This window comes from Archangium violaceum Cb vi76 (genome assembly GCF_000733295.1).
GTDB lineage: Bacteria > Myxococcota > Myxococcia > Myxococcales > Myxococcaceae > Archangium > Archangium violaceum.
This window is the reverse complement of sequence record NZ_JPMI01000392.1, coordinates 1-40,520: the sequence shown is the minus strand read 5'-3', so window position 1 is coordinate 40,520 and position 40,520 is coordinate 1. Positions and strand designations below refer to the sequence as shown.

Below are 40,520 nucleotides of genomic sequence, written 5' to 3'. Positions count from 1 at the left end.
GTGCGCGGGCCACACGCCCTCCTCCACCAGGGGCAGGCCTCCGGCTTGGCCGAGTTTCACCATGACGTCGCGCTCGCGCCAGGCCCAGCGCGCCGAGCGCGGCAGGAAGAGGAACTTCACCGCGTACTGGCGGCCCTGGCGCGAGGCGCGGAAGACGGTGCCCTGGCCTCCAGTGCCCAGCTTCGCCTCCAGCGTGTAGCCGGCCACCTCCAGGCCCGGCCGGGGCCGCCAGGGCGAGGCCTCCTGCAGCAGGGCCTCCATGTCCCCGGGCCCCCGCTGCGCCTCACCCCCACTGCGTGTGTCGGCTTCGCTCATGCGCACCACCTCCGAGGTGGGCCAGCCTACAGGACGGCTGAAGACTGGTGGGCGTGGGCACTCACCGGCAGGCGCACGGGTCGCGGGCCCCCAACGGGTGCGCCCCAGCGGAGACGCGCACCCCGGGCGGGTCACTCGTCATCATGACGAGCGAATACAAACTAATCCTACATATTCCATACACTTCAGTTGTCATGATGACGAGTGAGGGCCACTGCCCGGGGAGTGGAGTGAGGAGCCCGGCGACTCGTCGGCGGCCGAGCGGTGAAGAGGCGCCCCTGGGGACAGCCTGGGCGGATAGGATGGGGAAGACGGTTTGCCGCCGGAGACCCGCCCATGCGTCCGCGCTTCCTGGTGACCATCAACACCACAACCAGGTGCTCAACCTCCAGCGGGACGCCGCGAGCTTCTGCTCCCGCTTCGCCTTCTTCTTCGCCCACGTGGCCCCGGACGCCCCCAACGACGCCGCGCAGCAGTTCGTCGCCGCGCAGCCCCACGTCCTGGAGCTGTACCGGCTGTTGGATGGGTGGTGCCCAACCGAGGCGGGCCCCGTTCCCTCGGCGCTCGCCGAGCAGGCCCGTGCGTGCCTCGTGGCCTTCGGCCTGCCCCTCCCTGCGCCGGCCGCCTACCACTGAGGGCCCGCGAACCCTAACCGCACCGCCCGCACTAGTAGCTCCGATCCGCTTGCGGTGGGGGTCCTCTGTCCCTACTCTTCTCTCGTCGTCGTCCCCCTTCAGGGGTCCGCCGGAAGGTTCGGCTGTAGCTGCTTTCTCCCCATTCCTGGGGTCCACCAAAGCAACCGAGGCCGCGTTGTCCTCCCCGTTTACGTGGGGTTCCACCGCCTAACCGCACTGCCGACGACAGCCCCGGCTCCGAGGTCTCCTCGGGCCGGGGTTTTTCTTTCTCACGCCTCCGAACGCCCACCGATCTCGGGGAACCGCGCATAGGCTCGCTTGAGGGCCTCGAGGTGGGCGGGGTTGTCCACATCGAGCGGTGCCTCGCTGAGGCTCACCACCCACCCACCCGACGCCGTCCGCCGGGCCCGCGCCAGCAGCTCGGCATCGCGGGAGGGGTCCGGGAAGCCGATGGCCTCCGCAACCGCAGCCGACCAGTAGTTGATCCACCCAAGGTACCTGGGGACCTTGGGCGAGCGGATGTTCCACGCAAGCTTGAGCATCGGGAGGCCAAGAGGCGGCCCGTCAGGGTTCCCGAGCTTCGGCCCTACCTGCGCCGCGATCACCAATCTCAGGGGGCCGGGCGCCACGGTTCCCCACTTGGCGCGCACGCCTTCCGCGACATTCTCCAGCATGTCCATTGCCACAGCGACAACGCGCTCGTCCTGCGGGACGTTCGCGTGGACGAGAAGCTGTGGCTCACCACCCGGACTCGAGCGCGCGCTCTCTCTCCGCCCATCCATCGTGACGGGGTAGCTCTCGTCTCCATTGCACAGCATCCCGAACTCGCCATCCGTAGCCGACGCCGCCAGCCACGCCGCCCGCTCACGAAGCGCGACGGGCCGCCCTGCGTCCGAGACCCGCCACGCCAATCGCAAGCCGGGGAGTGCTCGCTCCATCCCCTCAACAGCCGCGAGCGGGCGCCCGTCGTCTCCGGTGAGCGCTGGCGCGAAGACGTGAAGATGCAACTCGGCTTGAGCGGTCATCATTTGCACCCCGTGACGACGATATCAAAGTTGTCGTCCACCTTTAGCAGCGCGGCCTTGTGGGCTTCACTGATTACCCCAACCCTGAAGGCATACCCACAGGCCTCCGCAATCTCCCGGTACACCGTGAGCTCCTTAATCTCCCTCTTGACCGTGATGTTCTTGAGGAAGTCGGTGTACCCGTCGAAGTACTCGACCTTGATCTCCCACAACACCCGCCCTCCCACCTGAAGCGCGTCGAAGCTTTTGCCCGCTACCTCCGCATCCTTCCCGGGCCAGCGGTTGGGCGGATACGAGTCGGCGCACCTGTTGTGGGCCTTGTTGCCGCCCTTGTGCGGCACCGGGATGGCCTCGCACTTGCGCTCGCGCTCCCTGTCGGTGGGCTCCGGGGCGGGCCCTGGCGGCCAGTCCTCTCCCTCGGGCTTCGACTTCGGACGCCGCTTCTTCTTGAGCTCCGGCGGAGCGGGCTTCGTCTCCGGCACGGGCCGCGCTTCCGGCACGGGCCGTGTCTCTGGCACGGGCCGTGTCTCTGGCACGGGCCGTGTCTCTGGCACGGGCCGTGTCTCCGGTACGGGCAGCGTCGGCGGCGGCCGCACCTGGGGGCGGCCCCGCTTCTCGTACGCCTCCAGCGCCTCTGAAATGGCGAAGCCCACCGCCACCACGCCCACGACGACCACCGCGCCCACGAGCAGCTCGGGCCCCGCGAGGACACATAGCCCGATGCCCACGGCCCCGGCGCCCGCAGAGGCGACCGAGCACCGTCCCGTGGTGTCCCTGAACCGCACCCGCTCATGGTCGAGCGCGTAGTAGCACTGCACCACCAGGTCGGCCCATGGCTGGCCCGCCGCCTCGACGACGCACCGGCCCCCATCCGTCCAGGGCAGCTTGGCCGCGCGCCGGAGGTTGGCGACCACCATGTCCTCGCCGGAAGCGTCCGACGCCGCCGCGGCGCCCTCCTGGGGCCTCACCGCACCCCGCCAGCTGCGCTTGCCGGTGAGCGTCCCGCCCATGGGGTAGCCCGTCGCGCAGGCGGCCTGTAGCGCGAGGACCACCAGCACCAATGCACGCGAGGCAAGCCACGGCCTACCCCGCGAGCGCCGCCGGGACGCGAGCTGCGTTCCGCCGCCTCCCCCCACCGCAGGACTCGGGTGCTTCTTCAACATGGCGCTGGCCCTCCCCAGGAGCATCAGCCCTTAAGGATAGGATGCGGGAAGGCCAACCATACAGAACGGGCCACCCACCAGCCCTGGAGTTCGCTCGGCGAGCCGCGGCGCCAGCGCCGCATTCGCCACTCAGCAACTGAGGGCGAGCAACAACCGCCACTCCGTCTCCGCGGACTCGGGTGCTTCTTAACAGCTTGTTGGCCCTTCCTCGGCGAGGAGACGGCCCTAGACGGACAGGATGCGGGCCGTCCAACCCTATGGGGGGGGAAGGGCCCGAAAACGCCAGGAATCTCGGCCAATTCTACTGCGCACCCTCTGGCAGTGAGCCGAAAACTGCCTACCTCGCGGGGCGGAATCGTCACCCGACTCAAAAAGTAAAAGAAAGAATTGCGCGCCGCACCGGCCATGCATATCCACTGAACAACCTTGTAGTGGAGGACAGCACAAATGGCAGACGATCCGAAGAAGACGGGCCCCGAAGATGCCTCTCGCGTCAACGTCAACCAGGAGCACGAGGTGGATTACTGGTGCGGGAAGTTCGGCTGCACGGCGGCGGAGCTGCGCGAGGCCGTCCGGGAAGTCGGCGTGATGGCCTCCGACGTGGAGGCGTACCTCAAGAAGAAGAAGAAGTAGGGCCTCCTCGCAGCGGCTCGCGGTAGCGGCGCTGGCGCTGGGGGACACGCTGGCGGGCCTAGCCCACCTCGTCTTCCACCCGGGCGAGAGCCTGGAGGGCCTGACGCGGCTGCCGGGAGCGGTGCGCGTGCTCTTCCAGAACGCGCCCGAGTACTGGGAAGCCTTCCGCCACAAGCCCCGGGGCGAGCAGGTACGTGAGGGCTCGCGGCTACTGGCCCATGTGCTGCTGACGGTGGGCACCTCGGGGGCGGGGGCGGTGAAGGCGGTGGGGTGGGGAGAGAAACTCGGCCGGCTGTCGGTGCCGCTGCTGACGCTGACGAAGCGGGGCGAGCTGGTGCTGCGGCTGGTGGCGGTGCCTGGGAACACCATGGCGGTGGCCGGCCAGGGGCTGAGCGTCGCCTGGGGCCTGCACCTGGCCAAGGTGGGGACAGGCGCGGCGGGTGGCGGCTGGGTGCCACCGGTGGGGGGGGCCGGGGCAGTGGGTGCCCAAGAACGAGCGGATGTCACCGCGCTCGCGTGCCTTCCAGCACCAGGTGACGAAGGCCCCGGCGGGCTGGGTGTACCGCGTGTGGCGCAACGGCGAGAAGGCCGACTTCGACGGCTTCGAACTGGACCAGCGAGTCCTGCAAGAGACCAAGGGCCTGGGCTACGACAAGCACTTCGACGCGAACCTCGAGCCCAAGGAATATTTCAAAGGTGCAGCCAGACTCGTCAGGCAGGCACAGCGGCAATGGCGAGTGGCCAACGGCATTGCCATCCGCTGGCACGTGGCGGAGCCCCGCATGGTGCCCATCCTCGAGAAGCTGTTCCGGGAAAACTTCATCACGGGTATTGAGGTGGTGTTCACTCCTCCACCCTGAGTCGAAGCCGTATGAGAGAGACCTATTACGCAGGCATTTGCTGGGGGGCGCGCAAGGATTCCGCCGAGGAGTGTGCCCGGCGGGCGGAGGCGTACTTCCACCTCCTATCTCGTTGCGACCCCATCTACACCCGCTGGTTCGAGCAGGCCGACTCACGCAAGAAGGCACTTCAGCTGCGGTTCGAGCCCACCGCCGAAACGTTTACGCGCTTCTTCAAGAAGAGGACGTACCAGGAGGGCCGGGATGGCTTCATGCTCTGGGTGTGGACGGGGCACGAGGAGGGGCACGGGGGGCTGGCCACCTTGCGCTGTGGCTCCGCGGCCGAATTTGTCCCAAACAACTGCCTCCTCTACCTGCCGAAGGAGGAGCCGGAAGAGGAGCGCGTCCTGCAGGTGGATGTGCTCGCCCAGGTGCTACGCGCCATGGTGCTGGCCTGGGAGCCGGACTGGGGGTTCATCACCTCCGGTGATTTCCGGGACAGCTTGTCGCCGCAAGGCATTGCAGGAACCTTCGTGGGCTGGTTGACGTACTTTTCTCGTCGCCGGGGGGAAGTGCCGCCCCTGCCGGAGCCGGTGCGGGTGCAACCGGTGGAGGACCAGGGCACGCTCCTGCTGCTCACCCCCGAGCGCCTCACCGCCTCCAACCCCGAGCACCTCGCCCTGGGCCAACGGGTCCAGGAGGTGTTGCACGCCAGGGGTCTGCTGGAGCCGGTCGTTTCCAGACGGCCCGCCACCTGAGACGACGGCGCTGTCCCTGCTACGGCCGCCCTCCTACAGCCCCTGCATGTCGTAGCTGGAGGGCACGTCCACGTGGAAGGCGAGGTCCACGGAGCGCTGCTCCGAGGGGGCCAGCGTCAGCTTCCAGGTGACGATGCCATCCATCTCCTCCACCGCGTGGCCGGGCGTCGTCTTCTTGGCGTCCAGCGTCACCGTGACGTCATCGAGCTCGGAGACGGGGATGTGCTCGGCCACCTCCACCACCTCGGGGCGCTGGCGGTAGTTGGCCAGGTTGAAGCGGTAGGCATAGTGGAAGCGGCGCCGGCCGCCGAAGAGTCCCTCGTCGCGGGCGATCTCCTGCACCACCACGCGCTCCACGCGCAGCGACTCCTCGAGGCCGAAGGTGAGCTGGAAGGCACCGCCCTGGGGCACCTGCTCCACCTGCTGGCGGCCAATGAAGCCGGAAGCACGGAACATGTCCACGGGGCCTGGCAGCAACGGGAAGGGCGCGCCGTTGACGAGGCTGGCCACGCGGAACACCACCGGGTGCAGCTTGGGCACGGTGCGCCAGACGAAGGAGGACTTCAGCTTCGTGCGCGCCACGCGCAGCCGCACGGCCGAGCCCTCTCCGGGTACCTGGGCCAACTCGGGCACCAGCAATTGCACGGAGATGCCCTGCGAGGCCGCCTGGAGCGCGCCCTCCGTTTCCCCCGGCATCTGCCCACCGGCCTGGGCGTGCTGCCGCACCTCTTCGCGGCGCACCAACACCTTGCGCTCGGGGCGGCGCTCCCAGGCCTTCAACGTGAGGGGCTTCAACTCCGGCGGTGTCGCGTTGTCCCGGGGCCGGGCGGTGGAGAGCGACAGCCGCCCCCCGCTCCAGTCCTCGCCGGTGGACTGGCTCACGGTGGCGAAGGTGGAGAGCTCCACCTGGCCCGCGGCCTCGTCGGCGCGCGCCTCGTAGGAGGGCGTCCAACCCGCGCCGCCCACCACGTACTGCAGCTCCACGCGGGCACGGCCCTCGGAGGGACAGGCCAGCCGCACCTCCACCCGGCGCTCCATGCGCGCGGCCGAGGCGGAGAGGAACGACTCACGGCCGCGCAGCGAGTCCAGCTCCCGCTGCACCTCGCGCATGCGGGCGGCCCGGGCGGACAGCTCGGAGGCGGCGCGCAACCGGGCGTCCAGCGCGGTGTCGAAGGCCTGGGTCCACGCCCGGGCATCCGGCTTCGGCTCGGTGAGCTCGCGCGCCACCCGCTTCACCGTCACCTCGGTGAGACTCTCACCCAACTGCTGCAGCGACTGGGCACGGGAGCGGGCGTCCACCAGCTCCGCCATCTCGCGCTCCAGCGTCTCGCGCTTCTTGCGCAGGGCTTCCAGCTCCGGGCCGAACTCCGCCTGGCGCGTGCGCTCCTCGGCCACGAGGCTCTCCACGATGGCGTCCTCGGAGCGGGCACGGAAGCTGGAGGGGTCCGCGGCGGGCGGTACGGACTCGAAGACGGCGAGCGGGCGGCCGGTGCAGGCCACCGTCTCCACGCGCGTCACCAGGGCGCGGTCCGGGTAGACGACGACGGAGGACACCTTCGCGGGGGCGGCGAGCGCCAGCATCATCAAGGGCAGGGTGTGCATGGTGGCTCCTCGCTACTGGGACTGCTCCAGGCGCCAGCCCTTGGGGTGGCGGACGGTATAAAGGAAGGACACCCCCTTCTTCTCCGAGGGTGGCACCGTCAGGCGCCACACCAGCGTGCCCCGGGCCGGGTCCTGTTCGGCATAGGGCTCGGTGCGCACCAGCTTCACCTCCACGTCCTCGCTGCGCGACAGCGGCCACTGGTCGTGGAGCTGCACCGGCAGGGGGAAGGGGTACGGGTTGGCCACCTCCAGGGTGACGAGGTACTCGGTGACGTCATCCTTGCCGATGAGGCCCTTCTCGCTCGTCATGAGCTTCACGTTGCGCACCGGGCGCACCGCGGAGTCGATGCCCAGGGGCAGGGTGAAGGGCTCGCCCGGAGACACCAGGGTGAGCCGGGCCTGGCCCGCGGGGTCCGCGCCGACGAAGAGCTGCGCGTCCCCACCGGGCATCACCTGGCGCGAGGGGCTGCGCAGCTCCGCCACCAGGAAGGCATTGGGCGTGAGGGCGGGGTACAGCTTGCGCTCCACCTGCACGGGCCACGTCTCGGTGAAGAGGGGCACACGCCGCTCGCCCTTGCCGCTGAGCACCGTCTCGCGGCGCTGCGAGGGGAAGGCCAGCGCATAGCCGCCCGCGAGCGAGGCGGGCAGACGCGGATCCACCACGGGCCGCCGCCAGCCCTCCGGGGGCGCGAGGCCCACGGGGACATTCTCCGCCACCGCGCCAGGAGCGGACTCGGCGAGACTCTCGAAGGATCTCGAAGCACCGCCCTTGCCGCCGGGCCGGTTCACCGCGATGCGCCGGACGAAGTCCTGATCGACGTTGACTCCGGTGCTGGTGGAACCGACGTCGACCGTCGGCGGCGCGGCGACGAGCGCGATCGCCTCGGACATACTCTCGGGAAGAAGCTCCACGTTCACCCGGATGGTGCGCTCCAGCCGCAGCTGGATCTCCGAGCGCGTCATCGGCTTGAACGACTCCTTGTCGAACCGCAGGGCATAGACCCCCGGCGGGAGCTGGGGGATGCGGTACTGGCCCTGGGCATCCGTCACGACGATCTGCTCGCCCACGAGGTTGGGCGAGACGGCCGTGATGACCACGTCCGCCATGGGCCTCTTCGTGTCAGCGGTCACGACGGTGCCGACGATGGTGCTGCTTCCCGACGAGGACTGGGAGCGCGACCGGTCCTCCGCATAGGACGGCGGCGCCGGTGCGGGAGCCGGCTGCGCGGGCGGGGTGGTCGCGGAACCGGCCTTGCCGATGAGCGAGAGCAGACGGGCGCGCATCCGCAGGTCCTCGTTGGGAGCCTCGGGCGGCTTGGGAGGAGCGGGCGGCGGGGCGCGCCAGGAGTCGGAAACGGAAGCGGGCGTGGGGATGAAGCGCTCGCGCTGGCCGATCTTCCAGGTGGCGAGCTCCGGCGCGGTGGTGGCGGTGGCGGGCAGGGCGGTGCTGAGCGTGAGCGCCGCGTCCTCCCAGTCCTCGCCGGACTCCTGGCTGACGCGTCCGGAGAAGGCCACCTGCACGCGGTTGGACTCCGGCTCGAGCCGCAGCTCGTAGGCGGGGTACCAGCGCGCGTTGCTGGTGACATAGGTGAGGGTGAGCGTCGCTGAGCCCTGGCCCGAGAGAGTGGGAGCGACCTCCAGGCCCCGGCGCCGGGGCTCGCCACCGAGCCGCCGCGCTTCCTGGACGTTGCGGGACAGCTCTCCGTCCAACGCCTCCTCGCGCTGGGACACCTCGCGCAGCTTCGCCTGGAGGCGGGCGGTGGTCTCCACCACGAAGTCGGAGGCGGCGCGCCAGCCGGAAGCATCGAGCCGGGATGGCCCCCGCGGTGCGCCCTTGGCGATGGGAGGCGGCTCGGTGGACGGCTCCTCGTCCGTGACGGAGGGGCGCACCTGGCCGAGCGCGGTGAGCTGAGCGGTATACGCCTCGCGCTCGGCGCGGACCTGGGCGAGCTGATCATCGAGCCGCTCCAGCGTGGTGACGAGCTTGCTGGCCGCGGTGGCGGGGAGGGCCTCGGACTCGACGGGGCGGATGTCCACCCGCGTCACCTCGGCGCCCTGGGCCTCCACGCGGATGGAGGCGGGGTCCACCGAGCCATACAGCGGGGGCAACTCCACGCGCTGGGTGCCGGAGAGGGCCACCCGGGCCGTGCGCACCACCCGGGCCCGATCGCTATAGACGGTGACCGAGGTGACGGGCGCATCCACCGCCGTGAGCCACAGCGAGCTCAGGACGGACAGTCCAAGAACGGGCATCCACCCGTTGTAGCGCCCCCGCCTCGGTGCCGTCACCCGCGGGCGGCCCGCCTCACGCGGAGTGCGGGTGCCCGATTCTCAGAGGGCGGCGGTGGAGGTCGCCACGGCCGCCATGGGCTCCTCGGACTTCGTGGGCTCGAGCACGCCCCCCGGCTCCACGAGCACGCCGCTCTGGGCCACGCGGCGGAAGTAGTGGCAGGCCGGAGTGGCCCGGCGCTCGAGCGTCTCGAAGTCCACCGAGTAGAGGCCGAAGCGGGGCCCCCACCCCTCGAGCCACTCGAAGTTGTCCATGAGGGACCAGTAGAGGTAGCCGCGCACGTCGGCGCCCTGGCGGACGGCGCTGAGCATCTGGCTCCAGTGGTTGTAGAGGTACTGGGGCCGCCGGTCGCCCTGGCGGTCGTCGATGCCGTTCTCGGTGACCCAGATGGGCTTGCCGTACTTGTGGTGCAGCTCGACGAGCAGGTGGGAGAAGCCCTCGGAGTAGTCCTCCCAGCCGATGTCGGTCAGGCCGCGGTTGTGGATGTCGCGGTACTGGAACTGGAGGAAGGGCGGCTTGGGGACGAAGCGCAGGTGGGCACGCGTGTAGTAGTTGATGCCCATGAAGTCCACGCTGTCGCGGCCACCCTCGATGCGCTGGCGCGTGGAGGCGAGACCGGGCATCTGGATGCGCAGCTCGCCATCGGTCAGGGCGCGGTGGAAGGCGTGGTTGTAGTTGTCGAAGGCCAGCCGGGTGAGGGCTCGGTCCAGCGGATGCCACCAACGGTCCGGCCGGAAGGCGAGCATGTTCTGCGAGATGCCGATCTCACACCGGCCGCACTCGCGGAGGAGCTCCTCGCGGGCGGCGACATGCGAGCGCGCGATGTTGCCGAGCGCGAGCATGGACTTGTGCCCATCCGTGATGCCGGGGGGGATGACGCCCTGGATGTAGCCGCCGAGCAGCAGCACCATGGGCTCATTGAAGGTGATGACGAGGGCGTCGAGGCCCTTGAGGATGCGCGCGCAGATGCGGGCGTAGCGGCGGAACTCGACGACGGAGGAGGGCTCGTGCCAGGGGGTTTCCCGGTGGAACCACTGGGGATGGGTGAAGTGGTGGAGGGTGACGACGGGCCGGATGCCGGCGTCCTTCATGCGCAGCAGACGCTGGCGGTACTGGTCGACGGCGGCCTCATCCACCTGGCCGCGGACGGGCTCGATGCGGGCCCATTCCAGCGAGATACGGAACGCCCCGCTGCCCACCTCCTTGGCGAGCTGGACGTCATGGTCGAAGAGGTTCCAGTGGTCCACGCCGCGGCCGCAGCGGTGGTTGGGGTCCTTGCACTTCCCTTGACGCTCCCACTCGGACCAGTCGTTCTCGATGTGCCCTTCGACCTGATAAGCGGCGGTGGCCACCCCGAAGGTGAAGCCGCGAGGAAATTCATTGGTGCCCATGAAACACAAGGTATGGGCCCGACTGACGAGCGGGAAGTGATTCCCCGGTTTTGGAATCACGACCCGCGGGTGAGATGAGCCCCTATCCAACAATTCCGGAGCCTGAGAAACCCACGCGGGCGGGGAGCCACTGCGCCGTGGCCCCCGGACCACACTCCGCCCCCTTCCCCTCTCCCTCTGGGAGAGGGACGGGGTGAGGGTCTCCCTCCAGGTGCTCCCCCCTGTGCCCCAAGAAACGACTCTGGCCCACACCTTGCTCCAGGACCGCGCACCCACCCTCACCCTGGAGTCCCCATGATCCGAGCCCTCCTCCCCACACTGTTGCTCCTGACCACCCCCGCCCTGGCGGAACCCACTCCCCCCCGGAAACACCCGGGCTGCTTCGTGCTGCTGGACCTGAAGACAGGGGAGCTGAAGCGCAATGACGCGAAGCGCTGCGAGAAGCGCACGTCACCAGCATCGACCTTCAAGGTGCCGCACGCGCTCATCGCGCTGGAGACGGGAGTGGTGAAGGACCCGGCGGCGATGCGCAAGTGGGACGGCCAGAAGCGCTCCATCTCCGACTGGAACCGGGACCACTCGCTGGAGTCCGCCATCCGCTACTCGGCGGTGTGGTTCTTCCAGGGGACGGCGAAGGAGATTGGCCGCGAGCGGATGAAGGACTGGCTGCACCGCTTCAACTACGGCAACGAGGACATCTCCGGTGAGCTCACGGCCTTCTGGCTGGAAAAACCCCTGCGCATCTCGCCCGAGGAGCAGGCGCGCTTCCTCGCGAAGCTGTACCGGAACGAGCTGCCGGTGAGCGAGGGAACACGGGAAACGGTGAAGCGGATGCTGGAGTACACGCCGAAGACGGTGACGGAGAGGACGAAGCGGATGGCGGGCCCGTGGAGCACGGGAGCGGTGGTGAGCGGGAAGACGGGCAGCACGCACACGAAGGAGGACGGGGAGGTGAGCTGGCTGGTGGGGCACGTGCGCTCACCGAAAGGCGAGTACGTCTTCGCGAGCCTCGTCACGGGCGAGCACCTCGAGGGCCCGGTGGCGCTGCACGCGGCCGCGGATGAGCTGCAACGGCTCGGCGTCCTCGAGGAACAGGACCACCCCTACTGAGCGGCGAGTCACCCATACGCGAAGCACGGTGGCGGGCCGTCTCCTGAACGGGAGGCGGCCGGCCGCGCACAGAACCCTTCCGCCCCACCGGACGGCTCGCGTAGGGTCCGAGCCATGGCGGATTTCGACCTCGTGGTGATCGGCTCCGGGCCCGCTGGCGAGAAGGGCGCGGTGCACGCGGCGCTGCACGGCAAGCGGGTGGCGGTGGTGGAGCGCGAGCCGGTGCCCGGCGGCACGGCGGCCAACACGGGTACCCTGCCCTCCAAGACGCTGCGCGAGACATCGCTGTACCTCTCGGGCTTCCGCCAGCGCGGCCTGTACGGGGTGGATGCGCAACTGCCGCACGAAACCACGGTCTCGGACTTCCTCTACCGGGAGCGGCGGGTGAAGGGCAGTGAGCGCCACCGCATCCTCGAGGACCTGAAGCGCCACGGGGTGGAGCTGGTGTACGGCAAGGGCACGCTGGCGGACGCGCACACGGTGGTGGTGAGCCGCGAGGGCCAGCCGGAGCGGCGGCTGACGGCGGACGTCATCCTGGTGGCCACGGGCTCCTCGCCCTACCGCCCGCCGATGTACCCGTTTGGTGACCAACGCGTGCACGACTCGGACGAGCTGCTCGACATCCAGGTGCTGCCGCGCGCGCTGGTGGTGGTGGGCGCGGGCGTCATCGGCTCCGAGTACGCGTGCATGTTCGCCGCGCTGGGCATTCCGGTGACGCTGGTGGACCCCAAGCCCGAGCTGCTGCCCTTCCTGGACGATGAGCTCTCCGCGCTGCTGAAGAAGCGGATGGAGTCGCTCGGGGTGAAGATGCGGCTGGGGAACACGGTGGAGGCGGTGGAGGTGCCACCGGACCCGAAGGCGCCCATCCGGCTGACGCTGAAGGACGGCGAGCAACTGGAGGTGGACCAGGTGCTGGTGGCCTCGGGGCGCTCGGCGAACACGGCGGGGCTGGGGCTGGAGGCGGTGGGCGTGAAGCTGGGCGCGCGGGGCCAGGTGGAGGTGGGGCCCGAGTACCAGACGGCGGTGCCCGGCATCTACGCGGTGGGGGACGTCATCGGCTTCCCGGCGCTGGCGTCCACGTCCATGGAGCAGGCGCGCATCGCGGTGATGCACGCGTTCGGGCTCGAGACGAACCGGATGGCGTCGGTGCTGCCCTACGGCATCTACACCATCCCCGAGGTGTCCATGGCGGGCGAGACGGAGGAGGCGCTCCGGGCCAGGGACATCCCCTACGTGGTGGGCCGGGCCGCCTTCTCCACCAACGCGCGCGGTCAAATCATCGGCGAGAATCACGGGCTGCTGAAGCTGCTCTTCCGCCGCGAGGACCTGCGGTTGCTGGGCGTGCACGTGCTGGGTGAGCAGGCCTCGGAGCTGGTGCACGTGGGGCTGCTGGCGCTGATGACGGGCGCCAGCGCCCGGCTCTTCGTGGAGACGTGCTTCAACTACCCCACGCTCTCCGAGGCCTACAAGACGGCCACCTACGACGCGCTGGACAACGTCAGGTCCCTTCCTGCCACGAGCCCAGGTACTTGACCTGCGCGGGGGTGAGCTTGTCGATCTTCACCCCCATGGCATGGAGCTTCAGCCGGGCGATCTCCTGGTCCAGGTGCTCCGGCACCGCGTAGACCTTCTTCTCCAGCTTGCGGTGGTTCTTCACCATGTATTCGCTGGCGAGCGCCTGGTTGGCGAAGGACATGTCCATCACGCTGGAGGGGTGGCCCTCGGCGGAGGCGAGGTTGATGAGACGGCCCTCGCCCAGGACGATGATGCGCTTGCCGTTCCTGAGGGTGAATTCCTCCACGAACTCGCGGAGGACGGCGCGTCCCTTCGCCATCTTGTGCAGCGTCTTCAGGTCGATCTCCACGTTGAAGTGGCCCGAGTTGGAGACGATGGCGCCGTCCTTCATCTTCTCGAAGTGCTCCTGGCGGATGACGTCGATGTTGCCCGTCACCGTGCAGAAGAAGTCGCCGATGCGGCACGCCTCGCTCATGGGCATGACGCGGAAGCCGTCCATCACCGCCTCGAGCGCGGTGGTGGGGTCCACCTCGGTGACGACCACATCGGCGCCCATGCCGCGGGCGCGCATGGCCAGACCCCGGCCGCACCAGCCGTAGCCGGCCACCACGAAGACGCTGCCGGCCAACAGCCGGTTGGTGGCGCGGATGATGCCGTCGAGGGTGGACTGGCCCGTGCCGTAGCGGTTGTCGAAGAGGTGCTTCGTCTTCGCGTCGTTGACGGCGATGATCGGGTACTTCAGCACGCCCTCCTTCGCCATGGCGCGCAGGCGCACCACGCCCGTGGTGGTCTCCTCGGTGCCGCCGATGACGTGCTCCAGCAGCTCCGTGCGCTCGTTGTGCAGCACGCCCACCACGTCCGCCCCGTCATCCATGGTGAGCTGGGGCCGGGTGTTCAGCGCCTCGTGGATGTGGCGGTAGTAGGTGTCGTTGTCCTCGCCCTTGATGGCGAAGACGGAGATGGCGTGGTCCACCACCAGCGAGGCCGCCACGTCGTCCTGGGTGGACAGCGGGTTGGAGGCACACAGGGCCACGTCCGCGCCGCCCTCCTTCAGGGCGATCACCAGGTTGGCCGTCTCCGCCGTCACGTGCAGACACGCCGCCAGACGCACGCCCTTCAGCGGCTTCTGCTTCGCGAAGCGCTCGCGGATCTTCCCCAGCACCGGCATCGTGCGGCCGGCCCACTCGATGCGGCCACGGCCCTTCTCGGCCTGGAGGGGGTCCTTGATGTCCGCATGCACCGGCGCCTGGTTGACCTTCGCTCGCTTCTTGAGGCTCACGACCTTCGCCATGGAGGAGTCCTTCCGGGGATGGAGAAAAGAAAACGCGCGTGAGCCTTACCGGGGCTCACGCGCGTTTCAACCACTTGGGACGTTCAGCGTCGAATCAGACGGCCTTCAGCCGGGAGGTACCGGCCGGGCCCGCCACGGCCTCGCGCAGGGCGTCCTTCTTGTCGGTGCGCTCCCAGGAGAACTCCTTCTCGGAGCGGCCGAAGTGACCGTACGCGGCGGTCTTCTGGTAGATGGGCCGCAGCAGGTCCAGGTACTCGGTGATCTCCCGCGGCTTGAGGCCGAACGTGTGGCGGATGGCCTGCTGGATGCGCTCCTCGGGCACGGTGGCCGTGCCGAAGGTGTCCACCAGCACGCTCACGGGGTCGGCCACGCCGATGGCGTAGGAGACCTGCACCTCGCAGCGGCGGGCCAGGCCCGCGGCCACCACCGTCTTGGCGATGTGCCGGCCCATGTACGCCGCCGAGCGGTCCACCTTGGACGGGTCCTTGCCCGAGAAGGCGCCGCCACCGTGACGGCCCATGCCGCCGTAGGTGTCCACGATGATCTTCCGGCCCGTCACGCCCGAGTCGCCCATGGGGCCGCCGATGACGAAACGCCCGGTGGGGTTGATGTAGATCTTCGTCTTGGCGTCGATGAGCTTCTTGGGCAGCGCCTTGGAGATGACGTCCTCGCGGATGGCCTCGTGGATGCGCTTGTTGGAGACGTCATCCGAGTGCTGCGTGGACACCACCACCGCGTCGATGCGGGCCGGGCGGCCGTTGCGGTACTCGACGGTGACCTGGCTCTTGCCGTCCGGGCGCAGCCAGTCGTGCGTCTTGCGGCGCACATCGGCCAGACGCTTGGTGAGCGCGTGGGCGTAGTGGATGGGGGCCGGCATGAACTCCGGCGTCTCGTCGCAGGCGAAGCCGAACATCATTCCCTGGTCGCCGGCGCCCTGCTCCTTCTTGTTGTCCACACCCCGGGCGATGTCCTGGCTCTGGCCCTCGATGGCCACCATGACGCCGCACGTGTTGCCGTCATAGCCCATGGAGCTGTCGGTGTAGCCGATGCGGCAGATCGTGCCGCGGACGATCTTCGGGATGTCGACGTAACAGTTCGTGGTCACCTCGCCAGCGACGATGGCCAGGCCCGTCTTCACCAGGGTCTCCACGGCCACGCGGCCCTGGGGATCCTTGGAGAGGATGGCGTCCAACACGCCGTCGGAGATCTGATCGGCGATCTTGTCCGGGTGCCCTTCAGTGACGGATTCGGAGGTGAACAGGTAGTCGGTCGGCATGTCGTCTTCTTCGGAGGGGGTACGGCCCACGTCAACGGCTTAGAAGAGCAGGGACACTAGACGTTGGGCTCCAGGAGAGTCAAACCCGGAAGACAGGCGGAAAATTCGCCTGGCAGGCGTGTTTCGAGCACACCGTGCAGGCGGCCTGGCCCCCGGGCCCCGCTCCGGGCCCCGCGTGAATTTCGCACGCCCCCAACCGTTCCATTGCGCTACAGAGGCAGCCCTCTGAAGGAAGGACTTGAATGAACGCCCGTCTCCGCTCCCTGACCCTGCTGGCCACCCTCGCCTTTGCCCTCCCCGCGCTCGCCGCGCCCAACGAGCCCGTGGCCAAGCCGGTGAAGACCGTCGTGCAGTCCGTGCGCTACAGCAAGGACGACATCGCCCTCAAGCAGCTCGCCAACGAGGAGCAGGGCCGCTTCCTGCTCGGTGAGGACTGGGAGAAGGGCACCGACGCCCAGCGCAAGGAGTTCACCAGGCTCTTCCACAGCCTCTTCGCGAAGATCGCCTTCCCCAAGGTGCGCGAGAACTTCAAGAACCTCGCCTCCATCACCTATGACGACCCCGCCGTGGAGGGCAACAAGGCGAGCGTGAAGTCCACCGTCGTCATCGAGCACCCGCTGAAGAAGCAGGAGATGAAGCTCCAGTACACCGTGGTGAAGAGCCAGGGCGGCTGGAAGGTGCTGGACGTGGCGGTGCTGGGCGACTCCATGCTCACCGGCATCCGCGACGACCAGGTGCGCCCCATCCTGCAGCAGGGCGGCTGGGACAAGCTGCTGGAGCTGATGCGCGCGAAGGAAGCCGAGCTGGGCAAGAAGTAGCCGTATTCCACCTCCGGGAGCCGGGCAACCGGGCGCCCGGAGGTGAAGCCGGTTGTACTGGGGAACAGGTGAAGTAGACAGGAAGGGCCGATGCCCCGTCCCCTGCCCCAAGCCGTCCCCGTGCGTGAAGGACGCTCCTCTCGCGAGGTGGACGCCTTCTGCGTGCAGTTCGCCCCACGCGCCCCGGGCCACCCCGCCGTGAGGGACCTCCAGCACCTGCTGGCCGATGTGCCCTCGGAGGGCCTGGAGGCCCGCCTGGAGTGGGTGGAGCGCTGCGTCGCCTGGCTGAAGGACCCCCAGCCCGCGCTCGGCCTGATGGAGCCCGCCGAGCCCGAGGCGCCCGCGGTGGTGACGCGCCTCGTCCTGTTGATTCGCGTGCTGGAGGCGAGAGCGTCCGCGCGAGAGCCCGTGGCCGCCCTGGTGCGCGAGGTGATGGCCGCGACGAGCGGACTGAAGCTCTTCTCCCAGGTGGGCCTGCCCACCGGACTGGGCTTCCTCGACGAGGTGTCGGACCGGCTCGCCCGCCGCCTGTTGCCCTCGCCGCCCGAGGATCACCAGCTCTCGGAGCTGCTGCTGCGGCTGTTCCCCGACCGGGGGGACGCCGACTGGTTGGAGGGCCTGCCGCCGGAGCCCCTGGCGCGGCTCTCCGCCCTGTTGCAGGGCGGCACCCTGCCTCCCGTGAGGGGGCCCGCCCTGGTGGTGCGGGCCTCGCTGGTGGATGCGGTGGGCCTGCTCGCCGTGCAGACGGCGGCCCTGGGACTCGCCGAGGACGTGAGGGATCGCTGCCCGGAGGTGTCCTTCCGCTCCTCGCCCTTCCTGAAGCTGCGCCGTGTGTCCGAGGGCGTGCAGGCGCGCGACGCCGCCCCGGACTCGCTGCGGGAGCTCGGGGACGTGGTGGAGGAGTGCCGGCAGGTGGTGGCCATCGTCTCCAGCCACCTCGAGCAGTACGGGGTGAGCGTGGACCTGGTGTACCGGCTGGAGCGCATCCGCCGGAGCCTGGAGCGGATGGAGGCCATCGCCCGGGTGCTGGGCGCGGAGCCGGGTGAGGCGCGCTGGCGCGAGGGGCTCGTGCTGGTGACGGATCTGCTGCGCCGGGCCCACACGGACCGCTCGGTGCGGGCGGTGGTGGCGAGCAACGCGCGGCTGCTGGCTCGCAAGGTCATCGAGCGCGCGGGTCACTCGGGCGAGCACTACATCACCACCACGCGGGACGAGTACCACCACATGGTGCACTCGGCGGCGGGGGGTGGGCTCATCACCGCCGTCACGGCCATCCTCAAGCTGTACGCGGCCACGCTGGCGCTGGCGCCCTTCTTCTACGGGCTGGCGCTGGCGGGCACCTACGTGGGCAGCTTCCTGATGATGCAGGTGACGGGCTCCACGCTGGCCACCAAGCAGCCGTCCATGACGGCGGCCACGCTGGGGAGCGCCATCGGCGGCACGGGCGGCACGGGCGGGCGGCTGTCGCACCTGATGGAGCTGATCCCCCGCATCACCCGCTCGCAGATCGCCACGGCGCTGGCGAACATGGGCACCGTGCTGCCGGCGGCGGTGGGGCTGTCGATGCTCTTCGCCTGGTGGAAGGGGCACCCGCTGCTCAACGCGGCCCAGGCCCACTACGTGGTGGACGCGCTCCACCCGTGGCGCAGCGGCACCGTCTTCTACGCGGCGCTGACGGGGGTGCTGCTGTGGCTGTCCAGCCTCGTGGCCGGGTGGCTGGAGAACTGGGCGGTGTACCGGCGCATCCCCGAGGCGCTCGCGCACCACCGGACGCTGCGGCGGGCGCTGGGCGACGCGGGGGCCAGGAAGCTGGCGGGCCTCTTCTCGCGGAACATCGCCGGGCTGGGGGGCAACGTGAGCATCGGCATCCTCCTGGCGCTGCCCCCGGTGGTGGGCAACTTCTTCGGGCTGCCCCTGGACGTGCGGCACGTGACGCTGTCCTTCGGGCAGCTGTGCCTGGCCGGCTACGCGCTGGGGCCCACGGCGGTGCTGCGGCCGGACTTCCTCGCGGCCCTGGGGGGCATCGGCGTGACGCTGGCCATCAACTTCGCGGTGTCCTTCTCCCTGGCGCTCGGCGTGGCCCTGCGGGCGCGGGACGTGCCGGTGAGGGACATGGTGCGGCTGGTGCGGCTGATGAGCGCGCGTTTCCTGCGTGAGCCCCGCGCCTTCCTGCTCCCCCCCAGGGCCTGACCGCGGTTGACCCTCTCCCGGCGGGGATTTCCCGGTGCACTCTGGTTGAAATCCCGGCCCTTGAAACCGGGGAATATTTCGACCCTCACCCCAAGCCCCTCTAGAGGGAAAGAGGGAGTGCGGCAGACGGGCAGCCGAGGGGTGTCACCGTGCTTCTGATGCGGTCGGTTCTCCGGTAGGGTCCGCGACCGCATGAGTGACTCGACCCACAAGACGCCCCGCTTTGCTCTCGCCTACGCCAGGTTGATGGTGCGCAGGCCCGGGCTCGTCATCCTCGCGATTCTCGCGCTGACCGGCGCGGCGTTGTGGGGAACCACGAAGCTGACCATCAATTCCAACCAGCTCGACCTCATCTCGCAGGATCTGCCCGAGGTGAAGGACGTCAAGCGCGTCATCGACATGGTGGGTGGCAGCGGCTACCTCATCATGGGCCTGCGCGCCGACGACGAGGCCACGCTCAAGAAGGTCGCCGATGACATCGCGGCCGGGCTGCTGGCGGACAAGGAGAACGTCCGCTTCATCACCTACAAGGTGCCCGTCGAGTTCGTGCAGCAGCAGATGGGCCTCTTCATCAAGACGGAGGACCTGGCCGAGGGCAAGCGCCGCATCATGGCGTACCTCAAGGACCAGCTGCGCCGGAACAACCCCTTCTTCATCGAGATCCAGAAGACCGAGCCGGTGAAGCTGGAGATGCAGGACCTCGTCGACAAGTACAGCAGCGTCGGCAAGAAGAGCATCCGGGATGACTACTACATCTCCAAGGACCGGAAGATGATGCTCATCCTCATCAAGCCGATGTGGGACTCCAACCAGCTCGGCAAGACGAAGGTCTACGTGGAGAAGCTGCGCAAGGACCTGGCGGCCTATTCCAAGAGCGAGAAGTCCGGGGGCGTGGAGCTCGTCGAGGACTACGACAAGATGGGTGACAAGACGCTGGTGGCCTACGGCTTCACCGGCTCCTACAAGACGGCGGTGGACGACTCGTACGCCATCGAGGAGTCGCTCGAGCCGGTGTCGCTGCTGGCGTTCGCGGCCATCTTCCTCATCACCATCCTGGCCTTCCGGAAGATCGTGCCCACGCTCATCGTGTCCATCGGCACGGTGATCGGCACCATCATCACCATGGGCTTCACCTACCTCACCGTGGGCGAGCTCAACATGATCACCAGCATCCTGGGCGCGCTGCTGCTGGGGTTCGGCATCGACTACGGCATCCACTTCATCTTCCGCACGCGGCTGGAGCTGGGCCAGGGCAAGCCGTATGACCAGGCCATCCAGGACGCGGTGGTGAACGCGGGCCGGCCGGCGCTGGTGTCCGCGGTGGTGACGGCGGGCTCGTTCTTCGTGCTGATGGTCAGCGAGTTCCGCGGCTTCAGCCAGTTCGGCTTCCTGGCCGGCTGCGGCACCTTCATCATCGGCGTGATGCTCTTCGCCTGGAGCCCGGCGCTGCTGGCGCTGGCGGGCCGCATCAACCCCGAGCTGCCCAGGAAGCTCATTGGCGAGATGAAGCCGCCGGCCACGCAGAGCGCCGCCACGGGCAAGGAGCTGCGCGTTCCCAAGCCGGGCCTGATGCTCGGCATCAGCACCGTCGTCGTGGCCATCCTGTGCGTCTTCGCCGTCCCGTGGAGCGACGTGGACGTCCCCACGGACAAGCCCGCCTCCTTCGCGGACCGCATCAAGGCCGGCATCCGCTTCAACTACAACAGCCGCGCCCTCATCCCCGAGGGCCAGTCGTCGGTGAAGCTGCAGGATGAGATCAGCCAGCGCTTCGACATGTCCGCGGACCCCATCGCCGTCTACAGCAAGACGCTGGAGGAGGCGAAGGCCATCTACGACGAGCTCGAGGATCCGGAGAAGCGCAAGTCGAAGTACTCGGCCATCGATCAGGTGGTGAGCATCTACACCTTCGTGCCTCCCCCGGAGCGGGCCGCGGCCAACACGAAGATCCTCCAGGAGTGGCAGGAGGAGCTGAAGGACATCGACGTGGCGGCACTGCCTCCCGAGGTGCAGGAGAAGGCGGCCCTCTTCATGAAGATGCTGGAGGCCCGGCCGTATGACGTGCACGGGGTGCCGGAGATCTACGCCTCGCAGTTCCGCCACCTGCCGGAGACGAAGCCGGAGAACCACGGCTACCTCACGTTCATCTACCCGAGCGTGGACCTGTGGGACGGCAAGAAGATGCTCACGTTCGTGGACCAGACGAACCACATCCCCACCCCCGAGGTGAAGGACGCGCAGGGCAACGTCATCGCCGAGGCGCAGGTGCGCCGGGCCGCGGGCGCCGCCCAGCTCTTCGCGCGGCTGGCGCGCATCGTGCTCGGCGACGGTCAGCTCACCGTGCTCCTGGTGACGCTGTGGATCCTCGTCATGCACTACCTGGACTTCCGCAACGTGAAGCTGGCGCTGGCCTCCGTCATCCCGCTCACGGTGGGTCTGGCGATGATGTTGGGATTGATGACGATGTTCGATCTGCACCTGAACTTCATGAACATCATCATCCTGCCCATCCTCCTGGGCTTCGGCGTGAGTCACGGCCTCTACCTGCTGCACCGCTTCCTGGAGGGCACCTCGCCCGTGGTGGCGCTGCGCAGCGTGGGTGCCGCGGTGGCCTCGTCCACGCTGACGACAGCCGCCGGCTTCGCCGCCCTCCTGATCGCCAGCCACAACGGCCTGAAGTCCATGGGCGTCGTGGCCTGCATCGGCCTCATCACCACGCTGGTGGTGTCCTTCACGGTGCTCGCCGCCGTGATGCAGGTGATGTGGGATCGGCTGCCGCCCAAGCTGAAGAACGGCGTGGTGCACACGCCCGACGGGCAGCCCTCCAGCCAGGACAAGTCCGAGGCGGCCTGAAGCACTCCCGCTGAGACAGGGACCCGGAAAGAACCGGGTCTCGTGAAGTGAGAAAGAGCCCGGGTTCCGGCGAAGGTGACACGAATTGTCCCTTCCTGGCCCGGGCTCGCTACATTACCGGCGTGCCCACTTCCGGTAACCCTTCCATCCTGGCCATCGATCTCGGGACCTCGGCCGTGAAGCTGGCGGCCGTCACGCTCCGTGGAACCATCCTCGGCGGAGAGGTGGAGCCACAAGCAGTCCAGTTGCTGCCCGAGGGTGGCGCCGAGCAGGACCCCGAGGCGTGGTGGTCCGCCATCGTCCGTGCCACCCGCCGCCTGCTGGACAAGGGGATCGTCTCCGCGGACGACATCGTCGGCATCAACATCAGCTCCCAGTGGTCCGGCACCGTCGCCGTGGACGAGCGCGGCAAGCCCCTGCATCCCGCCATCATCTGGATGGACTCGCGCGGCGCCCCCCACGTGCGGCGCGCCGTGCACGGCTTCATGCCCGTCGAGGGTTTCGGCCTCTCCCGCCTGGTCACCTGGGTGCGGCTGACCGGTGGCGCGCCCACCCTCTCGGGGAAGGACCCGTTCGGCCACATCCTCTACCTGAAGAGCGAGCACCCCGAGCTCTACCGGAACACCTACAAGTTCCTGGAGCCCAAGGACTGGCTCAACCTGCGGCTGAGCGGCCGCTTCGCCTCCTCCTTCGACACCATCACCCTGCACTGGGTCACCGACAACCGGGACCTCCAGCGCATCCACTACGCCGAGCAGTTGCTCCAGCTCGCGGGCCTGCCGCGCGAGAAGCTGCCGGACCTGGTGCCCGCCGCCAGCGTGCTCGGCCCGCTCCAGCCCGAGGCCGCCCGCGCCCTGGGATTGAGCGAGAAGGTCCAGGTCATCACCGGCGCCCCGGACATCCTCGCCGCCGCCGTGGGCTCGGGCGCGGTGCGCGATTTCGAGGCCCACCTGTGCATCGGCACGTCCGCGTGGATCGCCAGCCACCTGCCCTTCAAGAAGACGGACGTCTTCCACCAGATGGGCACCCTGCCCTCGGCGCTCCCGGGCCGCTACATCCTCACCAACGAGCAGGAGTCCGCCGGCCTCTGTCTGTCCCTCCTCAAGGACAACATCCTCTTCGACCACGAGGAGCTCACCCGGTACGGCAACACCGGCAACCCGGGCCAGGCTCCCGTGGACCTCTACAAGGTGCTCGAGCAGCAGGCCGAGCGCATCCCCGCGGGCAGCGACCAGCTCATCTTCCTGCCCTGGCTCAACGGCGAGCGCAGCCCCATGGATGACCAGCACCTGCGCGGCGGCTTCTTCAACCAGTCCCTCAAGACGACGCGCGGCCACCTGGTGCGCGCCGTGCTCGAGGGCGTGGCCTATAACTCGCGCTGGCTCTTCGGCTACGTGGAGAAGTTCGTCGGCCGCAGGCTGGACTCCCTCCGCCTCATCGGTGGCGGGGCGCGCTCCCGGCTGTGGTGTCAGATCATCGCCGACGTGCTGGACCGGCGCATCCAACAGGTGGACGAGCCCGTGCTCGCCAACGCGCGCGGCGCGGCCTTCCAGGCGGCCCTGGCGCTCGGGCACCTCACGGTGGACGAGATTCCCTCGCTCGTCCCCGTGGCGAACACCTTCGAACCCAACCCCCAGAACCGGGGGCTCTACGACGAGCTCTTCGGCGAATTCGTCAACCTCTACAAGTCCAACAAGGCCATCTTCGCGCGGCTCAACCGCGCCCGGAGCGCCTGAGTCGTCCACGGGAGCACAGCAACCATGGATCTGCCCGAGCTCGGAAACAACCTCCTCAACCGCGTCCCGCCCCGGCTGTTGTCGACGGCGGAGCGCTACCTCAAGAACATCCCCTTGCTGCGCGAGCGGCTGGAGAAGGAAACGGACTCGATGCTGGCCGGGCTGGAGGGCGGACTGAAGCCCTACCGCGGCCAGACGCCCACCTTCGACACGCTTCCCTCCAAGGGCCTCTCGCGCGAGGACGTGCTGAAGCAGATGGAGGAGCTGCGCGCGAAGGAGGAGGACCGTTGGAAGGGCGGCTACGTGTCGGGCGCCGTGTACCACGGGGACTCCGGGCACATCGACTTCCTCAACCGCGTGTACGCCATCAACTCGCAGGCCAACCCGCTGCACGCGGACCTCTGGCCGAGCGCCACCAAGTTCGAGGCCGAGGTGGTGGCCATGACGGCCCACATGCTCGGCGCCGCCGAGGCCAACGCGGGCCGGGCTCCCGAGGAGCACATCTGCGGCGCGCTCTCCTCGGGCGGCACCGAGAGCATCATGCTCGCGATGAAGACGTACCGGGATTGGGCGCACGACACGAAGGGCATCACCCGGCCCGAGATGGTGGCCCCCTCCAGCGCGCACCCGGCCTTCGACAAGGCGGCGCACTACTTCGGCATCAAGATGGTGCGCGTGCCCGTGGGGCCGGACTACCGCGCGGACGTGAAGGCCACGCGCAAGGCCATCACCCGCAACACCATCGTGCTCATCGGCTCGGCGCCGGGATTCCCGCATGGGGTCATCGATCCCATCGAGGAGCTGTCGGAGCTGGCGCGCAAGCGGGGCATCGGCTTCCACACCGACGCGTGCCTGGGCGGCTTCGTGCTGCCGTGGGCGCGCAAGCTGGGCTACCCGGTGCCGGAGTTCGACTTCCGGCTGCCCGGCGTGACGACCATGTCCGCGGACACGCACAAGTTCGGCTACGCGGCCAAGGGCACGTCCGTGGTGCTGTACCGGGGCACCGCGCTGCGCTCGCACCAGTACTTCACCGCCACCGAGTGGCCCGGCGGCATCTACTTCTCCCCCACCTTCTCCGGCAGCCGGCCCGGGGCGCTCATCGCGGCCGCCTGGGCTTCCCTGGTGTCCACCGGTGAGGAGGGCTACCTGGACGCCACCCGGCGCATCCTCGAGGCGGCGGACGTCATCAAGCGCGGCATCCGCGCCATCCCCGGCATGCACGTGCTCGGCGAGCCGCTCTTCGTCATCGCCTTCGGCTCGGACGACGTGAACATCTACAAGGTGATGGAGCACATGGGCGAGAAGGGCTGGAGCCTCAACGGGCTGCACAAGCCGGCCGCGGTGCACCTGTGCGTCACCCAGCGGCACACGCAGCCCGGGGTGGCCGAGCGCTTCCTCGAGGACTTGAAGGCCGCCGTCGAGCACGTGCGCGCCCACCCGGAGGAGAAGGGCACCATGGCCCCCGTCTACGGCATGGCGGGCACCGTGCCCTTCCGCGGCCTCTTGAGCGACCTGCTCAAGAAGTACATGGACCTCATCTACAAGGTCTGAGCGCTCGCCAGCCCAGCTGTCACAGAAGTGTCACGAGCGCGTGAAGCCGGGGCCCCTACAGTCCGCGCATGCCGCACATCCTGATCGTCGATGACGAACCGGACCTGGCGGGGCTGCTGGCGTACAACCTCGGGCGGGCGGGCTTCACCACCACCCAGGCGCATACAGGAGCGGAAGCCCTGGCGCGGGTGCGCGAGGGACTCCCGGACCTGGTCCTGCTGGACCTGATGCTCCCCGACATGGATGGAGCGGAGCTATACCGCCAGCTCCGGGCGGACCCGGTCACGCACGCCCTGCGCGTCCTGGTGCTCTCCGCCCGTCCGGATGCCCACGCCCGCGTCCAGGGGGTGGAAGTCATCCTCAAGCCCTTCAAGGTGCAGGAGGTCGTGGCGCGGGTCACAGCGCTGCTACGAGTTCCCTGAAGCTCCAACACATCTTTCATGCTGGTACTTATGCGCAGGTGTTGTAGTCACCCCCTCCGCAACGGATGGGTGACGGGACGCGTCAAGTCCGGCCCAGGAGAAGCGCGATGCTCGAGAAGCTGATGCCCAAGTCGGACGAGTTCTTCGACGACTTCGATGCCCAGTGTGCTGTCACGGTGGAAGGCGCCCGCATGCTGCATGCCCTGCTGAGCGACTTCCGGGACGTGGGCGCCCGGGTGCAGGCCCTGAAGGACATAGAGCACAAGGGCGACGAGGTGACGCACACCGCCTTCAACCGGCTGCACAAGCAGTTCATCACCCCGTTCGACCGGGCGCAGATCCACACCCTGCTGTCGCGCATCGACGACGTGCTGGACCTGGCCAACGCGGCGGCGAGCCGCATCCACTACTACGAGATCCAGTCGAGCCTGCCGGACGCCACCGAGCTGGCGCGGCTGCTGGTGATCAGCGCCGAGAAGGTGCAGGAGGTGGTGGCGGCGCTGCGGCTCATCAAGAAGCCCGAGCAGATCCTCGCCGGCTGCAAGGAGATCAAGCGGCTGGAGACGCAGGCGGACGAGGTGCTGCGCTCGGGGCTGGGCCGGCTCTTCAAGAGCGGCGCGGACCCGCTGACGATCATCAAGTGGAAGGAGATCTACGACCTCATCGAGACGGCCACGGACAAGTGCCAGGGTGTGGCGAACGTCATCGAAGGCGTGGTCCTGGAGCACTCGTAAATGTTGCTCACGGCTGTCGTTCTCATCGTCGCGGTCGCGCTCGTCTTCGACTTCATCAACGGCTTTCACGACGCGGCCAATTCCATCGCCACGGTGGTGTCCACGCGGGTGCTGTCGCCGAACCTGGCGGTGGCGTGGGCGGCCTTCTTCAACTTCGTCGCGGCGTTTGGCGGCGGGGTGAAGGTGGCCAACACCATGGGCAAGGGCATCATCGACTTCGAGATGCTGCGGGCCTCGGGCTCGGAAGCGGTGCTGCTGGTCATCTTCTCCGCGCTGATGGGCGCCATCGCGTGGAACCTGCTGACGTGGTGGTGGGGCCTGCCCTCCTCGTCCTCGCACGCACTGGCGGGAGGGATGATTGGCGCCACGCTGCCGGTGCTCGGCATGGCGGGGCTGGTGGGCTCGGGCATCGCGAAGATCGCCGCCTTCATCGTGCTCTCGCCGCTCATCGGCATGGTGCTGGGCACGGCGCTGATGGTGGTGAGCACGTGGACGGTGCACAAGCAGACGCCGCTGAAGGTGGACACGTGGTTCCGGCGCCTGCAGCTCGTCTCCTCCGCCATCTTCTCCTACAGCCACGGCACCAATGACGCACAGAAGGTGATGGGCATCATCGCGGTGGTGCTCTTCGGCACCATCTGGAAGGACCGGCCCTTCCACATCGACTGGTGGATGATCATCTCGTGCCACGCGGCCATCGCGCTGGGAACCTTCTTCGGAGGGTGGCGCATCGTGAAGACGATGGGTCACAGCCTCACGAAGCTGGCGCCCATTGGCGGCTTCGCGGCGGAGACGGGTGGAGGTGTCACCATCATCGCGCTGGCGAAGCTGGGCATCCCGGTGTCCACCACGCACACCATCACGGGCGCCATCACGGGCGTGGGCTCCACCAAGGGCTGGCGCGCGGTGAAGTGGGGCACGGCCGGCCGCATCATCTGGGCGTGGGTGTTCACCATCCCCGCCTCGGCGCTCATGGCCGTGCTCGTCTATGGACTGTCCCGGCTGGTGGTGATGGCGGTGGGGTGAGCGCCCCGAGAGGCGGGAGGCCCCCCGTCCTCCCGCTTCCCGAAGTCACGCCCCAGCTCAGCTCGCCACGACCTCGGTCGAAGAGTCGCCTCCGTCGGGCACCGGCGAGCTCTGACGCTTCACTTCATCCTCGTACGCAACGAGCACGAGCGCCCGCAGCTTCTCGATATCGCTCGGGGCGTTGAAGTACACGCGGCTCTTGCCGATGCTTTCGGGAGTGGCTTCCACCTCGAAGCCCTTCGCCAGCATCAAGGCCTGCTCGAGGGGAACACGAGACACGAGGGACTTCTTCTTGCCATTGGTGAAGGCCCGCAGGAACCAGGAAGTCACCTTGCCCAGGTTGATGCCGAAGTAGCTCGCCGAGTCCTTGTAGCCAACGGTCTGCTTGATGGGCGATTCCGCGCAGATCCGCTGGACGATCCGGAAGATCTCCAGCTCCACCTCGGTCGTCTCGATCTGGGTACCGGAGGACGGTTCGACCGCACTGGCAGCCGCCTGGAGCGATTCCGCGGCGGACGGAGGAGCAGGCGGAGCAGCAACAGGCGTAACCGCCTGGACATTGGGCAGAGCGATCTCCTGTTGAATCGACTTCGTCATCATGTCGAGCAGGGTCGTCTGGATGGCCTTCTTGACGATGGGGATGAACCGCTCCACCACGTTCTTCGTCACACGGCCCGAAACGAGCTCCACCTCGGCGAGCAGGAACCGGACGAAGCTCTCGGAAGGATTGCGCAGCAGCTCGTTGATGAGTGCCGTCACCTTGCCCACGAAGATGATCTCCTCCGCATGCCCCTGGATGGACTCGGAGTTGAATGCCTCCTTCGTGAAAGGCCGGAGGAGTTCGACCTCCCGCTCGGTGAACGAGAGGATGTTGAACTCCATGAACGGCACGGAGTCCATCATGTTCTGCGCCTGGAGGTCCGTGAAGAACCGGTAGCGAATGCCATTCGTCACGACACCGATTCGCACCGACGGCGTGGCGTTGAAGTATCGCGAAAGCTGACCATCATGGTCCTCGGGTGCGGCATCCGCGGCCTTGCACTCGATGAAGAGCGCGGGCTGCCCCTTGAGGTGGAGCGCGTAATCGACCTTTTCGAGCACCCCACCCCGCTTCTTGGCGAAATCCGCCACGTATTCAGGCTGGGTCTCCGTGGGATCGTAGACGTCGTAACCGAGCACCTGGAGGAAGGGCAGGATGAGGGCCTGTTTCGTGGCTTCTTCGCCCTTGATGAAGGCCTGCCGCTTCTTCACCTGCTCCGAGAGCTGCCTCAAATCCTCACTGAGTCCCATTCGTTCCCCCTCATGCCTTGGTGCAGGCACAAACGTGTCACAGCGAACACTCGGGACCTTACCGCACCAGACTCCAGGCCCCAAGTGACGCCAGCCGCAATGAGGACGATGAGGGATCTAAGGTTGCAGCCCCGAGAATCGCAGCACCGCCGCGAGGAACTCGCTCAAGCGCGAGAGGTCATTGGCCGCCGAATGGACACGGACCCAATCCACCTCGGCGTATTCGTGCACCAACAGGTTGCGCAATCCCACCGCCTGACGCATGCGGCGGGCGAGTGCCGCGTCGATGACTCCCTTCTGGGCGAGCAACTCGAACTCCTCGCCCGCCGACTCCGGTGCACCCCAGGCGTTCTCGGCAATCAGGTGCTCCGCCAGGTCACGGCACTCCTCGACCGCGAGGATGAGATAGAAGGCACAGAGGTCGCGCCTCGGCCGCTCCGCCATGAAAACCTCGGGAGTGACCGTGGCCAGCGGAGCGATGAGCGACAGGCGCTCGCGCAAGCGCTCGGCTTTCTTCAGAACGACCGCTTTCATCGGCTCTGCCCCGATTGTTCTCCCTGCTCCCTCAGGAATTTCCGGAGTCCTGCCTCCGTGTAGCGGCGGAACCTCGGCTCGAAGTCACGCCACTCCCGCATGGCTTGCTGCCGGAACTCAATCCATTCGTCCTTATCTCCCAAGAGGAGCACCCCCTTGGAGATCTCATGACGCAACAAGGCGGAGCGCACCTGGGGCAACAGCACCACGTCCACCCGGCGTCCCGTGGCCTTCATCAGGTCCGCCACGAGGCCCCCTAGCTCCCAGGCATCCGGCGCTGGCTCCAACCGAAGTGCCAGATCCAGGTCACTCGACGGCTTCAGCTCCCCCCGGGCTCCCGAGCCAAAAAGCACGGCGAACGCAACATCCCCCCGGGCCGCGAGGCTTTCGCGAAGTTTCTGGAGCAGAGCGTCCATGATTCCCAAGAATAAGGACACCGTCTTCCATCTTCCACCTCCTCCTCACCTCGAGCCCCTTCCCCTTTCATTCCGCACGCCCCATCCAGGGCGTGGTGTAGAAACGGGCGCCCCTCTGGAGAGGAAACCGACGATGAATCGACTCGCGCTCGTTCTGGGACTCGTGCTGCTCGCCGGCTGTGCCACCGTGAAGAGCAGCCGCGTCCGCCCCGACTACGAGACCGTGGACAAGACACAGGTCAAGCGGCTGGCCGTGGTCACCCAGCCGCTCCCCGACGGCAAGCAGGAGGTCGGCGAGCTGTGGAGCCTCATCGCCCGCCGCTACGTCAACCAGAACCGCGACTTCATCGCCAAGGCCAACCTCGCCCTCGCCGGTTCCCCCGAGGACACCTCCCACAAGGGCCTGTGCGTCGAGGGCATCGAGGGTGTCCTCTGGCTCTCCCCCAACGTGAAGCGCTCCGGCAATGGCGTGGAGGCCGACGTGAAGGCCCAACTGCTGCGCTGCCGTGACGGCCAGGAGGTCTGGGCCGCCGAGGCCGCCGGAAGCTGGCCCTCCGAGGACGAGCGCTACAAGGAGCTCACCGCCCAATACACCAGCGAGCTCGGCGCCGATGTCGCCCCCTACGTCGGCCCCACCTTCCGCCTCCTCAGCGCCACCCTCGACACCCTCCCCCGCCCCACCCTCAATGACGCGGATGTCGAGGAGAAGATCGAGCTCGGGGAGTAACCCTCCATGGTGGACCAGGACACCGCCCTCCTCCGGCTCGGCATCTCCTTCGGGCTCGGCTTCGCGCTCGGCTTCGAGCGCGAGGTCCGCGGGCAGAGCGCGGGGCTGCGCACCCATATCCTCGTCTGCCTCGGCTCCTGCCTCTTCACCCTGACCAGCTTCTTCGCCGAGCAATCGCTCGGCGCCGACACGCACCAGGAGGTCCGGGCCGACGTCACCCGCATCGCCAGTCAGATCGTCGTCGGCATCGGCTTCCTCGGCGGCGGCGCCATCCTCCGCCATGGTGCCAGCATCCGGGGACTCACCACCGCCGCCAATCTCTGGCTCACCGCCTCCGTGGGCCTCGCCGTTGGCATCGGCGCCCCCCTGCTCGCCCTCGCCACCACGGGGCTCGCCCTCTTCGCCCTCGTCGGCCTGCGATTCCTCGAGCACGCCATCCGCCGCTTCCGCAAGCGGCACGGGCTCCTCGCCGATCATGATCTGAGCGTCCAGGAGCCCACGGAGGACGGGCAGAACACGGAGAAGCCACGGAAGTAGGCAGACCCTCACCCCAGCCCTCTCCCAGAGGGAGAGGGAGCTTCGCACGGGTTCAACCTGTGGTCCCTGGCACCCTCACCCCGTCCCTCCCCGAGGGGAGAGGGGTGGGCTCTCAGGGGTGGGTACTCACGGCTGCTCGCCCAGGCGACGGTCCATCTCCGTGCGGATGAACCGCTCGATTTCCTCCGCCGTCGTCAACTCCATCGCCGTCTCGAGCAACTGCTCCGCATCCGCACGGCTCGACTCCCGGATGATGCCCTTCACCGTGGGAATCTGTCCCGCCGTCATCGACAGCTCGTCGAAGCCCAGCGCCAACAACACCAGCGCGTAGATGGGGTCGCCCGCCATCTCGCCGCACATGGCCACCGGAATGCCCGCGCTCTTCGCCGCCGACACGATGTTCTTCAGCGAGCGCAACACCGACAGGTGCAGGGGCTTGTACAGGTACGCCACGTCCCGGTTCTGCCGGTCGATCGCCAGCGAGTACTGGATGAGGTCGTTCGTCCCCACCGAGAAGAAGTCCGCCTCCTGCGCCAGCCGGTCCGCTATCAGCGCCGCGCTGGGCGTCTCCACCATGATGCCCACCTGGAAGCGCTTGCCGAGTGGAACGCCCGCACGCCCCAGCTCCGTGCGGCAGGCCTCCAGCTCGCTCCGGGCCTCGCGCAGCTCGCTCATCCCGCAGATGAGCGGGAACATCATCCGCATGTTCCCGTGCACGCTCGCCCGCAGCAGCGCGCGCAGCTGCACCCGGAACAACTCCCGGTTGGCCAGGCAGTAGCGGATGGCCCGCAACCCCATGGCCGGGTTGGGCTCCTTCTCGTGCTTCGTCTTCCCCGGCACCTTGTCCCCGCCCAGGTCCAACGTGCGGATGGTGACGGGCCTGCCGCCCATCGCCTCCAGCACCTGCCGGTAGGCCCGGTACTGCTCCTCCTCCGTCGGCGGGCTCTTGCGGTCCAGGAACATGAACTCGGTGCGGTACAGGCCGATGCCCTCCGCCCCGTGCGACAACAGTGAGGAGATCTCCTCCGGGAACTCGATGTTCCCCACCAGCCGGATGCGGAAGCCATCCGTGCTCTGCGCCGGCAGATCCTTGGCCTCCAGCGCCCGGGCCTCCATCTCCGCGTGGCGGCGCATCGTCTCGTGGAAGAGCGCCAACTGGTCCTCCGTGGGGTTCACCAGGACGAGGCCCCGCGTGCCATCCAGCGCCACCAGGTCTCCCGGCGAAATCTGCTCGCTGGCCCGGCCCGCGCCCACCACCGCCGGCGTGGAGCGGGCGCGCGCGACGATGGCCGTGTGGCTCGTCTGGCCGCCCAGGTCCGTGACGAAGCCCGCCACCCGCCCGCTGCGCGCCATCATCGCCGTGTCCGCGGGCGACAAGTCGTGCGCCACCACCACCGCGTGGTCCGGCAGCGACACCTCCTCGTCCACCACCTGCCCCATCAGGTTGCGCACCACCCGGTCCGCCACGTACTCCACGTCCGAGCGCCGCTCCCGGAAGTACTCGTCCGGAATGTTGTCGAAGAGGTGCTTGAGCTTGCGCGCCACCCGCCGCACCGCCCACTCCGCGTTGATGCGGTCCTCCACAATCAGCCGGTTCACCTCGTCCACGAACATGGGATCGTGGAGCATCAACCGGTGGGCCTCGATGATGAGGCCGTGCTCGGGCCCCTCGGAGCGGGTTATCTGTTCCTTGAGCTCGGAGAGCTGGCGGTCGGACAGGTCCAACGCCGTCTTCATCCGCATGCGCTCGGGATCGACCTCGGCCTCGGCCAGCCGCAGCTTGGGGGTGCGCACCCGCTTGCGGTCCAGGATGTAGGCGTGGCCCACCGCCACGCCCGGAGAGGCGCCGATGCCCTTCAGACTCAACGTGGGGGTGGCCTGGCTGCTCACGGTCCCTTCTTCGTCTGCGGCGGCTCGCCGCGCGTGTGGCTTCACTGCGACTCGCCGAACCTGTTGGCGATGAGCTTCTGGATGTCCTGGAGACACGCCTCGGCGTCGTCTCCCTTGCACGTCACCGTCACTTCCATGCCCTGGGCCGCCGCCAGCATCAGCACCCCCATGATGGACTTGGCGTTGGCTTTCTGGCCCTCGCACAGGAGCGTCACCTCGCTCTTGTAGCGGTTGGCCACCTGGACCAGCTGCGCCGCCGCCCGGGCATGCAACCCCAGGGCGTTGATGATCTCGAATGTCCCTTCGGCCATGCTCGACATTGCCAGTCCCTGTTCTCCTCTTCCTCTACAAAAAGGCGCCCGCCACACAGGCCAGTCCCGCGGCGAGATAGAGCACCACGTAGTTCGGAACCCGCCGGGCGACCAGGAGGTAGGACACCACCCCCAGGGCCAGGCAGCCCGCGGACAGCAGGGGCGCGAAGCGGCCGCCCGCGTTGGCCCCGAAGGTGACGGCCAGCCAGGCCGCCAGTCCCCCCGCGCACGCCGCCGCCACCGCCCGCAGCTTCGCTCCCCGAGTGGGAAGATTCGCCCTCGCCACCGCCTCCACCAGCCTGTCCCCCAACGTCAATCCCAGCAAGTACAACCGGGCCCGGAGCGTCAGGTGGACGAGGTTGTAGAGGACGAGGAAGAGCACCGCCGCCCACGCCGCCAGAATCGGCACCAGCGCCGCGCACACCGCCCCGGTGGCCGGTTTGAGCGACAACCAGAAGAAGCCATCCCCCAGCGCCGCCAGGGGCCCCATGAGGGCCGCCTTGAAGGCCACCACCCGGTCCGGCGGCTCCTCGCCCCGGGCAATCCGCTGCTCGTGGTAGAGGACGCCCCCCACGATGGCCGCCGCCACGTACGGGTGGGTGTTGAAGAAGACGAGGTGGCGGCGCACCGCCTCCTCGAGTGCCTGCTTGTCCGGGTAGAGCCGCTCCAGCGCCGGGTAGATGGCGTAGGCCAGCCCCAGGTTCTGCATGCCCTGGGGATTCCACGACGCCTGCAGGAAGAGCGAGCGCAGGAAGACGCGCAGCAGCACTCCTCGGCTGAGGGGCGGGCTGACGACGCTCACAAGCACCCCCGGAGCAGGACGAGGAGCACGGCCAGGGTGACGATCCCGGCGCCCAGGCCCGCGAAGAGGGGGGCCCGCCGGGCATGGCTGCCCCGCGCGGCGATGGAGGCCGCCACCGAGGCCATGGCCGGGTAGGCCCACGCCAGGCCCCGCAGCGCCGGCAACGGCAGCCGCTCCAGCAGCGGCCCGAGAAAGAAGCCCACCAGCGCGCACGCGGCGGTGATCGCCCCGAAGAGGACGAAGTGCGGCCACATGCCCCAGAGGTTCTGCTGCATGGCGCGGGTGAGCTGGCCCGCCTCGGCCGAGGCCATGGCCTTGCGCGCCAGGCGCGACGAGTAGCGCTCCAGCACCCGGTCCACCACCAGGCCCACCCGTGCCAGCCCGATGAAGAGCAGGATGGCGATGGACCAGAGGGCCGGCGTGGAACCGGCGCCGGTGGCCGCCGCCATGGTGGCCGCGGCGGCGGAGGTGCCGGTGGCCGACAGCGTGTCGTTGTCCGGCAGCGCGGCGCCCAGGTTGGCCGTGCCCAGGTGGAAGAGCTCCAGCAACATGCCGATGAAGAGCCCGGAGGGCACGTCGTTGAGCAGCAGCCCCATGGCGGTGGCCGCCACCAGCGGGCGGGAGAACATGGCCTGCAGGAAGGCCTTGCGCTCCACCGCGACGAGGCCGCCCCAGACGCCGGCGAGCGCGACCTGGGTCCAGCCCACGCTCACGGCCTCATCCCGCCTTTCCCCACCGCTCTTTGAGGTCCGCCAGCTCCACCGGCTTCTCCGCCGGCACCGCCCGCGCCTCCACCTTCACGCCCTCGTCCGCCAGCCGCTGCAGCGCCTGCAGCTCCGACTCGGCCAGGAAGACGGAGGGCGACACCTGCCGCCGGCCCGTCCCGAAGTGCACGTTGCCCAGGTTGAGCTGCTCCACCTTCAGCCCGTGCGCCTGCGCGAAGGGCACCGCCGCCACGTCCCGCAGCAGCACCAGCGTCTTGACGGCATCCTTGGAGAGGCCGGCGAAGTCCACCTGCGCCAGCGGGAAGATCTGCACCTCGATGGCGCTCTGCACCGCCAGGGCCATGGCGGCGCGCACCAACGGGCTGCTGGCCGCCTCGTCGTCAGCCACGACGACGCGCGAGACCTTCAAATGCGGGAGCCAGGCCTCGACGACCTGTCCATGAATGAGGCGGTTGTCGACGCGGACCAGGGTGATCACAGCAGTCTCGAATCGCCCACCCTCGGGGGGCCGTCAAGTTCGCGGCGCGGGCGGTTGCGGCTGACGCTGCTGGGCCTCGCGCAACAGGGCTGAAGCACAGGTGATGTTGCGCTGTCCATAGGACGCCAGCTGGCTGGCCATCTCCGCCAGGGGCAGGTCCTCGGAGCGCAGGGAGTTGGCCTTGAGGAGCATCGGGAGGTTCACGCCCGCGAGCACCTCCAGCTTGCCCGACTGACAGCGCTCCGAGCACATCATCAGCGACTCCTTGCAGGGAGTACCGCCGAAGAGGTCGGCCATGACGATGACGCCATCGCCCTGATCCAACGCGGTCACCGCCTGCCGCATCTTCGCCCGGAGCTCCTCGACCGAGGTTCCAGGCTCGATGTTGCAGGTCGCCACCGCGGGCAGCTTGCCCACGATCTGCTCAGCGGTCGCTACCAGCTCGTCCGCCAGACGTCCGTGCGATGCCACTACGAGGCCGACCATGATCACCTCTCACCAGCCCCCCCAGGGCTGGACCTGACTACGCCTGAATGGTGCGATGCGCAACCCCCACCGAAAGTTTCCGTTGGCACCCAAGCCACCACCCCACTCCCACCCACCTTCCCTTGCAGAAGGAAGGTAAGTCAGCTTCCGGCCCCCCGCCCGCAATTTCACCGTCTTTCGGACGAACCGCTGTCGTCTGCCAGACGAGGAGGCAGGGACAGGCGGGAGGAGCGCCGGGTCGCTCGCGCATCTTGCCACCCATCAGGAGGAGATGCGCGGGAGGGGGTGTGAGCGCGCGGAGGCGCAATCCTCACCCGGCCCTCTCCTGGCGGGAGAGGGAGGAGTCAGCCGGCGGTGAACCACCCGCTCAGCTTGAGGGCAAAGGTATGCCCACCGGGTGAAGTGAGCGCATCACCGAGGAAACGGGGCGACAGCGGGTCGCTCCGGGCCGAGGGGGTGGAGCGGTCCTGCTGCCACACGAGGAAGACGGTGCTGCCCGGCCGCCACTCCCAGCGCAGCACCACGTTGCTGCGGAAGGAGCGCAGGTTGAAGTCCGGGTCACCCAGGCGGAAGGAGGAGCCGCCGTCCACCAGCTCCATGTCCCCGTCCGCCAGGCGCGAGAAGGAGCCGTAGCGGCGCAGGGTGCCACCGGCCCGCTCCAGCTCGCCGAAGCCGCTGAAGGAGCCGCTGGAGGCGAAGGGCTCGGCGTAGGCCTCGATGCTCAGGTCCGGAGAGAGGAAGAGGTTGGCGCGCAGCCGCAGCGCCACCTCGCGGCGCCGCACGGAGCCGAAGACGTAGCGATTGCCGAACGTCCCGGCGCCGCCTCCCTCCAGCGTGTCCACGTACTGCATCCCCTCGGTGTAGAGGGAGGCGGTGGGCTCGAGGCCCAGGCGCAGACGCCGGTGGAGCTGCAGGGTGAGCGAGGCCGACACGAAGCCGCCCTGGCTGCCCTGCTCGAACGCCCAGAGCGAGCCGGTCACGCGCCAACGCGTGGTGTCATTGAAGCTGTTCTCGAGGGTGAGCTCCCCGTCCACGCCCTGCGCCGTCCGCATGAGCGGCCCGCCCCGGGTGAGCGAGTCCGAGAAGGCCCGCGGCAGGTACGTCACCCGGAACTCGCCCGCCCAGAAGTTGGGGAAGGTGGCCGCACCGGTCAACTCCAGCTCGCTGGACTGGCGCGTGAGGCCGTAGTTCCAGTTGGAGGCGGCGGACAGGCCCAGCTCCCAGTTGCGCAGCAGGCGGCCCGGGTTCGTCTCCCGGTACGTCAGGCCCAGGCTGGCATCGAGGTCGTCCGCGGTGTTGAGCCGGCCCAGGTCGTTGAGCTCGAAGCCCGGGGAGAGCGCGTTGGCGCTGGCGTTCCACAGCCAGTGCTCACCACTCACCCGCTCCACCTTCGCGCCGAGCGCGTAGCCGGACAGCGCGGTGGCCTCGGGGTCCACGCGCACGTACGACTGGTCCGGCCGCTGGAAGTAGCGGGCGCTGGACTCCTGGAGCCGGGTGATGGCGGCGGCGTCTCCGCGCACCAGGCTGCCGCCCGCGTAGCCGGAGACGAAGTACTCGCCGCCCATGCGCAGCCGGAAGTCCGCGCCTCCCGAATACGCCTCGCGGGCCAACTGCCGCGTGAGGCCCTGACCTCCGCCGATGTGCCGGTACATCGTGGTGGCGGTGGCCCCCACCACCGAGCCGCCAGGGCCCAGCTCCTGCTGCGCGCGCAGCACGCCGAAGCCGGTGCGCGAATCGAGCTTCACCCGGCCCCGCGCCCCGGTGGCGAAGTCATAGGTGTCCGCGAACGCGTCCCCGGTGAAGGCCCCCAGGGCGCCCAGCGACAGGCCCGAGGACAACCGCCCGGTGAGCTTCGCCGCGCCCCAGATGGTGCTGGCGCGCGGGGACTCGACGAAATCCGCGGACGCGGAGAGCCGCGGCGCGCCCCCCACGCGGCGCGAGTAGAAGTAGGCGGGCCCATAGCCGCTGCTGTTGTTGAGGAGCTGGCCACCCTCGGTGAAGAAGGGGCGGCGCTCCTCGAAGAAGTTCTCGAAGGCGGTGAGGTTCACCTGGGCCGGGTCCGCGTCGACCTGACCGAAGTCCGGGTTCACCGTGGCGTCCAGGGTGAGGTTGGGCCCGAGGCCCATCTTCGCGTCCAGGCCCGCGCGGCCCGAGTAGGGGGTGCGCTTCTCGAAGGGCGTGCCGGCACGCGGGTTGGCGCCCGAGGCCGCCTGGATGTCCCCGGCGAGGTAGGGCACCACCTCGATGCGGCGCGAGGGCGCCACACCGCGGATGCCGGTGAGCTCGCCGAAGTGGGAGGACCAGGCGGTGACGTCGCGCGGCACCACCACCCAGAAGGCGTCCTCGTTGCGGCGGGGGATGTAGCGGTTGATGTTGAGACCCCACACCTGCTGCTCGGCCGCGTTGAAGCGCAACTGGGAGAAGGGGATGCGCAGCTCGGCCACCCAGCCCACGGACGTCTGCATGGTGCGGGCCTCCCAGACGGGGCTGTAGGAGGCGTCGCGGACGTACTCGTGGTCCTGGGGGTGATACCAGTCCACGCGTACCCCGGCGGCGGTGACGGCGAAGCTGTAGGCGGTGCGCCGGTCCCGGTACGTGTCCAGCGAGATGATGAGGCGCTCGGCCGAGCCGCTCTCGTCGCGCCGGGTCATCACCGTCTCGATGTCCTCGGGCTTGTCGCTGGCCATGCGCGCGCCCACGTAGAGGGCCTCGGCGTCGTAGACGAAGGCCACCTCCGTGCGCAGCGTGGACGGCTTGCCCTGCTCGGGCTCCTTCTGGGTGAAGTCGCTGGTGAAGGGGATGCGGCGCCAGATGTCGTCATCCAGCACGCCGTCCACGCGCGGGCCCTGCTCCACACGCACCGCCTCCAGGCGCCGCCCTTCCCCGGCCGTGGAGGGCTGGGCCCGGGCGGAGAGGCTCGCGAGGAGCGGGACGGAGAGCGCGGCGAGCGCGAGGACGGAGCGCGACATGGCGGGGCGAAGAACCATATCCAGGCCCCGGACGCGAGCCAGAACGAGACCACCTGCCAGGGGAGCGCCCCTCGCCGGTTCGCGGAGCGAGCCACCTCAGAACCCACGGAATAGAACGTAGAGGAGCGCGGAGAGCGCAAGTGAGACAAGGACAGAGCCCAGACGCCCAAGCTTGTTGGAGAAGAAGAAGAACATGCCGCCAACGTGAGGGCACCCCGGATGGGATGCAGGAACCAGCGACCCATCAGGCGCTCGAATTGTACGGGGGGACAACACGGGACGAGAAATTCATCGGATACACTCATCGGCCGGACAGCGAGGACACTCCACTCGCCGTCCTACCCTGACGATCGCCATCCACTCGTAATGGATGTAGAATCACAGGTATGCGCCTCGCGATTACTGGACTTGGCCTGACAAGCACACTCGGGGGGGTTATCGGTGGGTGCGCGGCGTTGCGGTGCGGCATGGCTCGCCCCAGAGCTCTCGATTACCATGTCGTGTCCTCCGGCGACATGCCAGGTGTAGAGCCCGTCATTGGACACCCGATTTCCGGGCTGACTGATGGATTCACGAGCCTGGCGCTTCATGCACTGTTGGTGCACCAGTCGCTTCGGGATCTCATCCATTACGCGCGACTCAGCACCTCAGAGTCCAGGTTCTGGCGGGATACGGCACTCATCCTCGGGATTTCCAGGGCCAGAACGCTGGAGCAGGAAGAACTCGAGGTCTTGCTCAAAGAGGAGCTCGTGCCCCTCGCCGTCCGCCGCGCTCGCCTCGATATTCCCCGGGAGAAGCAGCACGTGCTTCCGCGAGGACATGCCTCCGTCCTAACAGCGCTCTCGGATGTCTCCAAGTCAATTGCAGCAGGCCAGTTCCAGCGTGCACTCATCGTGGGCGTCGACAGCCTCGTCAGCCAACCCCTTGTCGAGCACTTCTTCCAGGAGGGCCGCCTCAAGACACCCGAACACCCAATCGGTCTGATGCCAGGTGAGGCCGCGGCGGCGCTGTTGGTCGAGGAGGAGAGAGCCGCCCAGCGGCGGGGAGCCCGGATCGAGGCTTTCATTGGAGCCCTCTCTCTCGGCACGGAAACAGTCCTGGAAAGGGGAAGCGCCTGTCAGGGGTTGCAACTCGCCGCGACAATCGAACGCACACTGGCGCAAGCGACACACATTGGGGACATCTACGGAGACCTCAACGGCGAGGAAAGGCGGGCACGGGAATGGGGAACATTCCTCGCACGGCTTCCACGAGAATCATTGCTTAGTCATACAGCAAGCCACTGGCCTGCGGTTTCCTTCGGTGACACAGGCGCAGCAAGCGGTGCCATCTCCATCGCCGCTGCGGCACGGTCCTTCGCCAGGAACTACGCCCGGAGTTCCGAGAGCCTTGTCTGGTCGAGAGCCGAAAGCGGAGAAGTCGCCTCCGGCCTCGTCATTCGCCCCTGAGAACAATGGAGGTCCGTTATGTCCGACAACTCACATGCAGCCTGGGACGCGAAGACCCTCAACCACCGAGACAAACCAACCGGATACGGATGCCTCTGGAGACACGACATCCCCCATACCTCTGCCTCATGGGCCACCCACCCCTGCAACTACCGGGTCAACGGATATAAGGTATCCTTGAGTTCGCGAAGCGAGCTCTACAATAAGGACCATCAGCAGATTGCCAAGAACCTCGGACTCGTGACCAAAGACTTCAGCGACGTGAGTTCCAAGGGAAAGAAGTGGATTTGGAAGAAGTTCCCCTCCACTGACAACTCGAGTCGCAAGTCCCCATTGGAGAACTACTTTCGGCAGGCAAGGAAGTCCCTCGACTGGCTACGCCGTGGGAAGGAGGGCTGGCACATCGGGATCTCACACCTAAACCCAACACCCAACCATCCCCAGAGGAAAGGCAACCGTCCTCAATTCCAGCCCCGGCAGAACGAGGTACTCGGCGGGTATGGTGCCTTCTATCCGTACGAGCACAACTTCCATCACCTCATTCCCATTGGGGCCATCGAGGAATGGGTCATCGGCAAGGGGACGACTGGAGGCTCCACACGCTCTGAACGAATCATCAAGATGATCCTCTTCTCCCGATGGAACATCCACAACGAGAAGAACATCATCCTGCTCCCCAACCAGCAGTTCGAAGCGCGAATCGTTGGCCTTCCCGCCCACTGTCCATGGGATATTCC

At 68.2% G+C, this 40,520-nt stretch carries 35 protein-coding genes and 1 pseudogene; 18 read left to right on the top strand and 18 right to left on the bottom strand.

All coding sequences use genetic code 11. From position 1 onward, the window contains the following. A pseudogene (locus tag Q664_RS48600) lies at positions 1-315 on the bottom strand (hypothetical protein); the annotation flags it as partial. A 302-nt stretch (positions 316-617) separates the two neighbouring features. Between Q664_RS48600 and Q664_RS48595 the strand changes: the two are divergent. Then, a complete protein-coding gene (locus Q664_RS48595; RefSeq protein ID WP_152622797.1) occupies positions 618-950 on the top strand; it encodes a hypothetical protein in 333 nt (110 codons plus the stop codon). A 269-nt stretch (positions 951-1,219) separates the two neighbouring features. Here Q664_RS48595 and Q664_RS48590 read toward each other — a convergent pair whose 3' ends face one another. Both Q664_RS48590 and Q664_RS48585 read right to left on the bottom strand, forming a co-directional pair. Then, positions 1,220-1,975 (bottom strand): DUF5953 family protein, encoded by a 756-nt coding sequence (locus tag Q664_RS48590; RefSeq protein WP_043413447.1) that lies wholly within the window; start codon positions 1,973-1,975, stop codon positions 1,220-1,222. Further along, entirely contained in the window at positions 1,975-3,138 is a 1,164-nt protein-coding gene (locus Q664_RS48585) for a DUF6310 domain-containing protein (protein WP_235217173.1), read from the bottom strand. Before Q664_RS48585 ends, Q664_RS48590 begins: the two co-directional genes overlap by 1 nt. A 447-nt stretch (positions 3,139-3,585) precedes the next feature. Here Q664_RS48585 and Q664_RS48580 point away from each other — a divergent pair, with 447 nt between their 5' ends. The 3 genes from Q664_RS48580 (at position 3,586) to Q664_RS48570 (ending at position 5,368) form a co-directional block, all read left to right on the top strand. Further along, positions 3,586-3,771, top strand: a complete 186-nt coding sequence (locus Q664_RS48580) for a DUF3606 domain-containing protein (RefSeq protein ID WP_043413410.1) — start codon at positions 3,586-3,588, stop codon at positions 3,769-3,771. A 482-nt stretch (positions 3,772-4,253) separates the two neighbouring features. Beyond that, complete coding sequence (locus Q664_RS48575; protein WP_152622796.1) at positions 4,254-4,631, top strand: Tox-REase-5 domain-containing protein; 378 nt, start codon at positions 4,254-4,256, stop codon at positions 4,629-4,631. 11 nt (positions 4,632-4,642) lie between these two features. Further along, on the top strand, positions 4,643-5,368 hold the full coding sequence (locus Q664_RS48570; RefSeq protein WP_043413405.1) for an immunity 52 family protein: 726 nt from the start codon (positions 4,643-4,645) through the stop codon (positions 5,366-5,368). Positions 5,369-5,401: 33 nt separating this feature from the next. On the opposite strand, the gene Q664_RS48565 is transcribed toward Q664_RS48570, so the two are convergent. The 3 genes from Q664_RS48565 to Q664_RS48555 all read right to left on the bottom strand — a co-directional run bounded on the left by Q664_RS48565 (position 5,402) and on the right by Q664_RS48555 (position 10,651). Further along, on the bottom strand, positions 5,402-6,970 hold the full coding sequence (locus Q664_RS48565; RefSeq protein WP_043413403.1) for a mucoidy inhibitor MuiA family protein: 1,569 nt from the start codon (positions 6,968-6,970) through the stop codon (positions 5,402-5,404). A 12-nt stretch (positions 6,971-6,982) separates the two neighbouring features. Next, complete coding sequence (locus Q664_RS48560; RefSeq protein WP_043413400.1) at positions 6,983-9,223, bottom strand: mucoidy inhibitor MuiA family protein; 2,241 nt, start codon at positions 9,221-9,223, stop codon at positions 6,983-6,985. Between the two features lie 78 nt (positions 9,224-9,301). After that, positions 9,302-10,651 (bottom strand): glycoside hydrolase family 1 protein, encoded by a 1,350-nt coding sequence (locus Q664_RS48555; RefSeq protein WP_043413443.1) that lies wholly within the window; start codon positions 10,649-10,651, stop codon positions 9,302-9,304. A 294-nt stretch (positions 10,652-10,945) separates the two neighbouring features. On the opposite strand from Q664_RS48555, the gene Q664_RS48550 reads away from it, so the two are divergent. Both Q664_RS48550 and sthA read left to right on the top strand, forming a co-directional pair. After that, positions 10,946-11,761 carry a penicillin-binding transpeptidase domain-containing protein gene (locus Q664_RS48550; RefSeq protein ID WP_052519649.1) on the top strand — a complete coding sequence of 272 codons (816 nt, stop codon included), beginning with the start codon at positions 10,946-10,948 and terminating at the stop codon, positions 11,759-11,761. A gap of 114 nt (positions 11,762-11,875) precedes the next feature. Next, positions 11,876-13,294 (top strand): Si-specific NAD(P)(+) transhydrogenase, encoded by a 1,419-nt coding sequence (gene sthA / locus Q664_RS48545; protein WP_043413398.1) that lies wholly within the window; start codon positions 11,876-11,878, stop codon positions 13,292-13,294. Here sthA and ahcY read toward each other — a convergent pair. Together ahcY and metK are read right to left on the bottom strand one after the other, a co-directional pair. Continuing rightward, entirely contained in the window at positions 13,260-14,567 is a 1,308-nt protein-coding gene (gene ahcY, locus Q664_RS48540; protein ID WP_084610971.1) for an adenosylhomocysteinase, read from the bottom strand. The genes sthA and ahcY overlap by 35 nt on opposite strands. Before the next feature lie 94 nt (positions 14,568-14,661). Continuing rightward, the gene (metK, locus tag Q664_RS48535; RefSeq protein WP_043413396.1) at positions 14,662-15,843 is read right to left on the bottom strand and encodes a methionine adenosyltransferase; all 1,182 of its coding nucleotides are present in this window, start codon (positions 15,841-15,843) and stop codon (positions 14,662-14,664) included. Positions 15,844-16,085: 242 nt separating this feature from the next. Here metK and Q664_RS48530 point away from each other — a divergent pair, with 242 nt between their 5' ends. The 8 genes from Q664_RS48530 (at position 16,086) to Q664_RS48495 (ending at position 27,170) form a co-directional block, all read left to right on the top strand. Continuing rightward, positions 16,086-16,661, top strand: a complete 576-nt coding sequence (locus tag Q664_RS48530) for a Tgt2/MlaC family protein (protein WP_043413393.1) — start codon at positions 16,086-16,088, stop codon at positions 16,659-16,661. 90 nt (positions 16,662-16,751) lie between these two features. Then, entirely contained in the window at positions 16,752-18,851 is a 2,100-nt protein-coding gene (locus Q664_RS48525; RefSeq protein WP_052519648.1) for a site-specific recombinase, read from the top strand. Positions 18,852-19,043: 192 nt separating this feature from the next. Continuing rightward, on the top strand, positions 19,044-21,701 hold the full coding sequence (locus tag Q664_RS48520; RefSeq protein ID WP_052519647.1) for an efflux RND transporter permease subunit: 2,658 nt from the start codon (positions 19,044-19,046) through the stop codon (positions 21,699-21,701). A 122-nt stretch (positions 21,702-21,823) separates the two neighbouring features. Next, positions 21,824-23,437, top strand: coding sequence for a xylulokinase (locus Q664_RS48515; RefSeq protein WP_152622795.1), 1,614 nt, complete (start codon positions 21,824-21,826; stop codon positions 23,435-23,437). 24 nt (positions 23,438-23,461) lie between these two features. Further along, positions 23,462-24,988 (top strand): pyridoxal phosphate-dependent decarboxylase family protein, encoded by a 1,527-nt coding sequence (locus Q664_RS48510; RefSeq protein ID WP_043413390.1) that lies wholly within the window; start codon positions 23,462-23,464, stop codon positions 24,986-24,988. Positions 24,989-25,056: 68 nt separating this feature from the next. Continuing rightward, complete coding sequence (locus tag Q664_RS48505; protein ID WP_052519646.1) at positions 25,057-25,410, top strand: response regulator transcription factor; 354 nt, start codon at positions 25,057-25,059, stop codon at positions 25,408-25,410. A gap of 107 nt (positions 25,411-25,517) precedes the next feature. Next, entirely contained in the window at positions 25,518-26,144 is a 627-nt protein-coding gene (locus tag Q664_RS48500) for a DUF47 domain-containing protein (RefSeq protein ID WP_043413388.1), read from the top strand. Next, on the top strand, positions 26,145-27,170 hold the full coding sequence (locus Q664_RS48495) for an inorganic phosphate transporter (protein WP_043413385.1): 1,026 nt from the start codon (positions 26,145-26,147) through the stop codon (positions 27,168-27,170). A 57-nt stretch (positions 27,171-27,227) separates the two neighbouring features. On the opposite strand, the gene Q664_RS48490 is transcribed toward Q664_RS48495, so the two are convergent. The 3 genes from Q664_RS48490 to mntA form a co-directional block, all read right to left on the bottom strand. Next, positions 27,228-28,460, bottom strand: a complete 1,233-nt coding sequence (locus Q664_RS48490; protein ID WP_043413382.1) for a type I restriction endonuclease — start codon at positions 28,458-28,460, stop codon at positions 27,228-27,230. 117 nt (positions 28,461-28,577) lie between these two features. Beyond that, positions 28,578-28,994 carry a type VII toxin-antitoxin system HepT family RNase toxin gene (hepT, locus tag Q664_RS48485; RefSeq protein WP_052519645.1) on the bottom strand — a complete coding sequence of 139 codons (417 nt, stop codon included), beginning with the start codon at positions 28,992-28,994 and terminating at the stop codon, positions 28,578-28,580. Next, positions 28,991-29,410: a type VII toxin-antitoxin system MntA family adenylyltransferase antitoxin gene (gene mntA, locus Q664_RS48480; protein WP_152622794.1), complete on the bottom strand. Its 420-nt coding sequence runs from the start codon at positions 29,408-29,410 to the stop codon at positions 28,991-28,993. Before mntA ends, hepT begins: the two co-directional genes overlap by 4 nt. A 133-nt stretch (positions 29,411-29,543) precedes the next feature. Here mntA and Q664_RS48475 point away from each other — a divergent pair, with 133 nt between their 5' ends. Both Q664_RS48475 and Q664_RS48470 read left to right on the top strand, forming a co-directional pair. Then, positions 29,544-30,137: an MXAN_6521/LA_1396 family lipoprotein gene (locus Q664_RS48475; protein ID WP_043413377.1), complete on the top strand. Its 594-nt coding sequence runs from the start codon at positions 29,544-29,546 to the stop codon at positions 30,135-30,137. A 6-nt stretch (positions 30,138-30,143) separates the two neighbouring features. Then, positions 30,144-30,674, top strand: a complete 531-nt coding sequence (locus tag Q664_RS48470; RefSeq protein ID WP_052519644.1) for an MgtC/SapB family protein — start codon at positions 30,144-30,146, stop codon at positions 30,672-30,674. A 126-nt stretch (positions 30,675-30,800) separates the two neighbouring features. On the opposite strand, the gene ptsP is transcribed toward Q664_RS48470, so the two are convergent. From ptsP to Q664_RS48435, 7 genes are all read right to left on the bottom strand, one after another. After that, a complete protein-coding gene (gene ptsP, locus Q664_RS48465) occupies positions 30,801-32,564 on the bottom strand; it encodes a phosphoenolpyruvate--protein phosphotransferase (RefSeq protein ID WP_043413373.1) in 1,764 nt (587 codons plus the stop codon). 41 nt (positions 32,565-32,605) lie between these two features. Next, positions 32,606-32,884, bottom strand: a complete 279-nt coding sequence (locus Q664_RS48460) for an HPr family phosphocarrier protein (RefSeq protein ID WP_043413371.1) — start codon at positions 32,882-32,884, stop codon at positions 32,606-32,608. Between the two features lie 25 nt (positions 32,885-32,909). Next, entirely contained in the window at positions 32,910-33,677 is a 768-nt protein-coding gene (locus Q664_RS48455) for a PTS system mannose/fructose/sorbose family transporter subunit IID (protein ID WP_043413368.1), read from the bottom strand. Further along, on the bottom strand, positions 33,674-34,390 hold the full coding sequence (locus tag Q664_RS48450; protein ID WP_043413364.1) for a PTS sugar transporter subunit IIC: 717 nt from the start codon (positions 34,388-34,390) through the stop codon (positions 33,674-33,676). The genes Q664_RS48455 and Q664_RS48450 overlap by 4 nt, the downstream gene beginning before the upstream one ends. 4 nt (positions 34,391-34,394) lie before the next feature. After that, positions 34,395-34,880 (bottom strand): PTS sugar transporter subunit IIB, encoded by a 486-nt coding sequence (locus tag Q664_RS48445; RefSeq protein ID WP_043413362.1) that lies wholly within the window; start codon positions 34,878-34,880, stop codon positions 34,395-34,397. Positions 34,881-34,913: 33 nt separating this feature from the next. Continuing rightward, positions 34,914-35,366 (bottom strand): PTS sugar transporter subunit IIA, encoded by a 453-nt coding sequence (locus Q664_RS48440; RefSeq protein WP_043413419.1) that lies wholly within the window; start codon positions 35,364-35,366, stop codon positions 34,914-34,916. A 344-nt stretch (positions 35,367-35,710) separates the two neighbouring features. After that, complete coding sequence (locus Q664_RS48435; protein WP_043413358.1) at positions 35,711-38,335, bottom strand: DUF5916 domain-containing protein; 2,625 nt, start codon at positions 38,333-38,335, stop codon at positions 35,711-35,713. Between the two features lie 500 nt (positions 38,336-38,835). On the opposite strand from Q664_RS48435, the gene Q664_RS55870 reads away from it, so the two are divergent. Together Q664_RS55870 and Q664_RS48425 are read left to right on the top strand one after the other, a co-directional pair. Further along, a complete protein-coding gene (locus tag Q664_RS55870) occupies positions 38,836-39,783 on the top strand; it encodes a hypothetical protein (RefSeq protein WP_235217172.1) in 948 nt (315 codons plus the stop codon). Positions 39,784-39,801: 18 nt separating this feature from the next. After that, a partial coding sequence (locus tag Q664_RS48425; RefSeq protein WP_043413417.1) for a hypothetical protein occupies positions 39,802-40,520 on the top strand: 719 nt, incomplete at its 3' end.

What these genes read in the sequence shown, in the direction of transcription:
- Q664_RS48595 (WP_152622797.1), top strand. Translation starts at nt 618, where the DNA reads ATGGGGAAGACGGTTTGCCGCCGGAGACCCGCCCATGCGTCCGCGCTT.
- Q664_RS48590 (WP_043413447.1), bottom strand. Translation starts at nt 1,975, where the DNA reads ATGACCGCTCAAGCCGAGTTGCATCTTCACGTCTTCGCGCCAGCGCTC.
- Q664_RS48585 (WP_235217173.1), bottom strand. Translation starts at nt 3,138, where the DNA reads ATGTTGAAGAAGCACCCGAGTCCTGCGGTGGGGGGAGGCGGCGGAACG.
- Q664_RS48580 (WP_043413410.1), top strand. Translation starts at nt 3,586, where the DNA reads ATGGCAGACGATCCGAAGAAGACGGGCCCCGAAGATGCCTCTCGCGTC.
- Q664_RS48570 (WP_043413405.1), top strand. Translation starts at nt 4,643, where the DNA reads ATGAGAGAGACCTATTACGCAGGCATTTGCTGGGGGGCGCGCAAGGAT.
- Q664_RS48565 (WP_043413403.1), bottom strand. Translation starts at nt 6,970, where the DNA reads ATGCACACCCTGCCCTTGATGATGCTGGCGCTCGCCGCCCCCGCGAAG.
- Q664_RS48560 (WP_043413400.1), bottom strand. Translation starts at nt 9,223, where the DNA reads ATGCCCGTTCTTGGACTGTCCGTCCTGAGCTCGCTGTGGCTCACGGCG.
- Q664_RS48555 (WP_043413443.1), bottom strand. Translation starts at nt 10,651, where the DNA reads ATGGGCACCAATGAATTTCCTCGCGGCTTCACCTTCGGGGTGGCCACC.
- Q664_RS48550 (WP_052519649.1), top strand. Translation starts at nt 10,946, where the DNA reads ATGATCCGAGCCCTCCTCCCCACACTGTTGCTCCTGACCACCCCCGCC.
- sthA (WP_043413398.1), top strand. Translation starts at nt 11,876, where the DNA reads ATGGCGGATTTCGACCTCGTGGTGATCGGCTCCGGGCCCGCTGGCGAG.
- ahcY (WP_084610971.1), bottom strand. Translation starts at nt 14,567, where the DNA reads ATGGCGAAGGTCGTGAGCCTCAAGAAGCGAGCGAAGGTCAACCAGGCG.
- metK (WP_043413396.1), bottom strand. Translation starts at nt 15,843, where the DNA reads ATGCCGACCGACTACCTGTTCACCTCCGAATCCGTCACTGAAGGGCAC.
- Q664_RS48530 (WP_043413393.1), top strand. Translation starts at nt 16,086, where the DNA reads ATGAACGCCCGTCTCCGCTCCCTGACCCTGCTGGCCACCCTCGCCTTT.
- Q664_RS48525 (WP_052519648.1), top strand. Translation starts at nt 16,752, where the DNA reads ATGCCCCGTCCCCTGCCCCAAGCCGTCCCCGTGCGTGAAGGACGCTCC.
- Q664_RS48520 (WP_052519647.1), top strand. Translation starts at nt 19,044, where the DNA reads ATGAGTGACTCGACCCACAAGACGCCCCGCTTTGCTCTCGCCTACGCC.
- Q664_RS48510 (WP_043413390.1), top strand. Translation starts at nt 23,462, where the DNA reads ATGGATCTGCCCGAGCTCGGAAACAACCTCCTCAACCGCGTCCCGCCC.
- Q664_RS48505 (WP_052519646.1), top strand. Translation starts at nt 25,057, where the DNA reads ATGCCGCACATCCTGATCGTCGATGACGAACCGGACCTGGCGGGGCTG.
- Q664_RS48500 (WP_043413388.1), top strand. Translation starts at nt 25,518, where the DNA reads ATGCTCGAGAAGCTGATGCCCAAGTCGGACGAGTTCTTCGACGACTTC.
- Q664_RS48495 (WP_043413385.1), top strand. Translation starts at nt 26,145, where the DNA reads ATGTTGCTCACGGCTGTCGTTCTCATCGTCGCGGTCGCGCTCGTCTTC.
- Q664_RS48490 (WP_043413382.1), bottom strand. Translation starts at nt 28,460, where the DNA reads ATGGGACTCAGTGAGGATTTGAGGCAGCTCTCGGAGCAGGTGAAGAAG.
- hepT (WP_052519645.1), bottom strand. Translation starts at nt 28,994, where the DNA reads ATGAAAGCGGTCGTTCTGAAGAAAGCCGAGCGCTTGCGCGAGCGCCTG.
- mntA (WP_152622794.1), bottom strand. Translation starts at nt 29,410, where the DNA reads ATGGACGCTCTGCTCCAGAAACTTCGCGAAAGCCTCGCGGCCCGGGGG.
- Q664_RS48475 (WP_043413377.1), top strand. Translation starts at nt 29,544, where the DNA reads ATGAATCGACTCGCGCTCGTTCTGGGACTCGTGCTGCTCGCCGGCTGT.
- Q664_RS48470 (WP_052519644.1), top strand. Translation starts at nt 30,144, where the DNA reads ATGGTGGACCAGGACACCGCCCTCCTCCGGCTCGGCATCTCCTTCGGG.
- Q664_RS48460 (WP_043413371.1), bottom strand. Translation starts at nt 32,884, where the DNA reads ATGTCGAGCATGGCCGAAGGGACATTCGAGATCATCAACGCCCTGGGG.
- Q664_RS48440 (WP_043413419.1), bottom strand. Translation starts at nt 35,366, where the DNA reads ATGGTCGGCCTCGTAGTGGCATCGCACGGACGTCTGGCGGACGAGCTG.
- Q664_RS48435 (WP_043413358.1), bottom strand. Translation starts at nt 38,335, where the DNA reads ATGTCGCGCTCCGTCCTCGCGCTCGCCGCGCTCTCCGTCCCGCTCCTC.